General features: G+C 59.6%; 54 protein-coding genes and 2 pseudogenes (1 of these 56 cut by a window edge). 33 read left to right on the top strand and 23 right to left on the bottom strand.

Annotated elements, in window-relative coordinates; translation table 11 throughout:
• From ribBA to F0169_RS19895, 7 genes are all read left to right on the top strand, one after another.
• On the top strand, positions 1-442 hold the 3' portion of the coding sequence (gene ribBA, locus F0169_RS19925) for a bifunctional 3,4-dihydroxy-2-butanone-4-phosphate synthase/GTP cyclohydrolase II (RefSeq protein WP_058412856.1). The gene continues 650 nt to the left of window position 1, outside the view; the window shows 442 of its 1092 coding nt (coding positions 651-1092); the start codon falls outside the window, past its left edge; it ends in the stop codon at positions 440-442.
• Between the two features lie 88 nt (positions 443-530).
• The gene (gene ribH, locus F0169_RS19920) at positions 531-1007 is read left to right on the top strand and encodes a 6,7-dimethyl-8-ribityllumazine synthase (RefSeq protein WP_058412857.1); all 477 of its coding nucleotides are present in this window, start codon (positions 531-533) and stop codon (positions 1005-1007) included.
• Complete coding sequence (gene nusB, locus F0169_RS19915) at positions 1004-1504, top strand: transcription antitermination factor NusB (protein WP_099235103.1); 501 nt, start codon at positions 1004-1006, stop codon at positions 1502-1504. Before ribH ends, nusB begins: the two co-directional genes overlap by 4 nt.
• An 18-nt stretch (positions 1505-1522) precedes the next feature.
• A complete protein-coding gene (gene thiL / locus F0169_RS19910; protein ID WP_152747419.1) occupies positions 1523-2488 on the top strand; it encodes a thiamine-phosphate kinase in 966 nt (321 codons plus the stop codon).
• A gap of 120 nt (positions 2489-2608) precedes the next feature.
• Positions 2609-3226 carry a GTP cyclohydrolase II gene (gene ribA, locus F0169_RS19905; protein WP_058412860.1) on the top strand — a complete coding sequence of 206 codons (618 nt, stop codon included), beginning with the start codon at positions 2609-2611 and terminating at the stop codon, positions 3224-3226.
• Positions 3223-3642, top strand: a complete 420-nt coding sequence (locus tag F0169_RS19900; RefSeq protein ID WP_172979488.1) for a nuclear fragile X mental retardation-interacting protein 1 — start codon at positions 3223-3225, stop codon at positions 3640-3642. The genes ribA and F0169_RS19900 overlap by 4 nt, the downstream gene beginning before the upstream one ends.
• Positions 3639-4439 (top strand): cobalamin-binding protein, encoded by an 801-nt coding sequence (locus F0169_RS19895; RefSeq protein ID WP_152747418.1) that lies wholly within the window; start codon positions 3639-3641, stop codon positions 4437-4439. The genes F0169_RS19900 and F0169_RS19895 overlap by 4 nt, the downstream gene beginning before the upstream one ends.
• A 135-nt stretch (positions 4440-4574) precedes the next feature.
• Here the strand turns inward: F0169_RS19895 and F0169_RS19890 are convergent, their stop codons facing one another.
• From F0169_RS19890 to F0169_RS19870, 5 genes are all read right to left on the bottom strand, one after another.
• Entirely contained in the window at positions 4575-6476 is a 1902-nt protein-coding gene (locus F0169_RS19890; protein ID WP_152747417.1) for a TonB-dependent receptor domain-containing protein, read from the bottom strand.
• A gap of 79 nt (positions 6477-6555) precedes the next feature.
• Positions 6556-8451, bottom strand: coding sequence for a 1-deoxy-D-xylulose-5-phosphate synthase (gene dxs / locus F0169_RS19885; protein ID WP_152747416.1), 1896 nt, complete (start codon positions 8449-8451; stop codon positions 6556-6558).
• A gap of 110 nt (positions 8452-8561) precedes the next feature.
• The gene (ispA, locus tag F0169_RS19880) at positions 8562-9449 is read right to left on the bottom strand and encodes a (2E,6E)-farnesyl diphosphate synthase (RefSeq protein ID WP_058412865.1); all 888 of its coding nucleotides are present in this window, start codon (positions 9447-9449) and stop codon (positions 8562-8564) included.
• Entirely contained in the window at positions 9446-9688 is a 243-nt protein-coding gene (locus F0169_RS19875) for an exodeoxyribonuclease VII small subunit (protein ID WP_003194556.1), read from the bottom strand. Before F0169_RS19875 ends, ispA begins: the two co-directional genes overlap by 4 nt.
• 77 nt (positions 9689-9765) lie before the next feature.
• Entirely contained in the window at positions 9766-10905 is a 1140-nt protein-coding gene (locus F0169_RS19870) for a Fic family protein (protein ID WP_152747415.1), read from the bottom strand.
• A 190-nt stretch (positions 10906-11095) separates the two neighbouring features.
• On the opposite strand from F0169_RS19870, the gene F0169_RS19865 reads away from it, so the two are divergent.
• The 3 genes from F0169_RS19865 to F0169_RS19855 all read left to right on the top strand — a co-directional run bounded on the left by F0169_RS19865 (position 11096) and on the right by F0169_RS19855 (position 13252).
• Complete coding sequence (locus tag F0169_RS19865) at positions 11096-11335, top strand: hypothetical protein (protein WP_152747414.1); 240 nt, start codon at positions 11096-11098, stop codon at positions 11333-11335.
• A 233-nt stretch (positions 11336-11568) separates the two neighbouring features.
• A complete protein-coding gene (locus F0169_RS19860) occupies positions 11569-11793 on the top strand; it encodes a hypothetical protein (protein ID WP_152747413.1) in 225 nt (74 codons plus the stop codon).
• 496 nt (positions 11794-12289) lie between these two features.
• Complete coding sequence (locus F0169_RS19855; protein WP_341869106.1) at positions 12290-13252, top strand: virulence RhuM family protein; 963 nt, start codon at positions 12290-12292, stop codon at positions 13250-13252.
• A 272-nt stretch (positions 13253-13524) separates the two neighbouring features.
• On the opposite strand, the gene F0169_RS19845 is transcribed toward F0169_RS19855, so the two are convergent.
• From F0169_RS19845 to exaC, 8 genes and pseudogenes are all read right to left on the bottom strand, one after another.
• Complete coding sequence (locus tag F0169_RS19845) at positions 13525-14295, bottom strand: LexA family transcriptional regulator (RefSeq protein WP_152747411.1); 771 nt, start codon at positions 14293-14295, stop codon at positions 13525-13527.
• Positions 14296-14508: 213 nt separating this feature from the next.
• A complete protein-coding gene (gene ppa / locus F0169_RS19840) occupies positions 14509-15036 on the bottom strand; it encodes an inorganic diphosphatase (protein WP_058412870.1) in 528 nt (175 codons plus the stop codon).
• Between the two features lie 93 nt (positions 15037-15129).
• Complete coding sequence (locus F0169_RS19835) at positions 15130-15960, bottom strand: M90 family metallopeptidase (RefSeq protein WP_152747410.1); 831 nt, start codon at positions 15958-15960, stop codon at positions 15130-15132.
• A gap of 6 nt (positions 15961-15966) precedes the next feature.
• The gene (locus F0169_RS19830; RefSeq protein ID WP_058412872.1) at positions 15967-16623 is read right to left on the bottom strand and encodes a DedA family protein; all 657 of its coding nucleotides are present in this window, start codon (positions 16621-16623) and stop codon (positions 15967-15969) included.
• Positions 16624-16916: 293 nt separating this feature from the next.
• On the bottom strand, positions 16917-17753 hold the full coding sequence (eutC, locus tag F0169_RS19825; RefSeq protein WP_152747409.1) for an ethanolamine ammonia-lyase subunit EutC: 837 nt from the start codon (positions 17751-17753) through the stop codon (positions 16917-16919).
• Positions 17750-19144, bottom strand: a complete 1395-nt coding sequence (locus tag F0169_RS19820; RefSeq protein WP_058412874.1) for an ethanolamine ammonia-lyase subunit EutB — start codon at positions 19142-19144, stop codon at positions 17750-17752. The genes eutC and F0169_RS19820 overlap by 4 nt, the downstream gene beginning before the upstream one ends.
• Positions 19145-19209: 65 nt before the next feature.
• Positions 19210-20643 carry an ethanolamine permease gene (gene eat / locus F0169_RS19815; protein WP_058412875.1) on the bottom strand — a complete coding sequence of 478 codons (1434 nt, stop codon included), beginning with the start codon at positions 20641-20643 and terminating at the stop codon, positions 19210-19212.
• A gap of 214 nt (positions 20644-20857) precedes the next feature.
• Positions 20858-22377: pseudogene (gene exaC / locus F0169_RS19810) on the bottom strand (acetaldehyde dehydrogenase ExaC).
• Between the two features lie 271 nt (positions 22378-22648).
• Here exaC and F0169_RS19805 point away from each other — a divergent pair.
• The 6 genes from F0169_RS19805 (at position 22649) to F0169_RS19780 (ending at position 32386) form a co-directional block, all read left to right on the top strand.
• Positions 22649-24559 carry a sigma-54-dependent Fis family transcriptional regulator gene (locus tag F0169_RS19805; RefSeq protein ID WP_152747408.1) on the top strand — a complete coding sequence of 637 codons (1911 nt, stop codon included), beginning with the start codon at positions 22649-22651 and terminating at the stop codon, positions 24557-24559.
• Between the two features lie 325 nt (positions 24560-24884).
• Positions 24885-26018, top strand: a complete 1134-nt coding sequence (locus tag F0169_RS19800; protein ID WP_152747407.1) for a hypothetical protein — start codon at positions 24885-24887, stop codon at positions 26016-26018.
• Positions 26019-26278: 260 nt separating this feature from the next.
• Complete coding sequence (locus tag F0169_RS19795) at positions 26279-30046, top strand: hypothetical protein (protein ID WP_152747406.1); 3768 nt, start codon at positions 26279-26281, stop codon at positions 30044-30046.
• Positions 30047-30133: 87 nt separating this feature from the next.
• Positions 30134-31483, top strand: coding sequence for a UDP-N-acetylmuramate:L-alanyl-gamma-D-glutamyl-meso-diaminopimelate ligase (gene mpl, locus F0169_RS19790; protein ID WP_152747405.1), 1350 nt, complete (start codon positions 30134-30136; stop codon positions 31481-31483).
• A complete protein-coding gene (ubiX, locus tag F0169_RS19785) occupies positions 31480-32109 on the top strand; it encodes a flavin prenyltransferase UbiX (RefSeq protein ID WP_122251531.1) in 630 nt (209 codons plus the stop codon). Before mpl ends, ubiX begins: the two co-directional genes overlap by 4 nt.
• Complete coding sequence (locus tag F0169_RS19780; RefSeq protein ID WP_058412882.1) at positions 32102-32386, top strand: YceK/YidQ family lipoprotein; 285 nt, start codon at positions 32102-32104, stop codon at positions 32384-32386. Before ubiX ends, F0169_RS19780 begins: the two co-directional genes overlap by 8 nt.
• 147 nt (positions 32387-32533) lie before the next feature.
• Here the strand turns inward: F0169_RS19780 and F0169_RS19775 are convergent, their stop codons facing one another.
• The 3 genes from F0169_RS19775 to F0169_RS19765 all read right to left on the bottom strand — a co-directional run bounded on the left by F0169_RS19775 (position 32534) and on the right by F0169_RS19765 (position 35484).
• The gene (locus F0169_RS19775) at positions 32534-33175 is read right to left on the bottom strand and encodes an oxidoreductase (protein WP_152747404.1); all 642 of its coding nucleotides are present in this window, start codon (positions 33173-33175) and stop codon (positions 32534-32536) included.
• A gap of 29 nt (positions 33176-33204) precedes the next feature.
• Positions 33205-34923: a C13 family peptidase gene (locus tag F0169_RS19770; RefSeq protein ID WP_152747403.1), complete on the bottom strand. Its 1719-nt coding sequence runs from the start codon at positions 34921-34923 to the stop codon at positions 33205-33207.
• A gap of 105 nt (positions 34924-35028) precedes the next feature.
• Complete coding sequence (locus tag F0169_RS19765) at positions 35029-35484, bottom strand: MaoC family dehydratase (protein WP_152747402.1); 456 nt, start codon at positions 35482-35484, stop codon at positions 35029-35031.
• 193 nt (positions 35485-35677) lie between these two features.
• Here F0169_RS19765 and F0169_RS19760 point away from each other — a divergent pair, with 193 nt between their 5' ends.
• From F0169_RS19760 to F0169_RS19750, 3 genes are read left to right on the top strand one after another with little or no spacing between them, the layout of a single operon-like run.
• Positions 35678-36040, top strand: a complete 363-nt coding sequence (locus F0169_RS19760) for a CidA/LrgA family protein (protein ID WP_058412886.1) — start codon at positions 35678-35680, stop codon at positions 36038-36040.
• Positions 36037-36753 (top strand): LrgB family protein, encoded by a 717-nt coding sequence (locus tag F0169_RS19755; RefSeq protein WP_058412887.1) that lies wholly within the window; start codon positions 36037-36039, stop codon positions 36751-36753. Before F0169_RS19760 ends, F0169_RS19755 begins: the two co-directional genes overlap by 4 nt.
• An 11-nt stretch (positions 36754-36764) precedes the next feature.
• The gene (locus F0169_RS19750) at positions 36765-37358 is read left to right on the top strand and encodes an LON peptidase substrate-binding domain-containing protein (RefSeq protein ID WP_058412888.1); all 594 of its coding nucleotides are present in this window, start codon (positions 36765-36767) and stop codon (positions 37356-37358) included.
• On the opposite strand, the gene F0169_RS19745 is transcribed toward F0169_RS19750, so the two are convergent.
• Entirely contained in the window at positions 37352-38668 is a 1317-nt protein-coding gene (locus tag F0169_RS19745; protein ID WP_152747401.1) for a bifunctional DedA family/phosphatase PAP2 family protein, read from the bottom strand. The two genes, F0169_RS19750 and F0169_RS19745, sit on opposite strands and share 7 nt — an antisense overlap.
• Before the next feature lie 89 nt (positions 38669-38757).
• The gene (locus F0169_RS19740) at positions 38758-39441 is read right to left on the bottom strand and encodes a DNA-3-methyladenine glycosylase (RefSeq protein WP_152747400.1); all 684 of its coding nucleotides are present in this window, start codon (positions 39439-39441) and stop codon (positions 38758-38760) included.
• Positions 39442-39616: 175 nt separating this feature from the next.
• Between F0169_RS19740 and F0169_RS19735 the strand changes: the two genes are divergently transcribed.
• From F0169_RS19735 to F0169_RS19675, 13 genes are all read left to right on the top strand, one after another.
• Positions 39617-40882, top strand: coding sequence for a glutamate-5-semialdehyde dehydrogenase (locus F0169_RS19735; protein WP_058412891.1), 1266 nt, complete (start codon positions 39617-39619; stop codon positions 40880-40882).
• Positions 40879-41526: a nicotinate-nucleotide adenylyltransferase gene (gene nadD / locus F0169_RS19730; protein ID WP_058412892.1), complete on the top strand. Its 648-nt coding sequence runs from the start codon at positions 40879-40881 to the stop codon at positions 41524-41526. The genes F0169_RS19735 and nadD overlap by 4 nt, the downstream gene beginning before the upstream one ends.
• Positions 41527-41595: 69 nt before the next feature.
• Positions 41596-42090 (top strand): ribosome silencing factor, encoded by a 495-nt coding sequence (rsfS, locus tag F0169_RS19725; RefSeq protein WP_058412893.1) that lies wholly within the window; start codon positions 41596-41598, stop codon positions 42088-42090.
• Positions 42091-42099: 9 nt separating this feature from the next.
• The gene (gene rlmH / locus F0169_RS19720) at positions 42100-42567 is read left to right on the top strand and encodes a 23S rRNA (pseudouridine(1915)-N(3))-methyltransferase RlmH (RefSeq protein ID WP_003176297.1); all 468 of its coding nucleotides are present in this window, start codon (positions 42100-42102) and stop codon (positions 42565-42567) included.
• Between the two features lie 15 nt (positions 42568-42582).
• Entirely contained in the window at positions 42583-44481 is a 1899-nt protein-coding gene (mrdA, locus tag F0169_RS19715; RefSeq protein WP_058412895.1) for a penicillin-binding protein 2, read from the top strand.
• A gap of 31 nt (positions 44482-44512) precedes the next feature.
• Complete coding sequence (gene rodA, locus F0169_RS19710) at positions 44513-45616, top strand: rod shape-determining protein RodA (protein ID WP_058412904.1); 1104 nt, start codon at positions 44513-44515, stop codon at positions 45614-45616.
• A 17-nt stretch (positions 45617-45633) separates the two neighbouring features.
• Complete coding sequence (gene mltB, locus F0169_RS19705) at positions 45634-46644, top strand: lytic murein transglycosylase B (RefSeq protein ID WP_058412896.1); 1011 nt, start codon at positions 45634-45636, stop codon at positions 46642-46644.
• The gene (locus F0169_RS19700; protein WP_058412897.1) at positions 46644-47654 is read left to right on the top strand and encodes a septal ring lytic transglycosylase RlpA family protein; all 1011 of its coding nucleotides are present in this window, start codon (positions 46644-46646) and stop codon (positions 47652-47654) included. Before mltB ends, F0169_RS19700 begins: the two co-directional genes overlap by 1 nt.
• Positions 47655-47836: 182 nt before the next feature.
• A complete protein-coding gene (locus F0169_RS19695) occupies positions 47837-48994 on the top strand; it encodes a D-alanyl-D-alanine carboxypeptidase family protein (RefSeq protein WP_058412898.1) in 1158 nt (385 codons plus the stop codon).
• 84 nt (positions 48995-49078) lie between these two features.
• Positions 49079-49360, top strand: a complete 282-nt coding sequence (locus F0169_RS19690) for a DUF493 domain-containing protein (RefSeq protein WP_058412899.1) — start codon at positions 49079-49081, stop codon at positions 49358-49360.
• Complete coding sequence (lipB, locus tag F0169_RS19685; protein WP_058412900.1) at positions 49360-50007, top strand: lipoyl(octanoyl) transferase LipB; 648 nt, start codon at positions 49360-49362, stop codon at positions 50005-50007. Before F0169_RS19690 ends, lipB begins: the two co-directional genes overlap by 1 nt.
• A 26-nt stretch (positions 50008-50033) precedes the next feature.
• The gene (lipA, locus tag F0169_RS19680) at positions 50034-51035 is read left to right on the top strand and encodes a lipoyl synthase (RefSeq protein ID WP_161936699.1); all 1002 of its coding nucleotides are present in this window, start codon (positions 50034-50036) and stop codon (positions 51033-51035) included.
• 166 nt (positions 51036-51201) lie between these two features.
• Positions 51202-52125: a S66 peptidase family protein gene (locus F0169_RS19675; protein WP_152747398.1), complete on the top strand. Its 924-nt coding sequence runs from the start codon at positions 51202-51204 to the stop codon at positions 52123-52125.
• A gap of 23 nt (positions 52126-52148) precedes the next feature.
• On the opposite strand, the pseudogene F0169_RS19670 reads toward F0169_RS19675, so the two are convergent.
• The 3 genes and pseudogenes from F0169_RS19670 to F0169_RS19660 form a co-directional block, all read right to left on the bottom strand.
• Positions 52149-52924: pseudogene (locus F0169_RS19670) on the bottom strand (sulfite exporter TauE/SafE family protein).
• Positions 52905-53153: a hypothetical protein gene (locus tag F0169_RS19665; RefSeq protein ID WP_152747397.1), complete on the bottom strand. Its 249-nt coding sequence runs from the start codon at positions 53151-53153 to the stop codon at positions 52905-52907. The pseudogene F0169_RS19670 and the gene F0169_RS19665 overlap by 20 nt, the downstream one beginning before the upstream one ends.
• 48 nt (positions 53154-53201) lie before the next feature.
• Positions 53202-53549, bottom strand: coding sequence for a hypothetical protein (locus F0169_RS19660; protein ID WP_152747396.1), 348 nt, complete (start codon positions 53547-53549; stop codon positions 53202-53204).
• A 148-nt stretch (positions 53550-53697) separates the two neighbouring features.
• Here F0169_RS19660 and F0169_RS19655 point away from each other — a divergent pair, with 148 nt between their 5' ends.
• Complete coding sequence (locus F0169_RS19655; RefSeq protein WP_152747395.1) at positions 53698-54567, top strand: LysR family transcriptional regulator; 870 nt, start codon at positions 53698-53700, stop codon at positions 54565-54567.
• Between the two features lie 136 nt (positions 54568-54703).
• Here F0169_RS19655 and F0169_RS19650 read toward each other — a convergent pair whose 3' ends face one another.
• Positions 54704-56029 carry a lytic murein transglycosylase gene (locus F0169_RS19650; RefSeq protein WP_152747394.1) on the bottom strand — a complete coding sequence of 442 codons (1326 nt, stop codon included), beginning with the start codon at positions 56027-56029 and terminating at the stop codon, positions 54704-54706.
• Positions 56030-56090: 61 nt separating this feature from the next.
• Positions 56091-56255: an alternative ribosome rescue factor ArfA gene (arfA, locus tag F0169_RS19645; protein WP_058415608.1), complete on the bottom strand. Its 165-nt coding sequence runs from the start codon at positions 56253-56255 to the stop codon at positions 56091-56093.
• Positions 56256-56374 lie beyond the last annotated feature (119 nt).

The following is a 56374-nucleotide window of genomic DNA, read 5'->3' as shown; positions in this document are numbered from 1 at the left end:
ACTGGGCCACTTCAACTTGGTGACCTACCGTGATTCAGTCGAAGGCGACGTGCACATGGCGTTGACCCTGGGCACGATCAGCGCCGAGGAGCCGACGCTGGTGCGGGTGCACAACATGGACCCGCTGCGCGACCTGCTGATGGTCAAGCAACCGGGCCGCTGGAGCCTGCGCGCCGCCATGGCTGCGGTGTCTGAGGCTGGCAGCGGTGTCGTGTTGTTGTTGGGCAACCCGGTGGATGGCGACGTATTGCTCGCGCATATTCGTGAAACCGCCGAGCACGCGCAGATCAAAACGCCGACCACCTACAGCATCGTCGGTGCCGGTTCGCAGATCCTTCGCGACCTCGGCGTGCGCAAAATGCGCCTGATGAGCGCACCGATGAAATTTAATGCCATATCCGGTTTCGATCTGGAAGTTGTAGAATACGTGCCCTCCGAATAAAGGCCGGCGATTTCTGCCCCTTGTTCGCGGTTAAATCATCACTGAGGGACGCACTTTTCGCGTCCCGGCTCTTTAAGAGATTTGTCGAATGACCCTGAAGACCATCGAAGGTACCTTCATCGCTCCCCAAGGCCGCTACGCCCTGGTGGTTGGCCGCTTCAACAGCTTCGTGGTTGAAAGCCTGGTAAGCGGTGCTGTGGACGCCCTGGTTCGCCATGGTGTGAGCGAAAGCGACATCACCCTCATCCGTGCGCCTGGCGCCTTCGAAATTCCACTGGTTGCGCAAAAAGTTGCTCAACAGGGTGAATACGCGGCGATTATCGCCTTGGGCGCGGTCATTCGTGGCGGCACTCCGCACTTCGAATACGTGGCTGGCGAATGCACCAAGGGCTTGGCCCAAGTGTCCATGGAGTTCGGCGTGCCGGTTGCTTTCGGCGTGCTGACCGTAGACTCCATCGAGCAAGCCATCGAGCGTTCCGGCACCAAAGCCGGTAACAAGGGCGCTGAAGCTGCCCTGTCCGCCCTCGAAATGGTCAGCCTGCTGTCGCAGTTGGAGGCCAAGTGATTTCCGACGAGAGCGATCGTTTCAACCCACGCGATGAGCGCCCGGCCGACGCCGGCAAGCCCTCGAAAAGCGAAAAGCGCCGCGCTGCGCGTCAGCTTGCTACCCAAGCGCTGTACCAGCGCCACATGGCGGGCACCTCGCTGAACGAAATCGAAGCGCAATTTCGCGTCGATAACGATTTCACCTTTGCCGATCAGAGTTACTTCCACGACATCCTGCACGGTGTGCCAGCCAACCTGACCGAGATCGACGCTGCGCTCGCGCCTTGCCTGGACCTGACCATCGAAGAGCTCGACCCGGTGGAACTGGCGGTATTGCGCCTGTCCACGTGGGAACTGCTCAAGCGCGTCGACGTGCCGTACCGCGTGGTGATCAACGAAGGTATCGAGCTGGCGAAAGTCTACGGTTCGACCGACGGCCACAAGTTCGTCAACGGCGTGCTCGACAAAATGGCCCCGCGCTTGCGTGAAGCCGAAGTGAAGGAACACAAGCGCTAAACCGCGCTTGAGTCCTGAATGGGTGAGTTTGAGCTGATCCGCACCTACTTCGCCGCCGCACCCTGTGCGCAAGGCGGTGAGGGTATTGCCTTGGGGATCGGCGACGACTGCGCCTTGCTGTCGCTGCCCGCTGGGGAGCAACTGGCAATCTCTACCGATACGTTAGTGGCTGGCGTGCACTTTGCCGACCCGTGTGACCCGTTCCTGCTCGGCCAGCGCTCGCTGGCCGTGGCAGTGAGCGACCTGGCCGCCATGGGCGCCCATCCTCTTGCGTTTACCCTTGCCCTCACCACCCCGACGGTCGATGCCGATTGGTTGCAACGCTATGCCCAAGGCTTGAACGCCATGGCGCAAAACTGCGGCGTCGGCCTGGTGGGCGGCGACACCACGCGTGGGCCGCTGAGCCTGACGCTAAGCGTGTTCGGCTGTGTGCCCGCCGGGCAGGCGTTAACGCGCAGCGGTGCGCGCCCGGGCGACTTATTGTGCGTGGGCGGTGAGCTGGGCAACGCCGCTGGCGCCTTGCCATTGGTGCTCGGGCAACGCACGGCTGACGCCTTGATCGCTGAACCGCTGCTCGCGCATTACTGGTCGCCGCAACCGCAGTTGGCGCTCGGCCTGGCGCTGCGGGGCAAGGCGACGGCGGCGATGGACATTTCGGACGGGCTGTTGGCCGATTGCGGGCACATCGCCAAGGCATCGGCGGTGAGCCTGTTAATTGAGCGTGAGCAACTGCCGTTATCCGAGGCCTTGCTGGCGTTTGTCGGCGATGACGAGGCGCGTATAGCCGCGTTGAGCGGCGGCGACGACTACGTGCTGGCGTTCACGCTGCCACCTGCCGAGCTGGCGCCGTTGCTGGCCGGCGGATGGTCGATCCACGTGATCGGTCGGGTGGAGGCCGGGCAGGGTGTCACGCTGCTGGATGCCAGCGGGCGAGACATCACACCTGCTGTGCGTGGCTATCAGCATTTTCGTGCACCTACATAGAACCGACCTAAAGGCCAATCGAACCGATTGATCTTTATCAGCGATAATTCAGCTTAAGCGTCGGTTATAACCTGCTGTTACAATGCACGCCTCTGTGAAATCTGAAATCAGGAGCACACGGTGCCCGTCGTTTTCGTCGCCGCTTCCAAGCTGCCTACCCCTTTTGCCACATTCACCATGAACGGCTTTCTCGAAGAAGCCACTGGGCGAGAGCACGTCGTGCTCAGCCTCGGTGAGATCGCCGACGGTGCGCCGGTGCTTGGCCGCGTGCACTCCGAGTGCCTGACGGGTGACGCGCTGTTCAGCCAGCGCTGCGACTGTGGTTCGCAACTTGAAGCCGCCATGCAAGCCATTGCCCGTGAAGGGCGTGGCGTGTTGCTGTACTTGCGTCAGGAAGGCCGTGGCATTGGCCTGATGAACAAGATTCGCGCCTATGAGCTGCAAGACGGCGGCGCCGACACCGTGGAAGCCAACGAGCGTCTGGGCTTTGCCGCTGACCAGCGTGACTACGCGATTTGCCTGCCGATGCTTGAGCATTTGGGCGTGAAGTCCCTGCGTTTGATGACCAACAACCCGCGCAAGGTCAAAGCCTTGACCGAGATGGGCATCACCGTGGCCGAGCGCGTGCCGTTGCACACCGGGCAAAACCCGCACAACAAACTCTACCTGGCGACCAAAGCCAGCAAGCTCGACCACATGATGGGCAACGAGCATCAGGGCGAGGTCGACCGCGCGTGACCCGTGGCCAGGTCAAACGGCGGCTGTCCTTCAACTGGTGGCAATACCTGGCGCTGGCGTTGCTGCCGTTGTTTGTGATCAACCTGGTGTTTGGCCGCGCGCAATCCCTGCTTCCCGTGCTGGCCATACCGTTGTTCATCGCCGGTGTGGCCTCGATGTTTCTGAGCCTGCGTTATTTTCATGGCTATAAACACGCACTGATCGCCACTTCCAAAGCCCTCGATACGCCCGAAGAACCGGCTGCCTGGTTGACCCTCGCGGCGCGTCGGCGCACGGCGCTGTTGGTTGCCGCCATACCGGCCTGGATCGGTGCGCTGGCGGTGTTCGTCGGCCTTGAGGCGGTGCCGCTGTTTCTGCTGGCACTGTCGACCCTGGTGCTGTTTTACCTCTATCGCATCCCCCGTCAACTGGGATGAAACGCTATTGGCTGGCGCTCATGCTGCTGGCATTCAGTGCACAGGCCTTGGCGGCCCAGCGTGTCGTCAGCCTGGCGCCATCGCTGTCTGAAATCGTGGTCGAACTGGGCGCTACCGACGTGCTGGTGGGCCTGCTCGACGGCGGCGATCGGCCGGCAGCCTTGGCCGCGGTGCCGTCAGTGGGGCATTACGGGCAGCTGAATATGGAGCGCCTGCTCAGCCTTAAGCCCGACCTGATTCTGCTCTGGCCCGGCAGCGTCGGCCCCGCCCAGCGCGAGCAACTGCAGCGCCTGAATATCCCGGTTTATGTGGCCGAGCCGCATAACCTTGAGCAACTCGCCACGCAAATCCAGGCCATTGCCGAGCAATTGGGCCGCGATGAGGCCGGTCGCCAATTAGCCACGCACGTGCGCCAACGCTTGGCCCAATTGCGCCAGCGCTATCAGCGTGCCGAGCCGTTGCGCGTGTTTTACCAAGTCTGGAGCCCGCCGTTGTACACCGTGGGCGGCGGGCAGATCATCAGCGATGCTCTGACGGTGTGCGGGGCGCGCAACGTATTCGACGATCTCAAGCTGCCTGCGCCGCAGGTCAGTATCGAGTCGGTGTTGCAGCGCAATCCGCAGGTGATTCTGGCCGCCGACCAGCCGCAACTCGACGCCTGGAAGGCCTGGCCGCAGCTAACGGCGGTTGCCGAAAACCGCTTGTACCGAGTGCCGGACAAAGGGCTGGAGCGGCCGAGCGCGCAGATGGTCGAGGCGGTGGCCAAGCTCTGTCAGGCGATGGATACGCAGCGCTAGTCATCAATTGTATTTTAAGGCGCACGCGGCCATTGCCTGGGGCTACTCAACCTGCAGCAAAGTATTGGCCGCAGGCAGCCTGGCGTCCACTGCGCGGGTCGACCGCAAACACTGACAAGCAGCGCGGCGGCTGGGTTACAGCGGCGGCGTCCAGGTCAGCCCAAACATCCAGACCCGACCTTCTTCCCGGTAATGTTGATTGTTCTGGAAGTTCGGGTCTTGATAGTTGTACATCGCCCGGGCGTAAGTTTTGTCCAGCACGTTATCGACCTTGGCCGACAGCACCACGTCGCGATTCAACGCCCAACTGCTGCGAAACCCCAGCAAGGCATAACCGCCCAGGCGATTGCGATTGTCTTCAGCGTCATAGCTGCGGCTGATCGCCTGCCAGCTTGCGCCCACACCGAACGTGTCGAATTGCCGGTCCAGATCCACGCTCAACGTGCGGCGCGCACGACGGGCCAGGGTGTGGCCGGTATCGCGGTCGCGCGGGTCGATGAATGCAACGCCCACGTTACCCTGCCAGCCGAACAGCTCCTGCTTGAGCGCGGCTTCAAAGCCGTTGATGCGTGCCGACGCCACGTTTTGCGGTTTGCTGGTGCTGTCGAGGATGATCGCGTTGCTTAAATCAGTGCGGTACAGCGACGCTTCCAGGCGCGTGCGGTCACTCAACTGGCTGCGCCATTGCAGCTCGTAACTCTTTGAGGTTTCCGGCTGCAGGTTCGGGTTGCTGTAATTCGTGTCAGGGTAATAAAGGTCGTTGAAGGTCGGCGCGCGAAAGCCCTCGCTGTAGCTCAGCAACAGGTCATTGTCGGAGTTAACGGGCACGGTGAGGGTGCCGCTCCAGCTATTTTGGCTGCCGAACTGTTGATTCTGATCACGCCGCAGGCCCAGCTCCGTAGAGAACCATTCGCTGTGAAAGCGGTGCTGTACAAAGGCTGCGCGGTTCCAGCGGCTGTTTTCGGTGAACCGGGTGGAGCCGTGGAAGCGATCTTCGTACACGTCACCGCCGAGTATCAGGCTGTTCTGATCATCCAGCGTCAGGTCGTTTTGCCAGTTGAGCGAGTCGCGGTAGGTGTTGAATACGCTGAAATCATCACTGAGCGTGTCGCGCTTGGTGTCGCGGTTTTCACTGTGGCCCAACTCCAGGCGCGACTGCCAGCGCTGATTGAACGTGGCGTCGACGTAGCCGCTGGCGCTGCTCACGGTGTAGTCGGTGTAAGGTTTTTGCCCGACGCTTTGGCCGGTGGCGGCGTCGTAGCGGCCGAAGCTGTTGTCGTACTCCGACTTGCCGCGGTTATCCAACAGGTTGAACCCCGCTTCCAGTTCATCGCTGAAGGAATGGCTGAGGTTCAGGCTGATCGATTGATTGCGGTAGGCATCATGGTCGCCATCGCTGGGGAGCGAGGCGTGCGTTGAATTAATACCGGCGGTGTCATCCAGGCTCGCCCCCAGGTTGAAACGCGTGTGCTCATCGCCACCGGAGAGGCCAAGGCTGCGTTCCCACGTCTGGTGGCTGCCAAACCCTACTTTCAAGCGCGGCTGCAGGCCTTTTTCGGCATTGCGGCGGGTGAATATCTGGATCACACCGCCGATCGCATCACTGCCGTAGATCACCGAGCGTGAGCCGCGCAGCACTTCGACGCGTTCAATTTGGTCGACGTTCAGGTAGTGCAGCCCGCTGTCACCGGAAGTGGTGTTGGCGATGCGCTGGCCATCCACCAGCACCAGGCTTTGCGCGGCTTTGGTGCCACGGATGAAGATGCCCGGCAAACTGCCGCGCCCGCCGCTAGGCGCCACTTGCACGCCGGGCACGCGGCTGAGCAGGTCGGTCACGCTGGTCGGTTGCAGGCGGTCGATGTCATCGCGGGTGAACACGCTGTTGGCCGCGCTGCTGTCGTTGCGTGCCTGCACCTGACGGTTGGCGCTGATGACCACGTCGGGCAGTTTCAGGGCGTTATCGCGTTCGAAGGCCTCGGCGAGCAGGTCGGTAGCGGGGAGCAACAGCAGCGGCAGGGCGTAGCGAAGGCGATTCATGGGCTGTCCGTAGCGTTTTGAAAAGGCCACCCATCAACGGTGGGAGAGGGCTTGCCCCTCCCACAGTGAGTGGCGGTTTCTACCGGCCGGGCAGTGCCATGCGCGCGCGCACCGAAGCCTCGATGCCGGCCTCGTCCAGCCCGCATTCGGCAAGCATCTGCGCTGGCTTGGCGTGTTCGACGTACCTGTCCGGCAAGCCCAAGTGCAGCACCGACTTGAGGATATTCTCCCGCGCCAGGAACTCACTGACCGCCGCACCGGCACCGCCCATGATGGCGTTTTCTTCGACGGTCACCAACAGTTCGTGGCTGCCGGCAATTTCGCGGACAAGGGCTTCGTCCAGCGGTTTGACGAAGCGCATGTCGACCACGGTGGCATCAAGCTTCTCGGCGACTTTCAGGGCTTCGGCCAATTGCACGCCGAACACCAGGAACGCGGTTTGGCTGCCATGGCGACGCAGAATGCCTTTGCCAATCTCGATCGGCTCCAGGCCTTCATCGATCAACGCATTCGGCCCATTACCGCGCGGGTAACGCACGGCAGCGGGGCCGTTGTACAGATAGCCGGTGCTGAGCATTTTGCGCAGTTCGTTTTCGTCGCTCGGCGTCATCACCAGCATGCCGGGGATGCAGCGCAGGTACGACAAATCAAAACTACCCGCGTGAGTCGGGCCGTCTTCACCGACCAAGCCGGCGCGGTCGATGGCGAACAATACGTCGAGGTTCTGCACCGCCACGTCGTGCACAAGCTGGTCGTAGCCGCGTTGCAGGAACGTGGAATAAATCGCAACCACCGGCTTGGTGCCTTCGCAGGCCATGCCCGCGGCGAACGTCACCGCGTGCTGCTCGGCAATTGCCACATCGAAATAGCGCAGCGGGAAACGCTCGCTGAACGCCACCAGGTCGGAGCCTTCCTTCATCGCCGGGGTAATGCCCACCAGGCGCGGGTCGGCAGCGGCCATGTCACACAGCCATTCGCCAAACACACCGGAATACTTAGGCCCGCTGGCCTTTTTCGGCGCGGCGGGAGCATCCAGTGGTTCGAGCTTGGTGATTGCGTGGTAACCAATCGGGTCGACTTCCGCCGGGGCGAAGCCTTTGCCTTTTTTGGTGACGATATGCAGGAACTGCGGGCCTTTGAGGTCACGCATGTTGCGCAGCGTGGCGATCAGCGTCGGCAGGTCATGGCCGTCGATTGGGCCGATGTAGTTCCAGCCCAGTTCTTCGAACAAGGTGCCGGGTACCAACATGCCCTTGGCGTATTCTTCGGTACGCCGGGCAATTTCCCACGCGCCGGGCAGACGCGAGAGCACCTTCTTGCTGCCTTCGCGCATGCTGGCGTAGGTGCGGCTGGAAAGAATTTTTGCAAGATAATTCGAAAGGCCACCGACATTGCGCGAAATCGACATGTCGTTGTCGTTAAGGATCACCAACATGTTGGCGTCGACTTCTGGCGCGTGGTTCAGCGCCTCGAAGGCCATGCCGGCGGTCAGCGCGCCGTCACCAATCACCGCAATCGCCTTGCGCTCGCTGCCTTGCAGGCGGGCGGCAATTGCCATGCCCAGCGCTGCACTGATAGAGGTGCTGGAGTGGCCGACGCCAAAGGTGTCGTACTCGCTTTCGGCGCGCCGCGGGAACGCTGCCAGGCCTTCCTTCTGGCGCAGGCTGGCCATGCGCTCGCGACGGCCGGTAAGGATTTTATGCGGATACGCCTGATGGCCCACGTCCCACACCAGCCGGTCGTCCGGGGTGTCGAACACGTAATGCAGGGCGATGGTCAGCTCGATCACGCCCAGCCCTGCGCCAAAATGCCCACCGGTCTGACCGACCGTGTAGAGCAATTCCAGGCGCAACTCATCGGCCAGGGTTTCCAGCTCGGCTTCACCCAGTCTGCGCAGGCCGTCCGGCGTGGCAGCACGGTCGAGCAGTGGCGTGGACGGGCGCTTGCGGGGAATCTCTTGAAACGTCGTGGGCATCAGGCGAATCGTTATAGGTATAGAAGAGGCGGCAGTTTACCTCAAGCGGTGCAAACTGCCCACGCAGAGCGCGGAACTTGGCCGATATGCGGCCGCAATGCGCGCCGTTATCAGTGGCGGCGTTCGACGATATACCGCGCCAAGTCGCGCAGTGGCTCGGCCGCAGCGTCGAAAGGTCGCAGGGCCTGCAAGGCTTGATCGCGCAGTTGCACGGCATACACTTTGGCCGCGTCCAGCCCGAGCAGCGCAGGATACGTCGGTTTGTCCCGTGCGATATCCGCACCCTGGCGTTTGCCGAGGGTGGCGGTGTCACTTTCTACGTCGAGAATGTCGTCCTGCACCTGAAACGCCAGGCCGACCGCCTGGGCGTAGGTGTGCAAGGCCGCCAATTGCGCAGGTTCCGCGCGACCACTGGCCAGGGCACCCAGTTGCACGGCGGCCTCAATCAGCGCGCCGGTCTTGTGGCGATGCATATGTTCAAGCGCTTTTTGGTCGAGCTTGAGGCTGACCGAGCCCATATCGATCGCTTGCCCGCCGACCATACCGGCAGGGCCAGCCGCCAAGGCCAGCGTCGTCACCATACGCAAGCTGACCTCGGCCGTGACGCGGCTCAAGCGCGGGTCCAGCAACGCGCTGAACGCCAGGCTTTGCAAGCCATCACCTGCCAGAATCGCATACGCCTCATCAAAGGCCTTGTGCGTGGTGGGCTGGCCGCGACGTAAATCGTCATCGTCCATCGCCGGCAAATCGTCATGCACCAAGGAGTACGCGTGAATCAGCTCCACCGCACACGCCGCGCCATTTGCCTGCTCGGCAGGCGCGCCCAAGGCTTCACACGCCGCATACGCCAGCAACGGGCGCACGCGCTTGCCACCATTCATCACGCTGTAGCGCATGGCGTCATAAAGGCGCTGCATTTGCGGGCTTGGCGCAACAAACAAGGGTTCGAGCGCCGCATTCACACGGGCTTGGCTGCTGGCCTGATACGCGTCGATCATTCAGGCTGTTCCGCGTCGAAAGGTTCTTCGGCCAACTCCCCATCCCGCTCCAGCAGCACCTGCACCTTCTGCTCCGCCTGCGCCAGCGCGCTCTGGCAGTCACGGGTCAGGCCGATACCTTGCTCAAACGCCGTCAGCGAGTCCTCCAGCGACAACTCGCCGTTCTCCAGACGCTCGACCAGCGCTTGCAGGTCGGCGAGAGATTGTTCGAAATCGAGTGCAACTTTTTTGCGGGCCATGGCGGCTATTCCGGTAGACGGTAAACCGGCGCGACACTAGCAGACATGCGGAATTGGGGCAAATGAGCGGGGGTGGTTCAGTCGGCCTCGCCGTTGATTTTATAGCGCGTACTGCGGCCCCCGCCAGGCAACCGAACCAGGCAGTTTTTTTCCAGTAAATCGGCCAGGTGCCGGGTCGCCGTCGCTTTGGACACCTTCGCCACCGCCTGATACTGCGCGGCGCTGATACCGTGCTCAAAGCCCTTTTCGCCGCCGTCGAGCAGGCGATTAAGCACCTTTATCTGCTCGGCAGATAACGCAAGGTCCGCGTAGCGCTGCCAGAACCGGCTCTTGTCCAACACCCGATCAATCCGCGCCATGGCCTGCTGCACGCTGCGCAAAAAAGTTTTGAGGAACCATTGCAGCCACTCGGTGATATCCAGCGTGGCCCTTTGGGCGGACTCCAGCGCGTGGTAATAACCGGCGCGGTCTTCCAGAATGCTTGCCGACATCGCATAAAAGCGAATGGCCTGATGCTCGCCCTGAGCCAGTGCCAGATCCGTGATCGCGCGCGTCAGGCGGCCATTACCGTCATCGAACGGATGCAGCGTGACAAACCAGAAATGCGCGACGCCAGCGCGCACCAGCGGGTCCAGCTCTGGCTGATCGCGGCTGGTTTCGAACCACTCCAGAAAGTCATCCAGCGCCAGATCCAGCCCCGCGCGCGGCGGCGCTTCAAAATGCAGGGTCGGCTTGTCAAGTCGCCCCGAGACCACCTGCATCGGCTCATCGCCCCTCAACGCCCCCACATTCAGCGCGCGCGCAGCAAAGCCTGCCTCCGGAACCGGGAATAGCCAGTGGTGCCAATTCAATAAACGGGCGAGGGTAAACGGCTCGGTGTATTGCTCGGTGGCATCCATCATCAGCTCGGCGAGGCCTTCGCTACGCGGGCTCACCTTGCCGTCTTTCATCGCCTCCAAACCCAAGCGCCGCGCCAGCGAGGAACGCACCGAGCCGACATTCAACTGCTCATCTTCGATTGCCGAAGAAGCCAGGACATTTTGCAGCAACGCATCCAGTTCATTCTTCGCACTGACAGGCCCGCTGACGGAGCCGAGCATGCCCAGCAGCTTGCCTTGCGCTTGCCCGCACTCACGCAACAAGGCAGCCAGGCGTGCGGGTTGCCAGTAAAAATGGGGCCAGTCGGTGTGTTGCCATATCCAGCGCGGATCAACCATGGAGGTAGGCCTGGGCGTGTGAGCCGAATAAGGGATTTATTCGGCTCATTTAGTGAGCCGATTGTGTGGTTTATTCGGCTCATCGTCTACTCGAGTGATGATTTTTCAAGATGTCCTGGCGATGAATGTTTTTTACTAGCGGCTGCGAATACCAGGCGCCCATCTGCTGGCGATACCCCACCAGGCTCTGATGAAAGCCATCCAGCTCATGTTCGAAAAGGTGATGTGCGAAGCGGCGGGCATTCGTGACGGCTCGGCAAACGGCAAGGCGTCGGAGAATGCCGTAGCAAAAGGCGGCTGCATGAGCGGTTGGAAAATTCAGAATGGACTCTGGTGTGATTTTCAAAGGCCAGCAGTACCGATCCCTTTCATTTGCAGGACGTTTCCTAGAGAATCCCGGCCGCTTGCGCCAGCAAAATCCTGCGACTAGGCTGCGGTCCGTCACTGTCTTTCAGTGATCGGGTTTAGTCGCCCGGATTCGATTGGCGCATAAGCAACTCATGAGTCGGGCACTCCTTCGCCTGCATCTTATGGTGGCTGTGCGCAGGGCACCTCCGGGTGCGCCGGGTTTCCAATCGACTGGTCGACTAACCTGCGTACAGCTGCCACCTTTCGTTTAGTCGCGGGACAAGGCAGCTCCAAATTATCGATTGGAGTTTTGCTATGAATAACGTTGTTTCGGATACCGCGACCCACCCCTTTACCGTCAATGAAGAGCTGAGCTTCGAAGATGCCTGGCTGCGCGTGGCTGAGTTGCTGCAATGTGCGGTGACGACGTCGCAAGCGCTCGGCGAACCGCTGGGGGCGCCGCATAAGGCGGTGATGCACTTGGTGGCGATGGCGAAGCTGGTGGCGGATCGGGCGGTGGAGTGTTTGCAGCTAAAGTAATAACGCCACGATTTTGCACCAGGTAATAACCCTTTGGTCAGCAAGGCGCTGACCAAAGGCCAAAACACTAATGACTCGTCGTCAAAGCAATCGCTTTCCAGTGCCGTGCGTATGGCGCCTGCATCCGTTAGCTTCGAGTAACCCCGCTCGGGCAGCTTGAAAGCCCCGCACGCTTGAGGCGGTCATGCGCCACTTTCATCGCGTCATAAAACATTTAATAAGGTACAGATTGACCGAGCGCCCGAGCTTGGTTCTGAGGCAATTGAAGTACACTTGCCCCAGCTCCAGCCTGCTGGCGGCGCAGGTTACCCGAAGAGCTGCTCAAGATGCTTTCGAGTAAAGGACGAACCCGCACCAGCCTTCTCAAAGGCAACGAACACGAGCTGGAAGACCTGCTGATCGAGGAAAAAGTTGAGCTATGAGTACGGATAACGTCCACAGCAACACGTCGCAGTTCATCATCTACCAGAGCGAAGACGGGCAAACGCGGTTGGATGTGCGGTTTGTCGACGAGTCTGTATGGCTGACTCAGGCGCTGATGGCAGAGCTGTTCAGCACCACGCCAGAGAATGTGCTGATGCACCTGAAGAATATCTTCAGCGAGGGCGAGCTTGATCAAAATGCAACCACTAAGGATTTCTTAGTAGTTCGCCAAGAAGGCACACGGCAGGTAAAGCGCAGCCTCAAGCACTACAACCTGGACGCAATCATTTCCGTTGGGTATCGCGTACAGAGCCATACGGCAACCCGCTTCCGGCAATGGGCTACACGGCAGCTTCGTGAATATATCGTCAAAGGGTTTGTGCTTGATGATGAGCGCCTGAAAAATCCTGACCAGCCTTTCGACTACTTCGAAGAGCTGACGCGGCGCATTCAGGATATTCGCACCAGCGAAAAGCGCTTCTACCAGAAAATCACCGACATCTACGCCACCAGCGTGGACTACGACCCAACGCAAGACGCCAGCATCGGCTTCTTCAAAACCGTGCAAAATAAAGTGCACTGGGCGATCACTGGGCAAACTGCTGCGGAGCTAATTCATCACCGTGCCGACAGCAGCAAACCGCATATGGGCCTGACCAACTGGCGCGGCGCCAAGGTACGCAAACAGGATATTGTCAACGCCAAGAACTACCTGACCACAGACGAATTAAGCGCTCTGAACAATCTTGTCGAGCAATATCTGGTGTTTGCTGAAGGCCAGGCTATGCGTCGTATTCCCATGTCCATGGTCGACTGGGTAAAAAAACTTGATGGGTTCCTGACTTTGAACGACCGCGACATTCTCAACAATGCAGGCAAGATCTCCCACGACATGGCCAAACAATACGCCGAGTCGCAGTACGAAAACTTTCACCAACAGCGCCAATATGCAGATGCTGCGGGTGCGGACAAGCGCCTTGCCGACTTGAGCCAGCGTGCTCATCAGCTATCGGGCAAAACGCGTAAGCATGACTGAGCATTAGAAAAAACAAGCATTCCATTTCGGCACGCAAGCTGTAGGCCGAGTACTTCCTAATCAGGCATTAAAAAGCCGGCTTGTGGCCGGCTTCTCGGGGACTGCTTCAGCTTGTTTTTGACAAACCTCACCAGCCTTCAAATCGCTCAGCCAACATTGCGTCTGGCTGAATAGTCAGGGCATCGGCAGAAACTGTTCCGCGTCGCCGGGCAGGGTGAATGGCGCACAGCCAACCCCTGCCAAATGTGCGACGCATGATACCCATGTTCACCTCAATTGCCCACCTCCGGGTCCGATTTAGAGCCTTCCCAGCCCAGCAGTTGTTCATCCAGCGGCACCGGCCTGCGGTTATTCAGGGTGGACCACCAGAACACCCAGCCCACGATCAAGAAGTTCTGTTCGAAGCGTTGTTCGTAGGTCAGGTATTCGTCCGGGTGTTCGCCGGCGTTGTGGCTGCGCATGCGCAGGCCTCCGCCGGGGCGGTTGTAGAGGTATTTGATGCGCAGCATGCCGTCGTGTTCGACGGCGTAGATTTCGCCGTCGATGATTTGGCTGCGGCCGCGGTCGATGGCGAGGGTGGCGCCTTGTTGGATGATGTCGATCATGCTGTTGTCGACCATGTAGGCGCCCAGTGCGCGGTCGGGGTTTACGTTTAGCGTTTGTAGGGTGTGCACGGAGACGCGGATGCGCTCGGTTGAGGTGAATGTGGGGTGGAGGGGGATCTCCACGTCGATTTTTTCCGGCATGCAGATAGGGCCTGTGAGGTACTTGCCGCTTTCTTCACGGGTCGGGAGCCCTTTTGTTGTGTCCGGGCCGGCCAGCAGGAAGTGTGCCGGTGGATGTTTGGGGCCTTCGCCGGTGCGTAGCCAACGGCTGGAGACGCAGAGCAAGTCTGCGATCTCGTTGAGTCGGCCCATGGGCACGCCGCGTTTGAACCAGTTGTTCACGTGTTGCGGCGTGACGTTACGGTTCTTGGCGAAGTCGGAGGCGGAAAGATGAACTTCCCGCAGTAGTGCTTTTAGTCGATCACCTGATGTATTCATAAACGCAGAGTTTACTGACGGGGGGGAACACATCAAATAAACCATGCGTTGAATTACATGTGTAGGGATTCACGTAGTTGTAGTCTGATATTTCTGTATATTTAGTTAGTTCAACGTTGTGTGTTAGTCATTGAACTTGGTGTTTATTTTTCCCACAAAAAAAGCCCCGGATAACCGGGGCTTTTTTGATTGCCGGAGCAATGGGAGCAAGTATCAGCCTTTGTAGGCAGCGACCGACTTCATGATCTCGGCGCGGGCGGCGTCTGCGTCGCCCCAGCCTTCGATCTTCACCCATTTGCCTTTTTCGAGGTCTTTATAGTTCTCGAAGAAGTGTTTGATCTGTTCCAGCAACAGTGGCGGCAGGTCGGTGTATTCCTTCACGTCCACGTACAGTTGGGACAACTTGTCGTGGGGCACCGCGATAACTTTGGCATCGCCGCCGCCGTCGTCGGTCATGTGCAGGATGCCGACTGGGCGCGCGCGGATAACCGAGCCTGGGGTAACCGGGTAAGGGGTTACAACCAGCACGTCGAGGGGGTCACCGTCGTCAGCCAGGGTGTTAGGGATGAAACCGTAGTTGGCCGGGTAGAACATCGGGGTGGCCATGAAACGGTCAACGAACAGGCAGTCGCTGTCTTTGTCGATTTCGTATTTGATCGGCGCGTGGTTGGCCGGAATTTCGATGGCGACGTAGATGTCGTTCGGCAGGTCTTTGCCAGCCGGAATCTTGCTGTAGCTCATTGGGCGGTGCCCCCGTAGTTGGCCATGAAGCATGGCCGGATTGGCCTAAAAGTGGCGGCGATTATAGGCATATTCTGACGCCGATGCCATGCGTCAGACGTCGTAGGGCGCGTGGCGTTCCGTCTGATACCGTGCGTCGCTGGCCTGCAGTTGGGTCAGGCGGGCCAAGGGGTCCTGGCGATAAAAGCGGCTCAGTTGCGCATACACCTGTGGATAAGTGCTGGCCAGTAAATCCGGGGCACTGAAAAAATATTCACTGGTGACCGCAAAGAACTCCGCCGGGTTTTCGGCGGCGTAGGGGTCGATCTCGGTCTCCACGTCAGGGTTGGCGTCCAGTTGGCGATTGAGGTCATCAAACGCGCTTTGCATCACGCTGGCCCATTCCTGCACGCGCATGTCTTGATGCAGCGGCGGCAGGCCGTTGGCGTCGCCGTTGAGCATGTCGAGCTTGTGCGCCAACTCGTGGATGACCAGGTTGTAGCCTTCCCAATTGCCGCTGGCGAGTACGCCGGGCCAGGCAAGAATCACCGGGCCTTGCTGCCAGGCTTCGCCGCTGTGTTCGCCGTCCCACTCGTGTTCGACGCCGCTGGCGTCGCGGTGGCGTTGCGGGCTCACGAAGTCGTCGGGGTACAGCACGATTTCGTGAAAACCCTGATACCAGTCGAGGTCGCCGAGGTGCATCAGCGGCAGTTGCGCCTGGGCGGCGAGCAGCAGGCGTTGTTCCTGATGCAGGTCGACGCCGGGCAGCGCGGTGAGGTGTTTTTCGGCAAGAAACATCACACAGGCTTCGCGCAACCACTGGTCTTGCTCGGCGCTGATGCCGTCAAGAAAGCTCAGGTGGTGGCGCACCCGTTGCCAGGTGTCATCGGCAATCGGGTGTTTGGCCAGCAGGCGCCGGCGACGCCAGGCGCTGAGGGACCACATCGCGGGTTACTGCGACTTGGCTTCGGAAGACGTGCGGCCAAAGCGGCTGCGGAACACGCCGATGATCATCGGCACCAGCGACAGCAGAATGATGAACACGACCAGCAGCGAGAGGTTTTTCTTGATAAACGGCACGTTGCCGAAGAAGTAACCCAAGGTCACCAGCCCGCCGACCCAGAGGATGGTGCCGAGCACGCTGAAACCGAAGAAGCGCGGGTAAGGCATTCTGGCGATACCGGCAACGAACGGTGCAAAGGTTCGCAGGATCGGCAGGAAGCGCGCCAGCGTCACGGTTTTGCCGCCGTGCTTGTCGTAGAAGTCGTGGGTTTTTTGCAGGTAGTCGCGGCGGAAGATCTTCGAGTTCGGGTTGCTGAACAAGCGCTCTCCGGCTGTTCGCCCAATCACATAATTGGTGCTGTCGCCGAGGATCGCCGCCAGCATCAACAGGCCGCCGAGCAACACCGGGTCCATGCCGCCGCCGGCCGCGATGGCGCCTGCGATAAACAGCAATGAATCACCCGGCAGAAACGGCATGACCACCAGGCCGGTTTCGCAAAAAATTACCAGAAACAGAATGGCGTAGATCCACGGACCGTAGTTGGTTACCAGCATGTCGAGGTACACGTCGAGATGCAGGATAAGGTCGAGCGGGTTGAAATCCATGGATGGCACCTGTGTGAATGGCCCTACTCAGTAGGCCTGTGCGGAAGCTCGGGTAAGTAAGGCTACAAGGATATGCCGTATTTCTTACGACCCTGAAAGGCCCGCATTATACGTATTGCGAGGTGAAAAGCGTGTTGGTTTTGTAGCGAGGAATGTCGCGTTAATCAAGGGCGTACGCCCTCTCAAGGTTACTTGGCTCTAAACAGGCCTCAACTTCTTCTGAAACAGGCTTTGACCACCCACGTGGCTGTGACTGGCCGCTGCCTGATGCGAAATAAAGTGCACGCGTGCCGCTATCGGTCATCCGGCGGGCTGAGTAGGAAGTTGCCTTTCATCAGGTCAGGATCGTCCGACTCAAGGGTCTGAACCTGCGCCTCGTCCTTGAGATTGACCCCCGACAACTGCCGGCGACACGCCTCCCGCATCAAGTAAAGCAGGCGATGCGCCGCCATGCCGTAACTCAAGCCTTCCAGGCGCACATTGGAGATGCAATTGCGGTAGGCGTCGGTCAGGCCGACCTTGGGGTTGTAGGTGAAATACAGGCCCAAGCTGTCCGGCGAACTGAGCCCCGGCCGTTCACCGATCAGGATCACCACCATTTTGGCGCCCAGCAACTGGCCGATTTCATCCGCCACCGCCACGCGGCCCTGTTCTACCAGAATCACCGGCGACAATGACCACCCTTCGGCTTGGGTCTGTTCCTCCATGCGTGTAAGAAACGCCAGCGTATGTTTATGCACCGCCAGCGCCGACAGGCCATCGGCCACGACCACGGCGAGGTCTACGCCGCCGGGGTGGGCGGCGGCGTAATCACGCAGGCGCTGCGCCGATTCACCACTTAAGCGCCGCCCCAGGTCCGGGCGTTGCAGGTAGCTGTGCCGGTCGAGCGCGGCGCTGTGCAGCAACAGGCTGTCGCGGCCGCGTTCGGCCAATTGGCTGCTCAGCCCGGCAGCGTCGAAGGGCAAGTGCACCGCGTCGCGCGCCTGGGCGTGGGCGAACTGGAAGTCCAGTTGCGCGCTGGTCGGAATGCTCGTGCCGGTGCGGCCCAGCGCAATGCGCGCAGGCGTCAGGCGGCGCAGTTGCAGCCAAGGGTTTTCGGGTAGGTCGACGTGCACGGGCGGCTCCTTCATCCCAGTTGCGCCAAGGCGTGGCGAAATGCCGGTGGCAGGCTGTTGCCGAAATGCACTTTGCCGTCGGCTTGCGTGAAGATGCCCATTTTCGCCAGCCACTGTTCAAACTCCGGTGCCGGTTTTAAACCCAGTGTTTGGCGGGCGTATAAGGCGTCGTGAAACGAGGTGGTCTGGTAGTTGAGCATGATGTCATCGGAGCCGGGGATGCCCATGATGAAGTTGATCCCGGCCACGCCCAAAAGCGTCAGCAGGGTGTCCATGTCGTCCTGGTCGGCTTCGGCGTGGTTGGTGTAGCAGATGTCGCAGCCCATCGGCACGCCGAGCAACTTGCCGCAGAAGTGATCTTCAAGGCCGGCGCGGATGATTTGCTTGCCGTTGTACAGGTACTCCGGGCCGATAAAACCGACCACGGTGTTGACCAAAAATGGCTTGAAATGCCGCGCCACGGCATAGGCGCGGGTTTCACAGGTTTGCTGGTCGACGCCAAAGTGCGCGTTGGCCGACAACGCGCTGCCCTGGCCGGTTTCGAAATACATCAGGTTCTGGCCCAGGGTGCCGCGATTCAGGCTCAACCCGGCTTCGTAACCTTCCTGCAGCACGCTCAAGCTGATGCCGAAACTGGCATTGGCGGCTTCGGTGCCGGCAATCGACTGAAACACCAGGTCCAGCGGCACGCCACGGTTGATGGCCTCGATGGAGGTGGTGACGTGGGTCAGCACGCAGGCTTGGGTGGGGATTTCGTAGCGCTGGATGATCGCGTCGAGCATCTCGAGCATCGCGCAGATCGAGGCGATGCTGTCGGTGGCCGGGTTGATGCCGATCATCGCGTCGCCGTTGCCGTAGAGCAGGCCATCGAGAATGCTCGCGGCGATGCCCGCCGGTTCGTCCGTCGGGTGGTTGGGTTGCAGGCGGGTCGACAGGCGCCCGCGCAGGCCCATGGTGCCGCGAAACCGCGTGACCACGCGGATCTTCTGCGCGACCAGTACCAAGTCTTGCACGCGCATGATTTTCGACACGGCGGCGGCCATTTCCGGGGTCAGCCCGGGCGCCAATGCGCGCAGGGCGTGTTCGTCGGCCGCGTCGCTGAGCAGCCAGTCGCGCAGGCCACCGACGGTCAGGTGGCTGACCACGCCAAACGCTTGTTTATCGTGGGTGTCGACAATCAGCCGAGTGACTTCGTCGCTTTCATAAGGGATCAGCACTTCTTGCAGGAAGTGTTTCAACGGGATATTCGCCAGCGCCATCTGCGCCGCGACCCGCTCGCCGTCGTTTTGCGCGGCCACGCCAGCGAGAAAGTCCCCGGAACGCGCGGGGCTGGCCTTGGCCATCACGTCCTTGAGGCTGTCGAAGCGGTAGGTCTGTGCACCCACCGCGTGAGAAAAGCTTGCCATACAGTGTCTCCTTGGCGACGCGGGCAGGCTGTGAGTAAAGCGCCCGCGTCGAGGTTTACGGCCCATCAGTGCAAGGCGGCCTCTGCGGCCTGGATCGCCGCAAATTCTTCTTCCGGCGTGCCTGCTACCAAGTGATGCCGGCTGTAGAAAGCAAAGTAAGCAATTAATACTCCATAGATGATCGCGGCGCCAATAACCACCCGTGGATCGACCAGAAAGCCCGCCACCACGGCCACACAGGCGAGTACCAAGGCCACGCCGGAGGTGAAAATACCGCCCGGTGTGCGGTACGGGCGGTCCATTTTGGGGCGGCGGATGCGCAAGGTGATGTGCGCGGCCATCATCAGCACGTAGGAAATGGTCGCGCCAAACACCGCCACCAGAATCAACAAATCACCCTGGCCGGTCAGCGACAGGCCAAAACCGATCATGCCGGGGATCACCAGCGCCAGCACCGGCGCCTTGCTTTTGTTGGTCTGCGAGAGTTTGCGCGGCAGGTAGCCGGCACGCGATAAAGCGAAGATCTGCCGCGAATACGCGTAGATAATCGAGAAAAAACTGGCGATCAGCCCGGCAAGGCCCACCAGGTTGACGAAGCCGCCCATCCAGGTGGAGCCGCCGTAGGCAAGCGCCAGGGCTTCCACCAGCGGGTTGCCCGATTTGATCAGCGCGTACGTGCCGGCGCCGCCGGGTGCGATGACCAGAATCAACAGGGCGAAACTGGTCAGCACCACAATGGCGCCGATCAAGCCGCGAGGCAGGTCGCGCTTGGGGTTTTTGGTTTCTTCGGCGGCCAGCGGCACGCCTTCGACCGCGAGGAAAAACCAGATCGCATAGGGAATCGCTGCCCATACGCCGACGTAGCCGAAGGGCAGGAAGCTGCTGGCGCCCTTGGCGTCGGTCACCGGCACGTCCAGCAAGTTCGCCACGTTGAAGTGCGGCACCATTGACACCAGGAACACGCCCAAGGCAATGGCCGCGATGGCGGTGATCACAAACATCAGTTTCAACGCTTCGCCGACGCCGAAGATGTGAATGCCGATAAACAGGATGTAGAACGCCAGGTAGATCATCCAGCCGCCAATGCCGAATAACGACTCGCAGTAGGCGCCGATAAACACCGCGATAGCCGCGGGGGCGATGGCGTACTCGATCAAAATGGCGGTGCCGGTAAGGAACCCGCCCCATGGGCCAAACGCGCTGCGGGCAAAGCCATAGCCGCCGCCGGCGGTGGGGATCATGGAGGACAGTTCGGCCAGCGAAAAACACATGCACAGGTACATGGTGGCCATCAGCAAAGTGGCGAGAAACATGCCGCCCCAGCCACCTTGAGCCAGGCCGAAGTTCCAGCCGGCGTAGTCGCCGGAGATCACGTAGGCAACGCCGAGGCCGACCAACAGCACCCAGCCGGCGGCACCTTTTTTCAGTTCGCGTTGTTGGAAGTAGTCGGTGTCGACTTTTTCGAAGTCGACGGAAGAGCCAGTGGGTTCGCTAGGCATGGGAAAGTACCGTCCATTCTTATTGTTTTAACTCGGCGTATGAATGCCGAATGCAAGTCGCAAGTACTTGTGGAGATCCAATGTGGGAGCGGGCTTGCTCGCGAAAGCGGTGTTTCAGTAAACGATGAAGTGGCTGATGCACTGCCATCGGGAGCAAGCCCCCTCCCACATTTAATTGTATTTTTAACGCGGGAGTGGGGCGGCTGTTGAAGGGTTAGAAGAATCCCAGCGGGTTAATGTCGTAGCTCACCAGCAAGTTCTTGGTCTGCTGGTAATGATCCAACATCATCTTGTGCGTCTCACGGCCCACACCGGACTTTTTGTAACCGCCGAACGCGGCATGCGCCGGGTACAGGTGGTAGCAGTTTGTCCACACGCGGCCCGCCTTGATCGCGCGCCCCATGCGGTAGGCGCGGTTGATGTCGCGGGTCCACACGCCGGCGCCGAGGCCGAACTCGGTGTCGTTGGCAATCGCCAGCGCCTCGGCTTCGTCCTTGAAGGTGGTGATGCTTACCACCGGGCCGAAGATTTCTTCCTGGAACACGCGCATTTGATTGGTGCCCTTGAGCAGGGTCGGCTGGATGTAATAGCCCCCAGCCATGTCGCCGCTGAGCTTCTCGACCTTGCCGCCGGTCAGCAACTGCGCGCCTTCGCCCTTGGCGATTTCCAGGTAAGACAGGATTTTGTCGAATTGCTGCTCGGACGCTTGGGCGCCGACCATGGTGTCGGTGTCCAGCGGGTCGCCGCGTTTGATCTGCTCGACCTTCTTCATCACCACTTTCATGAAATCGTCGTAAATCGACTCTTCCACCAGCGCGCGCGACGGGCAGGTGCACACTTCGCCCTGTTGAAGAACGCCAGCACCAGGCCTTCGGCGGCTTTCTCGATAAACGACGGTTCGGCGTTCATGATGTCGGCGAAGAAGATGTTCGGCGACTTGCCGCCCAGCTCAACGGTGGACGGAATAATGTTCTCGGCCGCGGCGTGCATGATGTGCGAGCCCACTGGCGTGGAGCCGGTGAAGGCGATTTTAGCGATGCGCTTGCTGGTGGCCAGGGCTTCGCCGGCTTCCTTGCCGTAACCGTGCACCACGTTCAGCACGCCCGGCGGCAGCAAGTCGCCAATCAGCTCCATCAATACGTTGATGCCCAGCGGGGTTTGCTCGGCCGGTTTGAGCACCACGCAGTTACCGGCGGCCAGGGCCGGGGCGAGTTTCCACGCGGCCATCAGCAGCGGGAAGTTCCACGGGATGATCTGGCCGACCACGCCCAGCGGCTCATGGAAGTGATAGGACGCCGTGAGTTCGTTGATCTCGGCGCTGGTGCCTTCCTGAGCGCGGATGCAACCGGCGAAGTAGCGGAAGTGGTCGGCCGCCAATGGGATGTCGGCGTTAAGGGTTTCACGCACGGCTTTGCCGTTGTCCCAGGTTTCGGTGACGGCCAGCAGTTCGAGGTTCTGTTCGATGCGGTCGGCGATTTTCAGCAGTACCAGCGAGCGGTCCTGAGCCGAGGTCTTGCCCCAGGCGTCAGCGGCGGCGTGGGCAGCGTCGAGGGCTTTGTCGATGTCTTTGGCCGTCGAGCGCGGGAATTCGGCGATAGGCTTGCCGTTAACCGGCGAGGTGTTGGTGAAATAGTTGCCCTCCACCGGCGCGACAAATTCGCCGCCGATGAAGTTGCCGTACTTGGCCTTGAACGAAACGATCGAGCCTTCAGTACCGGGATGTGCGTAACGCATGGTGGGTATCTCCTGACTTTTATGTTTATTGGAGTACAACGGGGTTGCGCCTGATAAAGCGTAGAGCAAAGGTTGGGCCACCGCCGCGCGCGCCCGTAAACCGGGGGGTTAGAGTTTTTTACAAGGCGTTGCTGTGACACCGCTGATACAGCGGGAGTGACAGTCTGTGCCATAAACGGTACAGCCTGTGACCGGTGAGCCCGCCCGCGATTGCAATGGTTTTATGGCTGGGGGATGCTGGCTGTTCTCACGCAGCGAGAATAATAAGATCATGCAAAACGATCATTTCAGTCGCCATGCCCAGCAAGTCTTGACCGCCACGCGCGGGCAAGACCTCACCCACGGCCCCGGCAGCGATCCGTCCATCGCCCGTTCCTGGCTGCGTTGCCTTGAGGACTATCACCTCGACCCGGCGCTGAGTATTGCGCCTACCGTGCTCGAACACGGCCGCCTGCTGGAGAGCCGCGAACGCCTGCAACACGTGCTGCACATCGCCGGCAGCGAGATGAACAGCCTGCATCAACAGCTCTCTGGCGCCGGCCATGCGGTACTGCTCACCGACGCGCGCGGGGTGATTCTCAACTGTGTCACCGCGCCGTCCGAGCGCACGATCTTCGAACGCGCCGGCCTGTGGCTGGGCGCCGACTGGAGCGAGGCCTGCGAGGGCACCAACGGTATCGGCACCTGCCTGGTGGAGCGCCAGTCCTTGACCATTCACCGTGATGAACATTTTCGCGGGCGCCACACCGGCCTGACCTGTTCGGCGAGCCCGGTGTTTGACCCCCATGGGGAACTGCTGGCGGTGCTGGACGTGTCCTCGGCGCGTGAAGCCGTGTCGCGTCAGAGCCAGTTCCACACCATGGCGCTGGTGAATCTGTCGGCGAAGATGATCGAAAGCTGTTACTTCCTGCGTCATTTCGAGAAGCACTGGCTGCTGCGTTTTCACCTGCAGGCTGAGTCGGTGGGCCTGTTCAGTGAAGGGCTGCTGGCGTTTGACGGGGAAGGGCGCATCTGCGCGGTCAATCAGAGTGCGTTGAATCTGCTGGGCCAGGTTCGCGGCGGTTTGCTGGGGCAGCCGGTGGAGGCGTTTTTTGACTGTTCGCTGGATGAGTTGCTCGGTCGGGCCAGCGCGAATGCCACGGCCAGTTGGCCGTTGCGAACCCGTGATGGCCGGCAGTTGTTCGCCGCGCTACGCGGCCACGCGTGCAGTGCACCTGCGCCGCTGGCCAAGCCCGAGGCGCCACGCTTGCCAGGTATTTGCCTGGGCGATCCGGCGTTGCAGGATGTTTTTCGCAAGGCGCTGAGAGTATTCGAGCGCGACGTGCCGGTGCTGATTAACGGCGAAACCGGCTGCGGTAAAGAAGCCTTCGCCAAAGCTGTGCACCAGGCCAGCCAGCGGTCGGGCAAGGCCTTTGTTGCGCTGAACTGTGCAGCCATCCCCGAAAGCTTGATCGAAAGCGAGCTATTCGGTTATTGCGGCGGCAGCTTTACCGGCGCCCGCAAGGAGGGCATGCGCGGCAAGCTGCAGCAGGCGGACGGCGGTACGTTGTTTCTGGATGAAATCGGCGACATGCCATTGGCCTTGCAAACCCGTCTTTTACGCGTGTTGGAAGACCGCCTGGTCGTACCCATCGGCGGTGAGCCTGGGGCGGTGGACGTCAGAATCATCAGCGCTACCCACCGCAATTTGCTGGCGCGCGTGCAGGCCGGCAGCTTTCGTGAAGATTTGTACTACCGCCTCAACGGTTTGGAAGTGGCCTTACCGGCGCTGCGTGAGCGCAGTGACAAATCGCAGTTGCTGGATGTGTTGCTGGCGCAAGAGGCGTCAGGGCAAACAGTGCTTCTAAGTGTTGCTGCGCGCCAGGTGTTGCTCAGCTATGCCTGGCCGGGCAACGTAAGGCAGTTGCGTACCGTATTGCGCACGTTAGTGGCGCTGTCCGATGAGGGTGCTGTAGGGGTTGAAGATTTACCCGCCAATATTCGCCAGGCGGGTGTGCAGCACGCCGCGGTGGTTGAGGCTTCGCCACTGGCTGACGCCGAACGCCAGGCAATGTTGAGTGTGCTTGAGCAGCAATGCTGGCACATGACCCGTACGGCCGAGCAATTGGGTATCAGTCGTAACACCTTATACCGAAAGTTGCACAAACATGGGCTGGTGCCGGTGCGTCATTTGAGGGGTTGAGCGCAACCGATCCGGGCAGCTTAAGTGCCCCGCCCCGTCATTTTTTTCAGCACCAGAGCGGGGCGGGCTGACGATTTTTACACGAGTATGGAACGATAAGTGAAGGGCGGCCACGTAAGTTATGAAGCACAGGGAGTGTGTATTTAACTTACTTCTTGAGAATACTCCAATGGCGCTACCACCTGTTTCATCTCCGAGAGTAACATTACCGCCTCCCCCCGTTCCAACACCAAGGGCAAGGGCCGCTGCGCCGCCGCCCCAGGCTGCGCCGCCCCCGGGTCTTAGAAGAGCCCCCTCCGGCCAGTATTTCAATCAGCAAGGCAAATTGGTTAATAAGCACAATCAGCCGGTCAACGACAAAGGTCAAAGAATTAACAATGCGGGGCAACTGATCAATACAAAAGGTCAGCCAATAAACGAAAGGGGCCAGCTGATAAATGCTCAAAATCAGACGATCAACTCGCAAGGCAGGGCGGTGAATGATAATGGGCACTTGATTGATGCGCAGGGGCGTACGGTCAACACATTCGGGCGCGTTATAGATGATAAAGGGCATTATATTGATAATGATAAAAAACTGGTCAATAAAGAGGGCTTTCTGGTGGATAAAACCGGTCGCGCGCTTGATAAAGATGGCAAGGTTGCCAGGGACCAGGCGAGCGCTGTAAAGGGTAATAATGAGCCGCATTCGGATATGCTTCCCCCTATTCTAAAAGCAAGGGTCTTTAAGTGGCAGGGCAAAGAGCTGCCGCCGGCCAGCCTGCCCAAAGCTACGGTTGCCGAGGTGGCTGGGCGGTTGTCTGATGCTGAAAAATTGATCAAGTCGGGCGTGATTTCTCAGTCGCCCGGTGCCGGCTTGATTGCACGCGATGCGGGCATTAGCGCGGGTGTTACCGGTCTTGTATCTGCACCGATCAACGTCGCTGCTTACTCAGGCTCTGTTGCTGTGGGCGAGGCGATCAAAGCGTCTTATTTGCCTGCGCCACTGGTGCCACCGCCGCCGACTGCGAAGTCGACTGTTGAGCTGCCCGCGGCTGCTCCTGGAGATGCGGCAGCCGCCGTAAAGGAGGCAGAAGAAGCGTCTGCGCAAGCGCTTTATCCCCGAATAAACGACGCCCAAATCGTTGGCCTGACGGTGACCAATTTATCCATCGCGCTGAGGTACGGAGAGACCGAGCAGCATTTTATTCCAGGTCCATATTGGCCGGCCGCCCCCCTTGAGCGGATGGAACAACTCGAGAACATGTTGGATTTTGCCGAGGAACACACCAAAACGCTGGCTGATGATAATGAAGTTTATTTTAAATCCTTCCTCCCTAAGCAGAAGGCCGCCGACGGCCTGGCAGGGCTCGGCGCTCGGGTCGATGCCCTCGAGGGAAGGCTCGCGGCGCTCAATAAGGCGCAAGGCCTGGTAATCGATAAACTAAGTGCAATAAGCCAGGAGGAAGAACCGGCGTAAGCCGCTGATGAGCGCTGTGAGGCAACTCGGCCTGCGCAGTTGTTCGTTCCTGTGATGAACCACTGCTGTCCCGACGAGGTGGCAGTGGGCTTGGCCTGAATAAGCGCCAGCGACTGTTTTAACCTCGAGACCAAGCCCCGCGCTTTCAAATAAACAAGCGTGGGTCTTGGTTTTTTTGACAACGGATTTTAGCGTCGAGCGCAATTAACTGCATCGCTGCCTGTGATAACCACCGAACTGCTCAAAGGTAAAACTTAGCCATGACTGTGCAAAGTGCTGGTTCGCTGCGTGGCGCACTGCCGAATAATCGTCCACGTCAGCCCTCGGCAGACGTGGACGCTGGGGCAACTAACTCGTTGACGCATTCTTTACCGGTTGCGCAGAACCCGCAGGCGTCTACTGCTGCGGCCGATGCGCGTTTGGCACAACACTACGCTAAACTTGTTTTAACATCGCAGCGCATACCCGTTCCGCCAGCGTCCACCTTGGGGCATTGGATTGAGGCATTGAAGTTAGCCGCCGATTCCCCTTTGCTCAAACGTTTGGCCGCGCTCGTTGGGGGAAGTGTAAAAACCCTTCATATTATTCCTGACAAGGGTGAACTCCATTTTGAAGGGCGCGCACGACTAAATCGTCAATCACCTGAGCTGGCCGACCTACCGGGCGGCAACGACCTGATTGATAGTTTGATGGCCGCCGCCAAAGTACTCGCGCCCTACGGAAATGTTGACCTCCCCTATGATTATCAGCCCGACGGGTTTGGCAACTTCACCGTCGATTCAAGTGTCATTCAGCATTTTTACCATGAGCCCCCGACGGTGTCGCGGCAACAAACAATCATCCGTTCAAAAGAGCTCAGCAGTGTTCCGCTTTTCAGGGGGCATGACGCGTTGCCCGATAACGACAAGCTTCTGAACGTCTTGCGCATGATCGGCGATGCCCACCAGTTGGATAACTTGCTTGGCGCTATGAAGGCGCAGATTGATACGCCCGATGCGCAACTGGATTTGGACGCTATTGTTGTTGAGGTCGCGCCGCATTCTGCTTTGTGGAGTGCACAACAAAAACAACCCGTGACCCTCAGCCTGAAGCAACTGATCATTGGCCATGGCTTGCAAGTTCCGATCACTTTGGACGCACTTGCCAACGTGCATCGCGCGTTGTCCGTGGCGCCTTTGCGTGCACCCAGTGAGGGCGACTATGGCGGGCTGTTAAGCAAAGACATGCCGCTGGGGGAGGCCGATCAACATAAAATAAGCGAGGTCGTAAGCGACTGGAAAGCCCTTCAAACACAAGTGCCGCTTGATGGCCAAGGGCGTGCGCCCAGCCTTATCGAGTATCTGCAGCGTGCTGTCCCTGCATCGGTAACGGCGCGGGCCGGCGAAGACATCGAGGCTTTTCTCAAGGCATTGATCAGCACCCCTCAGGCTCGCGCGCTGGGTAAACAGCTGCAGGAGGCGATTGGCGCACTGCCGACTCAGACCAGTGCCCAAGAGTCGCTGCTCGCAGCATTAGGCTTGGACGCCGATCCTGTGGCAGGCCAGCAACGCAACAATCTGGCCGGGTATAACCTGCGCCAGAAAGATAACTGGGGGTTGTCGCCGGCACATATAAAACAACGTTTTGAAAAGCACCTGGAAAGCCGGTTTGGCCCGCAGTTGGCGAAGGTGGTGGCTTATCAATTGCTGGCGCTGTCAGCCCCCGAGTTTCTGGTCAAAGACCAGCCTCCTGCACTGGTTTACGGCTCCCAGCAATGGGCATCGTTCAGCGCAGCTGTCATGCGCCGCGAATTGGACACGCCAGGCGCATCGGCCGGGCACGCTTATGCTGACATCATGCAGCGCGATGCCCTGGAGCCCATAACAGAGGTCGGGCAGGCGCAGTTGCAGGCCGCGGCAATGAGGTCTGTGGTCGACTGGGGCATTGCCAATGAGGTGATCGAGCAAAGCAGTGACGATGCCTACGCCGCCGAGACCATCGATCGCGCGGTTATTGCCCTGCAAAAGCAGGTCGATAATTTGGTGGAGGGCGCCAAAGCGGTGGATACCCCCATGCCCAATCGCCGGGCGTCGGCATTGGCTGAATTAAGCCGCGTCTACGGCGTTAAAATGGAACGTTTCTTTGAAGATAAAACGCTGCTCGGTGATCTTCCGCCGGGTTCGCGCAAGCGTGGGACTTACTCGCTGTTGGATATTTATATGTCCGGCGATTTATACAAACATGCTTGGACCGCCTCAAACGAGCACTTCACAACGGCCGATATTCAAGCAGGCTTTTCCAAACTTGCGGATATAAAAACTACGTTTGATAAGCAGTTCAATGCCTACGCCGATGGCGTGAAGCAGTATGTAGAAACAAGCTTTCAGTATCAATTATCGCTGTTGCCGGTTGAAGATCGGCTGATGATCGAGCGCGGTAAAGTCACCACTTTTCATCTCGGCTCGCCTTCTGGTCATCAAGGGCCTGTGCGCGCAGGCCATCCGATGTTTGACTATATAGAAAGTGGCACGATTCTCATTAGGGCCGAACTGGGCGCGAAAACCTGTCATTATTTGTATTCGCCTTCAAAAGGCAGAATTATCAAGGACATGGATCCCTCCAGGCCTGGGCTTTGGGCGCCGGGGTCTCGCCTGTATTTTTCCATGGAGCGTCCTGGACGGCCCGCCGAGCAAGAAGATACGGTGACCATCCTGTGGCAGGCACTGGGTACTGCATGGCCAAAAAAAGACAAAGTCGACTTCGCCGCGTTGTCTATTTATCCATCGAAGTCACTGGAAACGCCATTAACCGAACCGTATCCCGCGTCAGAGGCAATGGTTGCCTCGAAGCGGGTCAACGAGTTGGCCTCGGTGGTCAGTGCATTTTTCAGCCGGGGTGTGGACGACGCCAAAAAAATATCCTACGGCGAAACGACTCAAGAGCGCGATGTGCGAAGGGACAAAGCCGGCGTGGCGTTCCTGCGCAGTCTCATTCCCTTTTACGACGCCGTTAAAAGCTTCAAGAACGGTCGATCGCTGGAAGGGAGTCTTTACTTGTTGCTTGATCTTATCGGGTTGGTCGTGCCTGCTTTTAAAGGTGGCGCCTTAGCGGTCAAGACAGGAGCCAAGGGGCTCGCGTCAACCATGAGTTTTCTGAAGGGGTTTGTGACAGCAGGCGTTAAAGCGGCTAACCCCTTGCTGGGCCTTTATGACATCGGGCGTGGGGTATTCCAGTTGGCCAAGTTTGCCAAGCGCGGCTTTAAGTCTGCCTCTCCCTTGTTCAATAAGTTGCATCACGCGCGGGGGCACAGCGGTAGTTTTGACATTCCTCGTGCAGGCAAAACAGACAGCGTCGCCGAAGGCATTTACCGGCCCGTGGGCGCAACAGCCGAGGCGCTTCCTACTCAAGCAGTGCAACGAAACGGCAAGTGGTACGCCTATGACGCTAATTCTATGTTGCCTTACGGCGCTCCGTTGAAAGGCTTCACGCCCAATGCGGGTTCCGGTTTTTTTAAGCAGGCAGCACACGATGCTATTAACGCGACTGTCGATGCCGGGTTCGGCGCTGGCATTGGCTTGGCGTTTCAGCTCTTACAGCCGCGAAAGCTGGTACAGCGTTCGTTTCAACTCCCCTCTCTGCCGCAAACCGAGTCGGAGCAACTAGATGCAGCCGACAGGGTTGGCAGGATTGTCGATCAAACATGGATTGCCCGCGCTCAGACACTTCAGCGGGCCGTCCAACTGGCGAATGAAGACTTCGCAGAGGTGGCAGGTGTCGAGGTGCAAGCCGCTGACATCGCGTCGCAAGAGGTGCCAACCGACATTAGTCAGCACTTGGATCAAATGCACGCCGATCTGGGCGCGCTTGAGGAACACGTCGATGAAGGAGCGCAAGCGCTCAGCGTGTTTTTCAAGCGCCATATTCCGGCGCCTGTTGACCTGTTGAGCAGTAATTCGGTGCGTGATCGATTGAATGCCATAGAGAAACGATTGGCCGCGGTAAACAAGGCGCTACGCAAGATGAAGGCGCTTGGCAGCGAGGCGGCATGAGGGGTGGCGCTGGGCGAAGAGGACCGTTTAATAGGTGCGATTTCCCCCTCCCTGCGCTAACCTGCCTCGATGTTCAAGAGGTCAACCATGCACATTCATATTCTCGGTATTTGCGGCACTTTCATGGGCTCGATGGCGGTTTTGGCCAAGGAACTGGGCCACCATGTCACCGGCTCCGACGCTAACGTTTATCCGCCCATGAGCACGCAATTGCAGGCTCAGGGTATCGAGTTGACCCAAGGCTACGACCCATCGCAATTCGACCCGGTCCCGGACCTGGTGGTGATCGGCAACGCCATGTCCCGTGGCAATCCTGCGGTCGAGTACGTACTCAATAAAGGCTTGCCGTATGTCTCCGGTCCCCAGTGGCTGGCAGACCATGTGCTGCAAGGTCGCTGGGTGCTCGCGGTAGCCGGCACGCACGGCAAAACCACCACCAGCAGCATGCTGGCGTGGGTGCTGGAGCACGCGGGCATGAGCCCGGGCTTCCTGATCGGCGGTGTGCCGCAAAACTTCTCGGTGTCGGCGCGCCTGGGTGAAACGCCGTTCTTCGTGATCGAGGCGGATGAATACGACAGCGCGTTTTTTGATAAACGCTCCAAGTTCGTCCACTACCGCCCGCGCACGGCGATTCTGAATAACCTGGAGTTCGATCACGCTGACATCTTCCCTGATCTGCCGGCGATTGAGCGCCAGTTCCACCACTTGGTGCGCACCATTCCGAGCGAAGGCCTGGTCATCCACCCGACCACCGAGCCTGCGTTGCAGCGAGTGATCGACATGGGTTGCTGGACGCCGGTGCAAACTACCGGCGCGGGCGGGCAGTGGCAGGTCAAGTTGCTCAGCGAAGACGGCTCTAAATTTGAAGTGCTGTTTGAAGGGCAAGCCCAAGGTGTCGTTGAGTGGGGCATGACCGGCCAGCACAACGTCGCCAACGCCTTGGTCACCCTGGCGGCCGCGCGGCATGTAGGCGTGGTGCCAGCCATGGGCATTGCCGCGTTGAGCGCGTTTAAAAGCGTGAAGCGCCGGATGGAAAAGGTCGCCGACGTGAATGGGATTACCATTTACGACGACTTCGCCCACCACCCAACGGCGATTGCGACCACGCTGGATGGCCTGCGCAAGCGCGTCGGTGATGCCAACATCATTGCGATTGTCGAGCCGCGCTCAAACTCGATGAAGCTTGGCGCGCACCGTGATGGCCTGCCGGAAAGCGTCAACGATGCCGACCAGGTGGTCTGGTATGCGCCCGCCAACCTTGGCTGGGACCTGCCGTCCATTGCAGCGCTGTGCACTGTGCCCTCAACCGTCTGCGATTCCATCGAAGGCATTATTCAACACGTCAAACTCAAGGCCACACCGGGCACCCACGTGGTGGTGATGAGCAACGGCGGCTTCGGCGGCCTGCACGGCAAACTGGCCGAGGCGTTGAAATGAGCGGCCCGGAACGCGTGACCCTGGCGATGACCGGTGCGTCCGGCGCACCGTATGGCCTGCGCCTGCTTGATTGCCTGGTGCGCGAGGAACGCGAGGTGCATTTTTTGATCTCCAAGGCCGCACAACTGGTAATGGCCACCGAGACCGATGTGGCGTTGCCGCCCAAGGTGCAGATGATGCAAGCCTTCCTCACCGAATACACCGGTGCGGCGGCGGGGCAGATCAAGGTTTACGCTAAAGAAGACTGGATGTCGCCGGTGGCCTCCGGCTCCGGTGCGCCGGCGGCGATGGTGGTGGTGCCGTGTTCCACCGGCACTTTGTCGGCGATTGCCACAGGCGCCTGCAACAACTTGATCGAGCGTGCGGCCGACGTGACCCTGAAAGAGCGCCGGCAGTTGATTCTGGTGCCGCGCGAGGCGCCGTATTCGAGTATTCACCTGGAGCACATGCTCAAGTTATCGAACATGGGCGTGACCATCTTGCCTGCATCGCCCGGGTTCTATCACCAGCCGCAGACCATCGATGACCTGGTGGATTTTGTGGTGGCGCGCATTCTCAACCTGCTGAATATTCCCCAGGACATGCTGCCGCGTTGGGGCGAACACCATTTGAGCAGCGATGAATAAGGCGCTGTTAGTTCTGCTGGCCCTGCAACTGACGGGCTGCGCCACCGCACGCACGCTGGATGCGGCGCAGCCTGGCGCGCCCGTGGTGTACGCCGGCACACGGCTGGATTTGTATGCGATTAACGGCGGCTGTTGCGCCAAGGACCGGTTTGGCGCTGAAGCGCCGAGCTACCCGCACATCGACCTGCCGGCCAGCGCGTTGCTCGACACGCTGCTGTTGCCGCTGTCGGCGTTGACGGTATTGGGCGTGGGCTTCAATGCAACCGGTGGTCTGTAGCACCGACCTCGCAGGCAACCCAAAACCAATGTGGGAGCGGGCTTGCTCGCGAAGGCGGCGTGTCAGTTGATGCCTACGTTGACTGATCCACCGCCTTCGCGAGCAAGCCCGCTCCCACCGTTTGTTGTGTGCCAGCGCTCAACGACGTTATTTGCCGAGCTTGCGTAGCTCGTCTGACTCCACCACGCGCACGCCATCTTGCTCTTCGAGCGCCAGGCGCCACATGGCGCGGGCTAGTTCGCACACTTCGATGCCGTGGTATTTGCCTGGAATCAATCGCGACAATGTGCCCGCCAGTTGTTCGGCCAGGCGCGGGTGCAGGCGTTCGCCAAGTAACAGTGACGGCCTCGCGATGGTCAGTTGCGGCCAGTCCTGCGCCTGCAACGCCAACTCCATTTCGCCTTTGACGCGGTTGTAAAAGATCGAGGATTTCGGGTCGGCGCCAATCGAGCTGATCACGATCAAGTGGCGCGCGCCCATTTCCCGCGCGCGCTTGGCGAAGGCCACCACCAGGTCCAGGTCGACTGCGCGGAAGGCCGCTTCGGAGCCCGCCTGCTTGATGGTGGTGCCCAGGCAACAAAAGGCGATATCGACCGTGCCGCTCAGTTGTGGCAGCAGTAGCGCGGGGTCGCCTACCGGGTTTTCCAGGCGCGGGTGTTCGGCCAGCGGCTTGCGGCTGGGCGCCAGTACACGGGTCACCGTGGGTTCGTTGAGCAGGCGGTCGAGCAGGTGTTCGCCGGTCAGGCCGGAGGCGCCGGCGAGCAAGATATGTTGAGGTGTCAGGTACATGGTGTTTCCCCCTTGTTACACATAGCAGCTTAGTTGCCTTTGGCTTCCTTGCTATTCATAGAGACGCTTTCGAGCGCCTTTCGTGCCTGCTGTTTGCGTAATAATTGCCAGTGAGCGATCACGCCTTTGGGGGCCCAGATCTGTGGTTCAGAGGCTTCGAAGTTGTCCGCTTGTTCGCGCTCGGCCACCTGCACTTGGGCCAGTTTGAAGGCTTGTTGCAAATCGTCGGTCTGGTTGAAAGCTTGAGCGAAAAGAGCATCGCCAAAATAGGTGAAATCCGCCTCCTCGGAGCAACCAAACGACACGCGATCCGCGCGCGAGGCGGTCATGATCAGCGTGCGCTCATCTTTCAGCGCCGGGATAAACCCGCCGGAATAGCAGGCTGAAATCACCACCACCTTGTCGCGGGCTTTCAGCGGTTCGAGCACCGCCGCCAGTTCATCGGCGGGCAGGTCGGCCAGCTCCATGCGCGGCTGGTCGAGCACCAGTTCGTGTTCGTGGGTGCCGTGGCTGGTCAGGTAGATAAACACCAGGTCTTCCGGCCCGGTGCGCTCGGCCAGGGTTTGCACGGCGCGGCGCAGGCTTTCGCGGGTTGCCAGCGGGCGGTCGGCGATGTGGTCGCGGTGGTTGACCAGCCGGATCTGCCCGCGTGCACCGAAGCGCGTGGCGAGCAGGTTGCTGACGTAATCCGCTTCGCGCAGGAACACACTTTGTTTGCCATCGCCCGCCAGCACCAAGGTGTACAGCTCCACGGCGGGCGTGGAGGGCGGCACGGCAGCGAGGGCGGCATCGAGCAAACGGCCTTGGGCCAGTACGCCGATTTCGAGCGGGTCGGGCAACAGCTTGCCGTCGGCATCGCGCACACGCAGGCCATTCACCCAGGTGCCGGCCTGCACAGTGCCGTCGGTGAGTACGAGGGTGCCTTTACCTTGATAGCTGTCGCTGTCAAAACCGCCGATGTAGAAGCTGCCATCGGTGAGGTTCAGGCGGCCTTCGCCGGTGAACCGCCAGTCGCTGAACTGCCCGATATAGTGGCTGCCGTCGACGCCGATCAACTCGCCTTCGCCGCTGAGTGCGCCTTCCTTGAACTGGCCGATCCACACGTCGCCGTCGGCGTTTTCGTAGCGGCCTTTGCCGTTGAGTTGGTTCTGTTTGAACTGGCCGACATAAATGTCGCCATCGGCGCTGTTGAAGGTGCCGTTGCCTTCGAGTTGGCCATCGACAAAATGGCCGCTGAACTGGTTGCCGCTGTCGTCGTTGCGTTGGCCTTCGCCGTTCGGTTTGCCGTGCGCGAACTGGCCCTGGTATTGGCTGCCATCGGCCAGCTCCAGGCGGCCAAGGCCGGAATACTGGTCGTCCTTGAACTCGCCGCGGTAGGTCATTTGGCCCTCTTTGAGGGTGCCTTCGCCGTTGCGCCGGCCGCTTTTGAAGCCGCCGACGTAGCTGCTGCCCGGGGTGGTCAGGCTGCCCTGGCCGTCGAACAGGCCTTGCTGGAACTGGCCTTTATAAACCTCGCCGTTGCTGCCATGCCATTCGCCCTGGCCGTGCCACTGGCCTTTGTCGAACTGGCCGGCGTACCAACTGCCGTTGGGGTAATCCACGCGGCCCTGGCCTTGCAGCAAACCATTGACCACATCGCCACGGTAGCGGCCGCCATCGGGCAAGCGCGCATCGGGCGGCAACAGCGATTCGCCGTCTCCGCAAGCGGTGAGCAACAGGGCAAGGGCAAGGGGGGCGAGTGGGCGCATAGCGGGATCCGGATAATTGAGCGCCGAGTATGCCGCAGCTAAGAACTTCATACATAAATTTACATACACTGTGGCAAGGTTTCTCACCTCACCACAGGCGCGGCCTTACACGAAGCAGAGTGATAACGACTCGGCGATGTAAGCAGGCTTTTCCTGGCCTTCGATTTCCAGGGTGGCGGTGGCCTTGAATAGCCATTGGCCAGGTTTTTTCTCGGTCACGTCAGTCAGGGTGACGTTAAGGCGCACCTTGGCGTTGACCTTCACCGGCTGGATGAAGCGCACGCTGTCCAAACCATAGTTAATCGCCATCTTCAGCCCTTCGGGCATGATCAGGATGTCTTCCATCAGTTTGGGCATCAGCGACAGCGACAGAAAACCATGCGCGATGGTGCTGCCGAATGGCGTTTGCGCGGCCTTGACCGGGTCAACGTGGATAAACTGATGGTCGCCCGTGGCCTCTGCGAACAGGTTGATACGCGCCTGATCGATGGTGAGCCAGTCGGAACGTCCCAGTTCCTTGCCGATATAATCGTTGAGCTGCGCTACAGGTACACAGGGCATTGCGACTCTCCTTGGGGGTATCGGTTTTTATCACCCAGGCGCCGACGGGGCGGGTGTTTTTTGTGGGTTACACAGACCCAATCTAGATCATCATGCGCAACCAACCCGGTCAACCCACCATGCTTTTGGCGAATGCCGGTGCATAGGGCAGGCATGCTTATAATGCGCGCGAGTTTTGAGGGGGAGAAAACGCATGCTGTTACGTGGGCTGACTTGGCTGGTGCTGTTTCAATTGATTGGCACCGCGCTCAACCATTTGCTGTTGCCGGTGCTGCCGGGGCCGATCATTGGCTTGCTGTTGATGCTCGGCTTTTTGATCGCACGCGGCGAAGTCGGCGAGCCGTTGAGCCTGGCGGCCAGCAGCCTGTTGCGTTATTTGCCGCTGTTGCTGGTGCCGCCCGCCGTGGGCGTGATGGTCTATGCCAAAGACATCGCGGCAGACTTCTGGGCCATCATCGGCGCGCTGGTGTTGTCGCTGGTGATCGCGATGGGGTTTGTCGGCGTGTTGATGCAAAAGCTCGTCAAGCGCCAGGCGCGCCCGGAGCAGGAACAATGATCTTCGACACGCAAGGCGCGTGGACGGCAGTGATTCATCATCCCCTGTTTGGCATCGGCATCACCCTCGGCGCCTATCAACTGGTGCTGGCGGGGTTTGAGAAAACCCGCTGGGTCTTCCTGCAACCGGTGCTGGTGTCGATGCTGTTGGTGATCGGCGTGCTGCTGACCTGCGGCCTGAGTTACGTTGAGTACCGCAAAAGTACCGAGATCATGGGTATCCTGCTCGGCCCCGCGACCGTAGCGCTGGCAGTGCCGCTGTATTTAAACCTGCGGCGAATTCGGCAATTGTTCTGGCCGATTCTGACTACGCTGGTCTTGGGTGGCGTGCTGGTCACCGGCCTGTGTGTACTCTTGGGCGCGTGGTTCGGCGCCGGGCACCGGATGCTGATGACCATGGCGCCCAAGTCGGTGACCTCGCCGATTGCCATGCTGGTCGCCGAGCAGATCGGTGGCGTGGCCGCATTGGCGGCGGTGTTTGTGCTGATCACCGGGGTGATCGGCGCAATGATCGGCCCGGCGTTCCTGTCACGCCTTGGGGTGCACAGCCCCGAAGCGCGCGGCATGGCCTTGGGCATGACCGCCCACGCCGTCGGCACCTCGGTGGCGTTGCAGGAAAGTGAAGAGTGCGGCGCCTTTGCGGCGCTGGCCATGAGCCTGATGGGCGTAGCCACGGCGGTGTTCCTGCCGTTGGCCGTGTCGGTAATTGTTTAAAGGAAACCTTTATGAGTCTGGCCCTGTTCCCGCTCAATACCGTGCTGTTCCCAGGCTGCACCCTCGACCTGCAACTGTTCGAGGCACGTTACCTGGACATGATCAGCCGCTGCATGAAAAAGGGCGAAAGCTTCGGTGTGGTGTGCATTCTCGATGGCCGGGAAGTCGGCATGGCCCCGGATGGCTACGCGCTGATCGGCTGCGAAGCGCTGATTCGCGACTTCAAGCAACAAGACAACGGCCTGCTGGGGATTCGCGTCGAAGGCGGGCGCAGGTTCCGTGTGCGTGACGCCGGAGTGCAGAAGGACCAATTGCTGGTGGCCGAGGTGCAATGGCTGGAAGAGCTGCCCGACCGCGTGCTGGAAGACGAGGACGCCGACTTGCTGGCGTTGCTTCAGGCACTCGCCGAACACCCGATGGTTGCCTCGCTGGACATGGACGCCCGCGCCGATGGCCAGCAAGCCTTGGGCAATCAGTTGGCCTACCTGTTGCCGTTCACCGAGGCCGACAAGATCGACCTGCTGCAACTCGATGATCCGCAGCAAAAGCTGGACGCGATCCAGATGTTGCTCGACGAGTTGCAGGGTGAACTCTTCACTCAGTAGGCGTAGCGCAGCAAGGCATGCGGTGTGCCGGTGAGCGCGATAAAACTCAGCACCGCCACCAGCGCCGGGAGCAACAGCCACCAGGTTTTTTGCGGCATGGCCGGCAACGGGCTGCGGTATTCGCTGGCGGCCAGGCTGAACGCGCACACCGTCATCGCCAGCAGCGTGCCGGCCAGAATGTCCGTGGGCCAATGTGCGCCGAGGTACACCCGCGACAGCGCGATAAAGGCTGCCGGAATACAGCCGAGCAGCATCCAGGTCAGGCGTAAGCGCGTGGGTTGCCCGCGACCTGCCAGCACTGCCAGCGCCAGGAAGAACGCAAACGCGCCGGAGGCGTGGCCGCTGGGCATGCTGAAGCTGGTCAGTGGGTCGGTGAGGATTTCTGGGCGGCCGCGCGCAAAAAACAGCTTGGTGCCTGTATTGATCACTGCCGCCCCGGCCAACGTAGCGCCAACAAACACCGCGTGCCGCCATTGCCGCGCAAGTAACAACAGCCCGGTGAAAATGGCGCTGGCGAAGAACATCTTCTTGAACTCGCCCAACTGGGTGATCCGCACCATCACCTCGTCCAGCCACGGGCTGCGATGTTCCTGCACCAACGCGCTCAGGCCTTGATCGAAGTGGTTGAGGTGCGGGTAGCCGATAAACATCGCGATCAATAACGTCAGGCTGGCGCAGCCCATCCATAAGGTTGCGCGACGATGGCCGCGCAAGCTGCTGTTCAAGCTCAGCCCCAGCAACACCGCCAAACACACCGCCACAACGCCTGCTTCCGGCCAGAAACCTTCTGGTAACGGCAGGCGGAAGGCGGCGCCGGTGGCCCAGCCAGGCAGTAGATACGCCACCGACCAGCCCGCCGCCGCCAAAATGCTCACGGCGGCAAAACGCGGGAAGGGCATGTCGCACATGCCAGCCACCATCGGTAGCATAGGCCGCAGCGGGCCGATGAAGCGCCCTACAAGCAAGCTGGCAATGCCGTACTTATGAAAGTAGGTTTCTGCGCCGTTCATCCATTCAGGGTGGTGACGCAAACCGGGTAGGCGCCGGATGTTCTGATGGAAATGTCGGCCCAGAAAGTACGACACGCCGTCGCCCAGCAAGCCACCGAGGAAGCCCAGTAACAGCGTTTCGCTCAGCGACAGCGCACCGCTGCCGGCGAGTGCCGCAATGGTAAACAACAACACCGTGCCCGGCACGATCAGCCCGGCTATCGCCAAACACTCCACGCACGCGACGATAAACACCGCCACCGCCAGCCATTCGGGGTTCACGGTGAGCCAGGCGGTAATGCTATCGAGCCATTGGCCCATAAAACGTCACTCCCTCTATGCAATACATCACTCGAAACGCTGAAGATCCACTGTGTTGCAGGTATCAATATTCAGCAGGCGCAGCCGGTTTAAACCAAAAAGTAATCGCGGCCTTCGACCTGGCCCCGGCGCAGCGGGTTCCGTGTGCAATAAGGCGCATAGCCAGCATCGACGAAACGGTACATCAAGTGTTCATCGCGCCCGCTGGGGATGCCCAATCGGGTGGTCTGAATAATCTGCGATGGTGGTTGGCCCACGTCCTCCACATACAGTAATTGCGGGTCGAAGCGCTTGGCGTCCCACATCGGCACCTTCAAGCCCAAGGCTTTGCATAGCAGGGTCTGGCCTGCGCAGAGTTTTTGCGAAGCGCGAGGGCTGCCGTCGGGATTCGGGTTATTCAGCAGCATCTGCGCCAGGCTCGCAGGGCCGGACACTGCGTCCACCCACGGATAGGCCGATTTGATCAGCACGGCATTACCCGGGCCTTGCGCGCTGAAGTTCAGCGAATCGCCGCCACGGGCGTAGTACATGTAGATGTGCCCACCATCCAGAAACAAAGCCTTACGTTTTTCTGTGTAGCCGAGTGAGGCGTGGCTGCCTTTTTCGGCCACGTAATAGGCTTCGGTTTCGATGATTCGCGCTGAAAGCCAGCAATCACCGACGCGATGGCGTATGACTTTTCCGAGTAATTCGCGCGCAAGAAGCTGCGCGTCGCGGTCGAAGAAGCTGTCGGGCAGAGGGCTGGCGGGGAGCTTGGGGGCGAAGTTGGGCATGGCGATCAGGGGTTAGTACGGCTAAATGTGACGGAATAATAACAACTCCCACCTTAATTGCCGCTGAACCTCAGGTTTTTACAGTTCATTTCAACCATCCGCCCCTCACCGCTGTCAGTCGGGCGGCGTCGCAGCTATAATCTGCCGCTTTCCTCTTTGCCAAGACTCCCCGACCATGACTGAGTCCGTTCTTGACTACATGACCCGCCTGGGTCGCGCTGCCCGTCAGGCCTCGCGGTTGATCGCCCGCGCGAGCACGGCGCAGAAGAACCGTGCCCTGTTGGCCGCTGCCGACGCTCTGGATGCTGCGCGCTCCGAGCTGGCCGCCGCCAACGAACGGGACTTGGCCAATGGCCGCGAAAATGGCCTTGAGCCAGCCCTGCTGGACCGCCTGGCACTCACGCCAGCGCGTATCGACGACATGATCGAAGGCCTGCGTCAGGTGGCCAAGCTGCCTGACCCCATCGGTGAAATCCGTGACATGCGCTACCTGCCGTCGGGTATCCAGGTCGGCAAAATGCGCGTGCCGTTGGGCGTGATCGGGATCATTTATGAGTCGCGCCCGAACGTGACCATCGACGCCGCGAGCCTGTGCCTCAAGTCCGGCAACGCCACCATTTTGCGCGGCGGTTCCGAAGCGATTAATTCCAACCGTGCCATCGCCGCCTGCATTCAGCAGGGTTTGGCCGTGGCCGAGTTGCCGGCCGAAGTGGTGCAAGTGGTCGAAACCACCGACCGCGCCGCGGTTGGCGCACTGATCACCATGCCGGAATTTGTCGACGTGATCGTGCCGCGCGGTGGCAAGAGCCTGATCGAGCGCGTGAGCCGTGATGCCAAAGTGCCGGTGATCAAACACCTGGACGGCGTGTGCCACGTGTACATCGACATCGCCGCCGATATTGACAAGGCGATCCGCATCGCCGACAACGCCAAGACCCATCGCTACGCCCCGTGCAACACCATGGAAACCCTGCTGGTGCACGCCGGCATTGCCGATCGCGTGCTGCCGCCGCTGGCCGCCATTTACCGCGACAAAGGCGTGGAGCTGCGCGGTTGCGAGCGCACCCGTGCGTTGCTCGGTGCAGACGTGATCGAGGCCACCGAACAAGACTGGTACACCGAGTACACGGCGCCGATCCTGTCGATCCGCATCGTCGACGACTTGGACGAGGCGATTGAACACATCAACAAATACGGCTCCAAGCACACCGACGCCATTGTTTCCGAGCATTTCAGCGATGCCCGGCGTTTCCTTAACGAAGTGGATTCCGCTTCGGTGATGATCAACGCCTCGACGCGATTTGCCGACGGTTTCGAGTACGGCCTGGGGGCGGAGATCGGCATCTCCACCGACAAGCTGCATGCACGCGGCCCGGTTGGCCTTGAAGGCCTGACCAGCGAGAAGTACGTGGTGTTCGGCGACGGTCATGTGCGCACTTGACGGCTAAACGCATCGGGCTGCTCGGCGGCACCTTCGACCCCGTGCACATCGGCCATTTGCGCAGTGCCCTGGAAGTGGCGGATGCCCTCGCGCTGGATGAGCTGCGGGTGATGCCCAACGCGCGGCCGCCACACCGCGATACGCCGCAGGTGTCTGCGCAGCAACGCCTGGAAATGGTACGTCTGGCGGTGGAGGGCATAGCGCCGTTGGTGGTGGACGACCACGAGCTCAAGCGTGATAAACCGTCCTACACTGTCGATACGCTGGAATTACTGCGCGCCGAGTTGGCCGCAGATGACCAATTGTTTCTGCTTTTGGGCTGGGACGCTTTTTGCGGCCTGCCCTCTTGGCATCGCTGGGAGGAACTCCTCCAGCATTGCCACATCCTGGTTTTGCAACGCCCGGATGCCGACAGCGAACCGCCGGATGCCTTGCGCAACCTGCTGGCCGCGCGGTCGGTAAGTGACCCCTTGGCCCTGACCGGGCCGAACGGGAATATTGCATTCGTCTGGCAGACCCCGCTTGCGGTGTCCGCCACCCAGATCCGTCAACTGCTGGCCAGCGGGAAGTCGGTACGTTTCCTGGTGCCTGACGCGGTCCTGGCCTACATCGATGCGCACGGGCTTTACCGTGCGTCGAACTGAAAAGGCGCGCTTGAACGCACGAACAGTCGTGCAGCGAGCGCCCGAACATACGAGCAAAACGAGTTTTATATGACCAACAAAGACGTAAGCAAAGTTAAGCGCAAAGGCACCTTCAAAAGCGCACCGTTGCCGGTTGAAGCCCACGTTGGCCCGGAACTGGCTGGCGAAGAGCTGGTAAAAGTCGCCGTGGCTGCCCTGGAAGACGTTAAGGCCCAGGACATTCAAGTGCTGGACGTGCGTGACAAGCAGAGCATCACCGACTTCATGATCATCGCCACCGGTACGTCCAACCGCCAGATCGGCGCGATGCTCGACAAGGTTCGCGAAGCCGTCAAAGCCCAAGGCGTCAAGCCGCTGGGTGAAGAAGGCAAGGGCGACAGCGACTGGGTGCTGCTGGACATGGACGACGTGATCGTTCACATGATGACCTCCAACGCCCGTCAGTTCTACGACCTGGAACGTCTGTGGAAAGGCGCCGAGCAGAGCCGTGCCGCCGACGGCAAGCACCACAACCCGGAAGTGGGCCACGCGCACTTCGACAAGCTCAACAAAGACCAGGAATAAGGAACGGCTGTGCGCCTGCGTCTGATCGCTGTCGGTTCACGCATGCCCAAGTGGGTGGAAGAAGGCTGGCACGAGTATGCCAAGCGTCTGCCCGCTGAGCTGTCGCTGGAGCTGGTGGAAATACCGCTCAACACACGGGGCAAGAATGCCGACGTGGCACGCTTTATCCGTCAGGAAGGCGAAGCCATGCTGGCCAAGGTCGGCCCCAACGAGCGTATCGTCACCCTTGAGGTGCACGGCAAACCCTGGAGCACCGAGCAACTGGCGGTGGAACTGGATCGCTGGCGCCTTGACTCGCGTACGGTCAACTTCATGGTGGGCGGCCCCGAAGGGCTGGCGCCGGAAGTGTGTGCGCGGGCGGACCAGCGTTGGTCGCTGTCGGCATTGACGTTGCCGCACCCGTTGGTAAGGATTCTGATCGGTGAACAGCTGTATCGCGCCTGGACAGTTCTGTCCGGGCACCCTTACCACAAATAATCTGCGCCCCTGCCGATGACCCAGCCGATCCGCATCAAGGACCACGAGAAAGACGCACGTCTGGTACGCGCGCGGGTGGTGTTTGGCGCTTTTCTGGTGGTCGGCTTGATCGGCGTGCTGATTGCGCGCCTGTATTTTCTGCAGGTGATCCAGTACGAGTATCACTCCACGCTGTCGGAAAACAACCGGGTGCATGTGCAACCGATTCCGCCGACCCGTGGGCTGATTTTCGACCGCAATGGCGTGGTAGTCGCCGATAACCGGCCCAGCTTCAGCCTGAGCATGACCCGCGAGCGTTCCGGCGATTGGCAGCAGATCCTCGATGTGATCGTGGAGGTGCTGCAACTGACGCCGGAAGACCGCGTGATCTTCGAAAAACGCATGAAGCAGGGGCGCCGGCCATTTGAGCCAGTGCCGATTCTGTTTGAGCTGACCGAAGAGCAAATCGCGCGGATCGCGGTGAACCAGTTCCGCTTGCCCGGTGTAGAGGTGGTGGCGCAGTTGGTGCGGCATTACCCGCAAGGGCCGCATTTTGCGCACTCCGTCGGCTATATGGGGCGGATCAACGAGAAAGAGCTGAAAAGCCTCGACCCGGTGAATTACAGCGGCACCCACCATATCGGCAAAACCGGCATCGAGCGTTTTTACGAGCCCGAGTTGCACGGCCAAGTGGGTTACGAAGAAGTCGAGACCAACGCGCGCGGCCGTGTGCTGCGGGTGCTCAAGCGCACCGACCCGGTGCCGGGCAAAGACATTGTGCTGAGCCTGGACATCAAGTTGCAGGAAGCTGCCGAGATGGCCCTCGGCGGGCGGCGTGGTGCCGTGGTGGCACTGGACCCGAAAACCGGCGAAGTGCTGGCGATGGTCAGCCAGCCGAGTTTCGACCCTAACCTGTTCGTCACCGGGATCAGCTTCAGGGCCTACGCCGAGCTGCGTGATTCCATCGACCGGCCGTTGTTCAACCGCGTGCTGCGCGGCTTGTATCCACCCGGCTCGACGATCAAGCCTGCGGTGGCGATTGCCGGCCTCGATTCGGGCGTAGTGACCGCATCGAGCCGCGTGTACGACCCCGGCTACTACATGCTGCCCAACTACGATCACAAATACCGCAACTGGAACCGCACCGGTGACGGCTATGTCGATTTGGACACCGCGATCATGCGCTCCAACGACACCTATTTTTATGACCTGGCCCACAAGCTGGGCATTGATCGGCTGGCTGCCTACATGGGCAAGTTCGGCCTCGGTCAAAAAGTCTCCCTGGACATGTTCGAAGAATCGCCTGGCTTGATGCCGTCGCGCGAGTGGAAGCGTGCAACCCGTCGCCAGGCGTGGTTCCCCGGCGAAACCCTGATTCTGGGGATCGGCCAGGGCTACATGCAGGCGACGCCACTGCAACTGGCGCAGGCCACGGCGCTGGTCGCCAACAAAGGCATTTGGAACCGCCCGCACCTGGCCAGGACCATCGAGGGCGAGAAGCCGGTCGATGAAAACCCGATCCCCGACATCGTGCTGCGCGACCCGTCCGACTGGGCCAAGGTCAACCACGGCATGCAGCAAGTGATGCACGGCGCGCGCGGCACCGCGCGCAAGGCGGCGATCGGTGCGCAGTACCGAATTGCCGGCAAGAGCGGTACGGCCCAAGTGGTCGCGATCAAGCAGGGCGAGAAATATGACCGCTCCAAGGTTCAAGAGCGCCACCGTGACCACGCGTTGTTTGTCGGCTTCGCGCCGGCCGACGACCCCAAAATAGTCGTGGCCGTGATGGTCGAAAACGGCGAGTCCGGCTCCGGTGTTGCGGCGCCAGTGGTGCGCCAGATCATGGACGCCTGGCTGTTGGCCGACGACGGCAGGCTCAAACCCGAATATGGTGGCCCCCCTTCAAGCACCGAGGTTACGGCCCGTGAAGAGTAATTTTGACCGCATCCTCTCCAGCGAAGATGTGATGCGTCGCCGCGCGACGTTGCTGCAGCGCATGCACATTGATGGCCCGTTGCTGATTCTGCTGCTGACCTTGGCCGCCGGCAGCCTGTTTGTGCTGTATTCGGCCAGCGGCAAGAACTGGGACCTGCTGATCAAACAGGCGTCTTCGTTTGGCCTGGGCCTGTTGTCGATGGTGGTGATTGCACAGCTTGAGCCGCGCTTCATGGCGCGCTGGGTGCCGCTGGGTTACGTCGCGGGCGTGTTGCTGCTGGTGGTGGTGGACGTGATGGGCCACAACGCCATGGGCGCGACCCGCTGGATCAACATTCCGGGGGTGATTCGCTTCCAGCCGTCGGAATTCATGAAGATTCTGATGCCGGCGACCATCGCCTGGTATTTGTCCAAACGCACCTTGCCGCCGCAGCTCAAGCACGTGGGCATCAGCCTTGTTTTGATCGGCGTGCCGTTCATATTGATCGTGCGCCAGCCCGACCTTGGCACCTCGCTGCTGATTCTTGCGGGCGGCGCGTTCGTGCTGTTTATGGGCGGCTTGCGCTGGCGCTGGATCCTCAGCGTGCTGGCCGCGGCAATCCCGGTGGCCGTGGCCATGTGGTTCTTCTTTATGCACGACTACCAGAAGCAGCGGATCTTGACCTTCCTCGACCCGGAGAGCGACCCGCTGGGCACCGGTTGGAACATTATCCAGTCCAAAGCGGCCATTGGCTCCGGCGGAGTATTTGGTAAGGGCTGGTTGCTGGGCACTCAGTCGCATTTGGACTTTTTGCCCGAAAGCCACACCGACTTCATTATTGCGGTGCTGGGCGAAGAGTTCGGCCTGGTGGGCATTTGCGCGCTGTTGCTGATCTATTTGTTGTTGATCGGGCGCGGGTTGGTGATCACCGCGCAGGCACAAACGCTGTTCGGCAAATTGCTCGCCGGCAGCTTGACCATGACTTTTTTTGTTTACGTTTTCGTCAACATCGGTATGGTCAGTGGCCTGCTGCCGGTGGTTGGGGTGCCGTTGCCATTCATTAGCTACGGCGGAACTTCGCTGGTGACATTGCTGTCAGCGTTTGGGGTTTTGATGTCGATTCATACGCATCGCAAGTGGATCGCACAGGTTTGAATAAGGTGAAGATGTCAATGCAAGTAATGCGCGGCTGGGCGACTCGGCATGCGTCCTGGATGGGCCTGATTGGGCTACTGGGCGCGACGCAAGAGGCGCAGGCCGGTGACTACGATGGCTCACCTCAGGTCGCCGAATTTGTCGGTGAGATGACCCGCGACTACGGTTTCGCCGGTGAACAGCTGATGGGCGTGTTCCGCGAAGCCCAACGCAAACAGGCGATCCTCGATGCGATTTCACGGCCCGCCGAGCGCGTGAAGCAGTGGAAGGAATATCGCCCGATGTTTCTTACCGATGCCCGCGTAGCGCGCGGCGTCGACTTCTGGCGTCAGCATGAAGCGGTGCTGGCGCGCGCCGAGCAGGAATATGGCGTGCCCGCCGAGGTGATCGTCGCGATTATTGGCATTGAAACCTTTTACGGCCGTAATACCGGCAGTTACCGGGTGATCGACGCCTTGTCGACGCTGGGTTTCGATTACCCGCCGCGCGCCGAGTTCTTCCGCAAGGAGCTGCGCGAATTTCTGTTGCTGGCCCGCGAGGAGCAGGTCGACCCGCTCACGCTTAAAGGCTCCTACGCCGGCGCGATGGGTTTGCCGCAGTTCATGCCGAGCAGCTTTCGCGCGTATGCGGTGGATTTCGACGGCGACGGCCACATCAATATCTGGAGCAACCCCGACGACGCCATCGGCAGCGTGGCCAGCTACTTCAAGCGCCACGGCTGGGTTGCCGGCGAGCCGGTAGTGATCCGTGCGCAGGTGACCGGGGAGCGCGCCGACGAAGGCCTGACGCAAGGAATCGAGCCGGTCAAAACGGTCGGGGAGTTGCGAGCGCTGGGCTGGTCGAGTCAGAATGCGCCACGCGACGATATGCCGGTGACGGCGTTCCGTCTCGAAGGCGAAAACGGCCCGGAATACTGGATGGGCTTGAAGAATTTTTACGCAATCACGCGTTATAACCGCAGTGTGATGTACGCCATGGCCGTGCATCAGCTGTCAGACATGCTGGTCCAAGCACGGGGCAACAAGTAATGCGGGCATCGCCGTTCCATAAACCGCTCAAGCTGGTGGCGTTTGCCGCGTTGTCCTTGCTGGTTGTCAGTTGTTCCTCCACCACTACCAGCAGCCGTGCGCCGGCGCAAAAGTCCGGCGGTGCTGTGGTTCGCGCCCAGCCGGGGCTGGACATTAACCGCGCGCACAAAGACGGCGCGCCGTGGTGGGACGTCGACGTTTCGAAAATTCCGGATGCCACGCCAACCCTGCACACCGGGGCGTACAAGGCCAACCCGTATACCGTGCTGGGCAAGAACTACTTCCCGCTGCAGGATTCCAAGACCTACGTTCAGTCGGGCACAGCCTCCTGGTACGGCACCAAGTTCCACGGCCAGAACACCGCCAACGGCGAAGTGTATGACCTGTACGGCATGAGCGCGGCACACAAGACCTTGCCGCTGCCCAGCTATGTGCGCGTGACCAACCTTGATAACAACCGCACGGTGATCCTGCGCGTTAACGACCGTGGGCCGTTCTATTCGGACCGCATCATCGACTTGTCGTACGCCGCCGCAAAAAAACTCGGTTACGCCGAAACCGGTACCGCCCGCGTGAAGGTTGAAGGTATCGACCCGGCGCAGTACTGGGCGCAACGCGGCAAGCCGGCGCCGTTGATGCTCAACGAGCCGCAAACCGCGCAACCGCAAGTAACCGCGTCAACCGGCAAGATCGAACAATGGACGCCACCGCCGGCGCAGCACGCCCCGGACACAGTCGTGGTGCCTCACGCAGCGCCGGGCGCCTCAACCGTGGGCGGGCAGTACCTGCAGGTGGGCGCTTTCGCCAACCCGGATGCGGCAGAACTGTTAAGGTCCAAGCTCAGCGGCATGGTCAAGGCGCCGGTCTTTATCAGCTCTATCGTACGTAACCAGCAGACCTTGCACCGTGTACGCATGGGCCCGATCGGTTCGCCGAGTGAAGTCGCGCAAGTTCAGAACAGTGTGCGTCTGGCCAACCTGGGGCAACCCAGCGTGGTCACCGCCGAGTAAGCAGTAAAGGCTTGATGGTTCGGGTGCGCCTGCGCGCCTGAGCCCTGGTTGTTGGCTCGTTGAACAATAAAACCCAGGGGCAAGGGGTGAGCGGGCAACCGAACACGTGACAGTCTGGAAGCGGGCTGTCTGAATAGTTTTGCCCGCGAGGGCAAGTTTCCATAAGCAATTTCGAGAGACGGATGAACATCACCACCTTAGCCAAACGCACGTGCCTGCTTCTTTCGCTGATCATCACCCCGGCCGCCTGGGCCGTTGAAATGGTGCCGGCTTCCCCGCAACTGGCCGCCAAGGCCTGGGTTCTCATGGATGCCGCCAGCGGCAACGTGCTGGTCGAGAACAATGGTGACCAGCGCCTGCCACCGGCCAGCCTGACCAAGCTGATGACCGCTTATATCGCGACACTGGAAATCCGTCGCGGCCAGATCGGCGAGAACGACCCGGTCACCGTCAGCGAAAATGCCTGGCGCACTGGCGGTTCGCGGATGTTCATCAAGGTCGGTTCGCAGGTCACTGTGAGCGACCTGCTGCACGGCATCATCATCCAGTCCGGTAACGACGCCAGCGTCGCCTTGGCCGAGCACATCGCCGGCAGCGAAGACGCGTTCGCCGACATGATGAACAAAACCGTGGCCGATCTTGGCATGACCAACAGCCACTTCATGAACCCGACCGGTCTGCCGAACCCTGAGCACTACTCGTCGGCTCACGACATGGCGATCCTGGCGCGCGCGATCATTCGTGTTGACCCGGTGCACTACGCGATCTACTCCCAGAAGGAGTTCTTCTGGAACAACATCAAGCAGCCTAACCGCAACCTGCTGCTGTGGCGCGACAAGACCGTCGACGGTCTGAAAACCGGCCACACCGACGAAGCCGGCTACTGCATGGTGTCGTCCGCCGTGCGTGATGGCCAACGTCTGATCGCCGTGGTATTCGGTACCAACAGCGAGCAGGCCCGTGCGGCCGAGACGCAAAAGCTGCTGACCTATGGCTTCCGTTTCTTCGAAACCCAAACCTTCTACCAGAAGGGTGCTGAGCTGGCTCAAGCCCAGGTATGGAAAGGCGCTACCCACCAAGTCAAGGCCGGCCTGGCCGACGACCTGACCCTGACCATGCCTAAAGGCCAGCTGAAAAAGCTGGTTGCCAGCATGACCATGAACCCGCAATTGGTTGCGCCAATCGCCAAGGGTGACGTTATCGGTAAAGTCGAAGTGAAACTCGACGACAAGGTGGTGCACAGCGCCGACCTGATCGCCCTGGACGCTGTCGACGAAGGTGGTATCTTCCGCCGCGTGTGGGATAGCATCCGTCTATTCTTCTACGGCTTGTTCAACTGATAGTGTGCACCTGCAAAGCCCCGTGTTGATCCGACACGGGGCTTTGCCCGTCGCCACGGCTTACGCTTACGAGGCCGTTACGCCATGACCGATAAAGAAGTAGAAGTAAAGGCGCCGAAGATCGAATTTCCGGTGGTGGACTATCCCATCAAGGTGATCAGCGATACCGGTGTCGGCCGTAAAGACCTGATTCTCGAGATCGTGCGTAAACATGCGACGATCAACGACCAGCGTGTGGATGAGCGATCCAGCTCCACAGGCAAATACACCACGATCCAGTTGCACATCGTTGCGACCGGTCAAGACCAGCTCTACGACATCAACAGCGAATTGCGGGCCACCGGCTTCGTGCACATGGTGCTGTGATGTCACAGGTTCTGGGCTTTCGCGAGCTCGGCCGGCTGGACTACGAGCCGGTCTGGCACGCCATGCAGCGTTTCACCAATGAGCGCGGCAGCTCGGCCCCGGATGAAATCTGGCTGGTGGAACACCCGCCGGTGTTCACTCAGGGGCAGGCCGGCAAGGCTGAGCATCTGCTGCTGCCGGGTGATATTCCGGTGGTGCAGGTCGACCGAGGTGGCCAAGTGACTTACCATGGCCCCGGTCAACTGGTCGCGTACCTGTTGCTGGACGTGCGCAAGCTTGGGTTCGGCGTACGCGACCTGGTAAGCCGCATGGAGGCTTGCCTGATCGAGCTGTTGGCCAGTTACGGCGTGACCGCCGCGGCCAAGCCCGATGCACCCGGTGTGTATGTAGACGGCGCGAAAATCGCGTCCCTCGGTTTACGCATTCGCCACGGTTGTTCCTTTCATGGCCTGGCCTTGAACGTGGACATGGACCTTGCGCCGTTTCGACGGATCAACCCGTGCGGTTACGCGGGGCTTGCGATGACCCAACTGAGCGAGCATGCCACACCGATTAAATTTGCCGAGGTAAGTGCCCGGCTGCGTGCGCAGCTCGTCAAACACCTCGACTATGCTGAGCAGACGACCCTTACGGGCGGAATCGACTGATTATGACTACTGATGCAGTGCAAACCATGATCCCGACGCTGGACATCACCGAGCGTCCTGCCCCGGCCCCGCGTGCCAAGGTGGAAGCCGGCGTCAAGCTGCGCGGCGCCGACAAAGTTGCACGCATCCCGGTCAAGATCATCCCCACGACCGAACTGCCGAAAAAACCTGACTGGATTCGCGTGCGCATCCCGGTTTCGCCGGAAGTCGACCGTATCAAAGCGCTGCTGCGCAAACACAAACTGCACAGCGTGTGCGAAGAAGCGTCCTGCCCGAACCTCGGCGAATGCTTCTCAGGCGGCACCGCCACCTTCATGATCATGGGTGACATCTGCACCCGTCGTTGCCCGTTCTGCGACGTTGGCCATGGCCGACCGAAGCCCCTGGACGTCAACGAGCCGGAAAGCCTGGCTGTCGCCATCGCCGACCTTAAACTCAAATACGTTGTGATCACCTCGGTCGACCGCGACGACCTGCGCGACGGCGGTGCCCAGCACTTTGCCGACTGCATCCGCGAGATCCGCAAGCTGTCGCCGAACGTGATGCTCGAAACCCTGGTGCCGGACTACCGTGGCCGCATGGACGTGGCGCTGGCAATTACCGCCGCCGAGCCACCGGATGTGTTCAACCACAACCTGGAAACCGTGCCACGCCTGTACAAAGCCGCGCGCCCGGGTTCGGACTACCAGTGGTCGCTGACCCTGCTGCAAAAATTCAAGCAGATGATGCCGCACATTCCGACCAAATCCGGCCTGATGCTGGGCCTGGGCGAAACCGACGAAGAAGTGATCGAAGTCATGAAGCGCATGCGCGAACACGACATCGACATGTTGACCCTCGGCCAGTACCTGCAACCGTCGCGCAGCCACTTGCCGGTGCAGCGTTTCGTGCACCCGGACATCTTCGCCTGGTTCGCCGAGGAAGGTTACAAGATGGGCTTCAAGAACGTCGCGTCCGGCCCGCTGGTACGTTCCTCGTACCATGCCGACGAGCAGGCCAAGCTGGTCAAGGCGAGCCTGGTGTCCTGATATAGATTTATATAACACCCCCCGCTCTAAAGTGGGAGTAGGTTGTGTGGGAGGCGGCTTGCTCCCGATGGCGGTTCATCAGTATCAGACGTGCTGACTGACACATCGCCATCGGGAGCAAGCCTCCTCCCACATTTCGTTCTGCGCTACACAGGGAGATCCATGGATGAACACTGCCGTACCCGCACTGCCCTCTGAAGGAACCATCGGCCTGATCGCTCCCGCCGGCCCCGCCGCACTCGATGTTGAAAAAGCCCGGCAATGGATGCGCGCCCGTGGCTACCAATTACAGATTTTCCCCGGCGTGTACGAGCGCGACGGCTACCTCGCCGGCAGCGATGAGGTGCGTCTGCGTGACCTGCACGCTGCCTTCGCCGACCCCGAAATAGATGCCATCTTCTGTCTGCGCGGCGGCTACGGCACGCCGCGCTTGCTTGATCGCCTGGACTTCGACCTGCTGCGGGCCAACCCCAAGCCGTTCGTGGGTTATAGCGACATCACCGCGCTGCACCTGGCGATCAACCGTTACGCGGGCTTCGTGACCTTTCACGGGCCGATGCTGAATGCGGACTTGCTCGGCGACAAGCAGCAGCCGACTGAATCGTCACTGTTCAGCATGCTGCGCGGCCAATTGGGCGCATGCAGTGTGCTGACGCACCCGGTGGCCTACCCGCTGACCACCCTTGAGCCTGGCATCGCCTGTGGGCGCTTGCTCGGCGGTAACCTGTCGATGATCGCGGCGTTGATGGGCACCGCTTATGCGCTCGATGCGCAAGGCATCATTCTGCTGATTGAAGACGTCAACGAGCCGCTCTACCGCATCGACCGCTTGCTCACCCAGTTGCGCCTGGCGGGCAAGCTGGCACAGATTGCCGGTGTGCTGGTGGGGGATGTATCAGGCGTGGATAACGCTGCATTGGAGCGGCTGCTGAAGCAGACCTTCGAACCGTTGCGTATTCCGGTGCTGGCTGGCTGGCGCAGCGGGCACTGTGACCCGAACCTGACCCTGCCGATGGGCGCGTTGGTGCGCCTGGATGCGGGGCAGCAACGGATGGTGCTGGAGCAGGATGTGGTGTTTAAAGCCTGTTGACTGCTTGGGCGATAGCGATTGGGTTATACAAAAATGGACAGTCCCATTCTGCCTATAAGGAATATAAGTAAGATCAAGAAGAATATTCGAATAAAGCTACTGCCGTAACGCAGTGCCAAGAAAACACCGGTCAGAGAGCCAGCCATATTGCACAGGGCGACCACGCCCCCGACCGTCCATAACACATTGCCAGACGGGATAAAAAACATAAGTGCGGCGCTGAATGTTCCCAGGTTAACCAGCTTTGCAGAGGCAGATGCATTTAAAAAGTCGAATCCGAAATACTTAACAAAAATAAAAAGTAAAAAGCTGCCGCTGCCAGGCCCGAACACACCGTCATAAAAACCAATTAATCCCCCAAAAAAATACCCAGTAAGATTTCTCTGTTTCCACACTTTATAGGGCGCCCGACAAGCCCTAGGTCTTTTTTTGCAAAGGTATAAATAGCCATGGCTATCAAGACAAAGAAAACAACATACTCCATCATTTTTTTGGGGACGAGCGACACAGAGAGTGCCCCAAGGAAGGCAAATATAAAAGCCGAAACCATAGTCGGAAGCATTAGTTTCCATATGATTTTTATTCGTTTTATATAGCTGAATATAGAAGAAAGATTGCCCGCCAAAACAGCTAGCTTATTAGTTCCAAAAACGGTGGCGAGGCTATGCCCAGGCAGGGCATGTAAGAGTGCGGGGAGCTGTACAAGTCCGCCCCCGCCAACGGCTGCATCAATCAAGCCTCCGCAGAAAGCAAAAAAACCTAACGCAATCAAGGCGTGTTCAAAATCCATATAGGGCATCCGAGTTCAGGGTTACCGTACAGCCATACGCTTGTGCTGCAGCTATAGCATGCAGGCCATGCTTCTTTTCTATCCCTCCCGCGTGCCCCATGATATAGACTTGTGCCATACGCAGGCTCCGAACATTAACGCCCAATGACGGATTGATAGCGAGAAACTTATCTTCAATATATTGAGTGACGAAATTATATGTGCGCGTATTTCGAAGCTCTGAGGCAATAGACGCCATCATGGCTTCCATTAGTGCGTTTTATGTTTAACTGAGTTCATGGCTGACTTATGTTTTAGCAACGTCGGTTTCATTCCATCCATTGAAAAATCTAAGCACCCGAGAGTCGGCGTGGTCTTTTTCAAGAAAAACGTTGAATGTGCTTTCAGCGTATGACTGAGCCTTTTGCGTAGTCGGATGGCAGAGCACCTCACGCATGGCCTCCTGAATGTCGGCTGTTTGCAAGACGTTTGCGAACACCGGCGCCCTCCGGTGGCCCTCGAATAGAGCCCTGCCGGGAATTTTCAGAGTGCCTAAATGCCTGGGCATGGCCTCAATAAAAACTTCACCAAACGCTTGCATGGATTGGTAACTATCAAGCGTGTCGAAACGACGTTGCGATGACGTTGCGCTCATGAATGTTCCTTTATCCTTGACGGTGTGTTGGGTTAATCCTGATTAAGGCGATGCGACTGAATCCAAACGCTGTAAAGTTAAAAGGCTTGAAGGGTGAATGACAAGTAACTTATACTGATTTTATGATTCACTTTAAGTGAGCAATAGAATGGAACTCTCACAGCTAACCATGTTCAAGGTTGTTGCCGAACAAGGCAGTATAGTTCGGGCGTCTGAGTTGCTGCATTGTGTTCCCTCAAACATAACAAACAGAATAAAGCTTTTAGAAAAAGAGCTGGGCGTTTCTTTGTTTACAAGAAAGGGTCGAGGGTTGGTTATTAGCCCCTCAGGGAGACTGTTTCTCGGCTATACCAATAGAATTTTATCATTGTGCCAAGAGTCTCGAAGAGCGCTGAGTCCTGACTCGGAGCCTTCTGGGATATTGAAAATTGGTGCGATAGAATCCGCCGCCACAGGCAGGTTGCCGGCGTTGCTTTCAACGTATCATCAGCACTGTCCCTTTGTACACATGCAGTTTAGTACAGGTGTCTGGTCGCAACTGGTGGGCGATGTGGTTAATGACAGGCTGGATGGCGCAGTTATTGCTGTCAATCATCATCACCCCGATATTGATCGCATTGATATTTATAAAGAGAGTCTTGTACTGATTGCTTCACCCGCCATGGGGCGAATACAAGGCCCACAAGATTTGAACGGCAAGAATATATTTATGTGGCCTGAAGGATGTCCCTACAGGAAGGCGTTGGAAGGTTGGCTGGAAAAATACAATGTCGCTACTGCCATAACAAGTATCGCCAGCTATGGCACTATTCTTGGGTGTGTAAGTTCTGGTGCAGGGTGTTCGTTGGTTCCTAAAGGCGTGTTTGACCAGTTTAAAAGTATCGGGGGTATTAACGGGTACACATTTGAAGATTTGCTGCCGGTGCAAAATTACTTCATCTGGAATAAAAATAGTGGATGTCACCGGGCGAAAGATAAGTTTGCAGCGCTGCTGATGGAGGAGTTTAAAGATGTATGAAACGCTTTTCGCTGTGTTGGCTTATATTTAATGTTTGCTGCGTGATCCATCGCGAGCAAGCCCGCTCCCACAGTGGGAATGCATTTTCCTGTGGGAGCGGGCTTGCTCGCGATGGCGGTAGTGGCCCTACGCCGATCTATTGGCTTTGCAGCGACTCAAGCAGCTTCACTGTCGGGTAACCGTCTGCTGGCCAGCCCAACGACTGTTGCGCTGCGCGAATGGCTTTGCGCGTATTGGCGCCAATAATGCCGTCCGGGTTGCCGGCGTCATAACCTTTGGCGCTGAGCGCCGTCTGCAAGTCGATACGTTGCGAGCGACTCAGCGGAAGTTCGTCTTTTGGCCAAGCGCCACGAATGATGCCGCCGCCGCCGAACCGTTCCGACAGCAAGCCAACCGCCAGCGCGTAGGACGACGAGTTATTGTACTTGAGGATTGCGCGGAAGTTATCCAGCACCAGGAACGCCGGGCCACGGTAGCCTGCGGGCAGCAGCAGGGCGGCGGACAGTTGGTCGACATTCGCTGGCAGGCTGGCGCCAGGCGGTAGCTGGATGCCGAGTCTCAGCCATTCGGCGACTGTTTTACGCATGCCGCCGTCGGCCAGCGCGTAGTCGAAGTTCGCCGGCAATTGTTGCACCTCAAAGCCCCATGGCTGGCTTTTCTGCCAGCCAGAGCTTTGCAGGTAGTGCGCGGTAGAGGCGAGGGCGTCGGCCGGGCTGTTCCAAATATCGCGGCGACCGTCGCCATCGAAGTCCACCGCGTGAGTGTTGTAGGTCGTCGGGATGAACTGGGTCTGGCCCATCGCGCCGGCCCAGGAGCCTTTCATCTGGTCGGCCTGAATGTCGCCATGCTGGATGATCTGCAGCGCCGCCAGCAATTGCGCTTGGGCAAACGCTGGGCGACGGCCTTCGTACGCCAGCGTCGCGAGGGAGCGGATCACCGAATTATTGCCCTGGAACTGGCCGAAATTGCTTTCCATGCCCCACACCGACACCAGCGCTTGGCGGTCGACGCCATAGCGTTGCTCGATACTTTGCAGGGTATCGGCGTATTTGATCAGCAAGGCTTGGCCGTTGCGCACGCGTACCGGTGACAGCGCGCCGTCGAGGTATTCCCACACCGGGCGCGAAAACTCCGGTTGGCTGCGGTCGGCGCGGATCACTGCCATGTCGGGCGTGACGTTGGCGAAGGCATTGTCAAACACGGCGGGCGTGATCCCGGCCTTCAAGGCGTCCACACGAAAGCCAGCCTGCCATTCGGCAAAGGTCTGGGTCGGTTGGATATCAAGATTGTCCACCGCCAAAGGGGCAACCACGGCGGGCGCGACGGCCGGTGCGGTCTGCAGTTTTGGCAATGGTTGAGCGTCTGCGGCGGTGGGTTTTTCGGCGCAGGCGACAAGCAAAATGAGGCTGGAGGCAGCGATCAATTGGCGAAGGTGCCAACGACGAGAAAGACTAGAGGGCATGCACAGGTCCAGGGATTACAAATCAGATGCTGACCTTATCATGCCGGAGGGGCACTTGCCTTCAAGCAGCCAGAAAGTAAGAAGCCTCCCAGCTATTAGACTGGAAGGCTTCGCGGCGGTAGCTGCCTTTGCCCTTGCCGGCGCGTTCCTGACGGCTGCGGAACAGTGGCTGGGCGATGATCGATTTGGCCTTGTTGGGGCCATGCTGGGATGGCTTTTTGCTCATGTTGAATACTCTCTCAAGGTGGGGTGAAGCGGTGCAAATCATCTGCCGAAGTTGCGCGGCTGTAAAGCCCTGCACGTTTCAGGAAATGTAAATGCGATTGAAATGTGGGAGGGGGCTTG

Source organism: Pseudomonas kitaguniensis (assembly GCF_009296165.1).
In the GTDB taxonomy this organism is placed as follows: Bacteria; Pseudomonadota; Gammaproteobacteria; order Pseudomonadales; family Pseudomonadaceae; genus Aquipseudomonas; species Aquipseudomonas kitaguniensis.
The sequence above is the reverse complement of the archived record's forward strand: the minus strand, read 5'-3'. Positions and strand labels throughout refer to the sequence as shown.

Bases quoted from the DNA above. Each gene is read 5' to 3' on its own strand.
- eat (WP_058412875.1), bottom strand. From the start codon at position 20,643: ATGCCTAGCGAACCCACTGGCTCTTCCGTCGACTTCGAAAAAGTCGAC.
- F0169_RS19690 (WP_058412899.1), top strand. From the start codon at position 49,079: ATGACCGATAAAGAAGTAGAAGTAAAGGCGCCGAAGATCGAATTTCCG.
- F0169_RS19660 (WP_152747396.1), bottom strand. From the start codon at position 53,549: ATGAGCGCAACGTCATCGCAACGTCGTTTCGACACGCTTGATAGTTAC.
- arfA (WP_058415608.1), bottom strand. From the start codon at position 56,255: ATGAGCAAAAAGCCATCCCAGCATGGCCCCAACAAGGCCAAATCGATC.
- F0169_RS19805 (WP_152747408.1), top strand. From the start codon at position 22,649: ATGCAAAACGATCATTTCAGTCGCCATGCCCAGCAAGTCTTGACCGCC.
- F0169_RS19750 (WP_058412888.1), top strand. From the start codon at position 36,765: ATGAGTCTGGCCCTGTTCCCGCTCAATACCGTGCTGTTCCCAGGCTGC.
- F0169_RS19795 (WP_152747406.1), top strand. From the start codon at position 26,279: ATGACTGTGCAAAGTGCTGGTTCGCTGCGTGGCGCACTGCCGAATAAT.
- F0169_RS19655 (WP_152747395.1), top strand. From the start codon at position 53,698: ATGGAACTCTCACAGCTAACCATGTTCAAGGTTGTTGCCGAACAAGGC.
- F0169_RS19890 (WP_152747417.1), bottom strand. From the start codon at position 6,476: ATGAATCGCCTTCGCTACGCCCTGCCGCTGCTGTTGCTCCCCGCTACC.
- mrdA (WP_058412895.1), top strand. From the start codon at position 42,583: ATGACCCAGCCGATCCGCATCAAGGACCACGAGAAAGACGCACGTCTG.
- mltB (WP_058412896.1), top strand. From the start codon at position 45,634: ATGCAAGTAATGCGCGGCTGGGCGACTCGGCATGCGTCCTGGATGGGC.
- F0169_RS19835 (WP_152747410.1), bottom strand. From the start codon at position 15,960: ATGTGGTCCCTCAGCGCCTGGCGTCGCCGGCGCCTGCTGGCCAAACAC.
- F0169_RS19755 (WP_058412887.1), top strand. From the start codon at position 36,037: ATGATCTTCGACACGCAAGGCGCGTGGACGGCAGTGATTCATCATCCC.
- F0169_RS19765 (WP_152747402.1), bottom strand. From the start codon at position 35,484: ATGCCCTGTGTACCTGTAGCGCAGCTCAACGATTATATCGGCAAGGAA.
- F0169_RS19650 (WP_152747394.1), bottom strand. From the start codon at position 56,029: ATGCCCTCTAGTCTTTCTCGTCGTTGGCACCTTCGCCAATTGATCGCT.
- F0169_RS19735 (WP_058412891.1), top strand. From the start codon at position 39,617: ATGACTGAGTCCGTTCTTGACTACATGACCCGCCTGGGTCGCGCTGCC.
- F0169_RS19675 (WP_152747398.1), top strand. From the start codon at position 51,202: ATGAACACTGCCGTACCCGCACTGCCCTCTGAAGGAACCATCGGCCTG.
- F0169_RS19820 (WP_058412874.1), bottom strand. From the start codon at position 19,144: ATGGCAAGCTTTTCTCACGCGGTGGGTGCACAGACCTACCGCTTCGAC.
- eutC (WP_152747409.1), bottom strand. From the start codon at position 17,753: ATGAAGGAGCCGCCCGTGCACGTCGACCTACCCGAAAACCCTTGGCTG.
- F0169_RS19740 (WP_152747400.1), bottom strand. From the start codon at position 39,441: ATGCCCAACTTCGCCCCCAAGCTCCCCGCCAGCCCTCTGCCCGACAGC.
- F0169_RS19860 (WP_152747413.1), top strand. From the start codon at position 11,569: ATGAATAACGTTGTTTCGGATACCGCGACCCACCCCTTTACCGTCAAT.
- F0169_RS19895 (WP_152747418.1), top strand. From the start codon at position 3,639: ATGAAACGCTATTGGCTGGCGCTCATGCTGCTGGCATTCAGTGCACAG.
- lipA (WP_161936699.1), top strand. From the start codon at position 50,034: ATGATCCCGACGCTGGACATCACCGAGCGTCCTGCCCCGGCCCCGCGT.
- dxs (WP_152747416.1), bottom strand. From the start codon at position 8,451: ATGCCCACGACGTTTCAAGAGATTCCCCGCAAGCGCCCGTCCACGCCA.
- ispA (WP_058412865.1), bottom strand. From the start codon at position 9,449: ATGATCGACGCGTATCAGGCCAGCAGCCAAGCCCGTGTGAATGCGGCG.
- F0169_RS19845 (WP_152747411.1), bottom strand. From the start codon at position 14,295: ATGAATACATCAGGTGATCGACTAAAAGCACTACTGCGGGAAGTTCAT.
- F0169_RS19865 (WP_152747414.1), top strand. From the start codon at position 11,096: ATGAAAGCCATCCAGCTCATGTTCGAAAAGGTGATGTGCGAAGCGGCG.
- F0169_RS19700 (WP_058412897.1), top strand. From the start codon at position 46,644: ATGCGGGCATCGCCGTTCCATAAACCGCTCAAGCTGGTGGCGTTTGCC.
- ppa (WP_058412870.1), bottom strand. From the start codon at position 15,036: ATGAGCTACAGCAAGATTCCGGCTGGCAAAGACCTGCCGAACGACATC.
- lipB (WP_058412900.1), top strand. From the start codon at position 49,360: ATGTCACAGGTTCTGGGCTTTCGCGAGCTCGGCCGGCTGGACTACGAG.
- mpl (WP_152747405.1), top strand. From the start codon at position 30,134: ATGCACATTCATATTCTCGGTATTTGCGGCACTTTCATGGGCTCGATG.
- ribH (WP_058412857.1), top strand. From the start codon at position 531: ATGACCCTGAAGACCATCGAAGGTACCTTCATCGCTCCCCAAGGCCGC.
- thiL (WP_152747419.1), top strand. From the start codon at position 1,523: ATGGGTGAGTTTGAGCTGATCCGCACCTACTTCGCCGCCGCACCCTGT.
- F0169_RS19780 (WP_058412882.1), top strand. From the start codon at position 32,102: ATGAATAAGGCGCTGTTAGTTCTGCTGGCCCTGCAACTGACGGGCTGC.
- F0169_RS19760 (WP_058412886.1), top strand. From the start codon at position 35,678: ATGCTGTTACGTGGGCTGACTTGGCTGGTGCTGTTTCAATTGATTGGC.
- F0169_RS19770 (WP_152747403.1), bottom strand. From the start codon at position 34,923: ATGCGCCCACTCGCCCCCCTTGCCCTTGCCCTGTTGCTCACCGCTTGC.
- F0169_RS19695 (WP_058412898.1), top strand. From the start codon at position 47,837: ATGAACATCACCACCTTAGCCAAACGCACGTGCCTGCTTCTTTCGCTG.
- rsfS (WP_058412893.1), top strand. From the start codon at position 41,596: ATGACCAACAAAGACGTAAGCAAAGTTAAGCGCAAAGGCACCTTCAAA.
- rodA (WP_058412904.1), top strand. From the start codon at position 44,513: ATGCGTCGCCGCGCGACGTTGCTGCAGCGCATGCACATTGATGGCCCG.
- F0169_RS19875 (WP_003194556.1), bottom strand. From the start codon at position 9,688: ATGGCCCGCAAAAAAGTTGCACTCGATTTCGAACAATCTCTCGCCGAC.
- F0169_RS19830 (WP_058412872.1), bottom strand. From the start codon at position 16,623: ATGGATTTCAACCCGCTCGACCTTATCCTGCATCTCGACGTGTACCTC.
- F0169_RS19870 (WP_152747415.1), bottom strand. From the start codon at position 10,905: ATGGTTGATCCGCGCTGGATATGGCAACACACCGACTGGCCCCATTTT.
- F0169_RS19745 (WP_152747401.1), bottom strand. From the start codon at position 38,668: ATGGGCCAATGGCTCGATAGCATTACCGCCTGGCTCACCGTGAACCCC.
- F0169_RS19665 (WP_152747397.1), bottom strand. From the start codon at position 53,153: ATGGCGTCTATTGCCTCAGAGCTTCGAAATACGCGCACATATAATTTC.
- ubiX (WP_122251531.1), top strand. From the start codon at position 31,480: ATGAGCGGCCCGGAACGCGTGACCCTGGCGATGACCGGTGCGTCCGGC.
- F0169_RS19775 (WP_152747404.1), bottom strand. From the start codon at position 33,175: ATGTACCTGACACCTCAACATATCTTGCTCGCCGGCGCCTCCGGCCTG.